This is a genomic window from Micromonospora sp. WMMA2032 (assembly GCF_002688545.1).
In the GTDB taxonomy this organism is placed as follows: Bacteria; Actinomycetota; Actinomycetes; order Mycobacteriales; family Micromonosporaceae; genus Micromonospora; species Micromonospora sediminicola.
Map to the genome: position 1 here is coordinate 6,343,079 of NZ_CP024052.1, position 56,163 is coordinate 6,399,241.

The 56,163-nt window shown below is 73.2% G+C and carries 55 protein-coding genes (2 of these 55 only partly in view); 37 read left to right on the forward strand and 18 right to left on the reverse strand.

The window, feature by feature from the left end; translation table 11 throughout:
* Window positions 1-1,787, forward strand: partial view of an asparagine synthase (glutamine-hydrolyzing) gene (asnB, locus tag CO540_RS29450; RefSeq protein ID WP_099164432.1) — the 3' portion only. Its footprint begins 175 nt before the window's first position; only the last 1,787 of its 1,962 coding nucleotides appear in the window; the start codon falls outside the window, past its left edge; it ends in the stop codon at window positions 1,785-1,787.
* A gap of 59 nt (window positions 1,788-1,846) precedes the next feature.
* Here asnB and CO540_RS29455 read toward each other — a convergent pair whose 3' ends face one another.
* On the reverse strand, window positions 1,847-2,971 hold the full coding sequence (locus CO540_RS29455; protein ID WP_099165017.1) for a lytic polysaccharide monooxygenase: 1,125 nt from the start codon (window positions 2,969-2,971) through the stop codon (window positions 1,847-1,849).
* Between the two features lie 327 nt (window positions 2,972-3,298).
* Here CO540_RS29455 and CO540_RS29460 point away from each other — a divergent pair, with 327 nt between their 5' ends.
* Window positions 3,299-4,228, forward strand: coding sequence for a carbohydrate kinase (locus CO540_RS29460; RefSeq protein ID WP_099164433.1), 930 nt, complete (start codon window positions 3,299-3,301; stop codon window positions 4,226-4,228).
* Window positions 4,229-4,304: 76 nt separating this feature from the next.
* On the opposite strand, the gene CO540_RS29465 is transcribed toward CO540_RS29460, so the two are convergent.
* Window positions 4,305-5,528, reverse strand: a complete 1,224-nt coding sequence (locus CO540_RS29465; protein ID WP_099164434.1) for a multidrug effflux MFS transporter — start codon at window positions 5,526-5,528, stop codon at window positions 4,305-4,307.
* 82 nt (window positions 5,529-5,610) lie between these two features.
* On the opposite strand from CO540_RS29465, the gene CO540_RS29470 reads away from it, so the two are divergent.
* The gene (locus CO540_RS29470; RefSeq protein WP_098747972.1) at window positions 5,611-6,057 is read left to right on the forward strand and encodes a MarR family winged helix-turn-helix transcriptional regulator; all 447 of its coding nucleotides are present in this window, start codon (window positions 5,611-5,613) and stop codon (window positions 6,055-6,057) included.
* 97 nt (window positions 6,058-6,154) lie between these two features.
* Here the strand turns inward: CO540_RS29470 and CO540_RS29475 are convergent, their stop codons facing one another.
* Window positions 6,155-6,985: an MBL fold metallo-hydrolase gene (locus CO540_RS29475; protein ID WP_099164435.1), complete on the reverse strand. Its 831-nt coding sequence runs from the start codon at window positions 6,983-6,985 to the stop codon at window positions 6,155-6,157.
* Window positions 6,982-7,386 (reverse strand): thioesterase family protein, encoded by a 405-nt coding sequence (locus tag CO540_RS29480; protein WP_098747968.1) that lies wholly within the window; start codon window positions 7,384-7,386, stop codon window positions 6,982-6,984. Before CO540_RS29480 ends, CO540_RS29475 begins: the two co-directional genes overlap by 4 nt.
* Before the next feature lie 127 nt (window positions 7,387-7,513).
* On the opposite strand from CO540_RS29480, the gene CO540_RS29485 reads away from it, so the two are divergent.
* Window positions 7,514-8,572 carry a phosphatase PAP2 family protein gene (locus CO540_RS29485; protein WP_099164436.1) on the forward strand — a complete coding sequence of 353 codons (1,059 nt, stop codon included), beginning with the start codon at window positions 7,514-7,516 and terminating at the stop codon, window positions 8,570-8,572.
* A gap of 22 nt (window positions 8,573-8,594) precedes the next feature.
* Here the strand turns inward: CO540_RS29485 and CO540_RS29490 are convergent, their stop codons facing one another.
* From CO540_RS29490 to CO540_RS29500, 3 genes are all read right to left on the reverse strand, one after another.
* On the reverse strand, window positions 8,595-9,872 hold the full coding sequence (locus tag CO540_RS29490) for a PH domain-containing protein (protein WP_099165018.1): 1,278 nt from the start codon (window positions 9,870-9,872) through the stop codon (window positions 8,595-8,597).
* 332 nt (window positions 9,873-10,204) lie between these two features.
* A complete protein-coding gene (locus CO540_RS29495) occupies window positions 10,205-10,732 on the reverse strand; it encodes a PH domain-containing protein (protein WP_099164437.1) in 528 nt (175 codons plus the stop codon).
* Window positions 10,733-10,784: 52 nt separating this feature from the next.
* Window positions 10,785-11,012 (reverse strand): hypothetical protein, encoded by a 228-nt coding sequence (locus CO540_RS29500; RefSeq protein WP_091573470.1) that lies wholly within the window; start codon window positions 11,010-11,012, stop codon window positions 10,785-10,787.
* A gap of 239 nt (window positions 11,013-11,251) precedes the next feature.
* Here CO540_RS29500 and CO540_RS29505 point away from each other — a divergent pair, with 239 nt between their 5' ends.
* From CO540_RS29505 to CO540_RS29515, 3 genes are read left to right on the forward strand one after another with little or no spacing between them, the layout of a single operon-like run.
* A complete protein-coding gene (locus tag CO540_RS29505; protein ID WP_099164438.1) occupies window positions 11,252-12,361 on the forward strand; it encodes a MoxR family ATPase in 1,110 nt (369 codons plus the stop codon).
* The gene (locus CO540_RS29510; protein ID WP_172967966.1) at window positions 12,340-13,332 is read left to right on the forward strand and encodes a DUF58 domain-containing protein; all 993 of its coding nucleotides are present in this window, start codon (window positions 12,340-12,342) and stop codon (window positions 13,330-13,332) included. Before CO540_RS29505 ends, CO540_RS29510 begins: the two co-directional genes overlap by 22 nt.
* Window positions 13,329-14,279, forward strand: coding sequence for a VWA domain-containing protein (locus CO540_RS29515; protein ID WP_091573473.1), 951 nt, complete (start codon window positions 13,329-13,331; stop codon window positions 14,277-14,279). The genes CO540_RS29510 and CO540_RS29515 overlap by 4 nt, the downstream gene beginning before the upstream one ends.
* 22 nt (window positions 14,280-14,301) lie before the next feature.
* Here the strand turns inward: CO540_RS29515 and CO540_RS30270 are convergent, their stop codons facing one another.
* A complete protein-coding gene (locus CO540_RS30270; RefSeq protein WP_157779192.1) occupies window positions 14,302-14,454 on the reverse strand; it encodes a hypothetical protein in 153 nt (50 codons plus the stop codon).
* A 408-nt stretch (window positions 14,455-14,862) separates the two neighbouring features.
* Here CO540_RS30270 and fabG point away from each other — a divergent pair, with 408 nt between their 5' ends.
* The 4 genes from fabG to CO540_RS29535 all read left to right on the forward strand — a co-directional run bounded on the left by fabG (window position 14,863) and on the right by CO540_RS29535 (window position 18,341).
* Window positions 14,863-15,567 (forward strand): beta-ketoacyl-ACP reductase, encoded by a 705-nt coding sequence (gene fabG / locus CO540_RS29520; protein WP_099164440.1) that lies wholly within the window; start codon window positions 14,863-14,865, stop codon window positions 15,565-15,567.
* A 24-nt stretch (window positions 15,568-15,591) separates the two neighbouring features.
* The gene (gene fabI, locus CO540_RS29525; protein ID WP_098747963.1) at window positions 15,592-16,359 is read left to right on the forward strand and encodes an enoyl-ACP reductase FabI; all 768 of its coding nucleotides are present in this window, start codon (window positions 15,592-15,594) and stop codon (window positions 16,357-16,359) included.
* Window positions 16,360-16,493: 134 nt separating this feature from the next.
* Entirely contained in the window at window positions 16,494-17,525 is a 1,032-nt protein-coding gene (locus CO540_RS29530) for a ferrochelatase (protein ID WP_091573476.1), read from the forward strand.
* Window positions 17,526-17,561: 36 nt separating this feature from the next.
* On the forward strand, window positions 17,562-18,341 hold the full coding sequence (locus CO540_RS29535) for an HAD-IIA family hydrolase (protein ID WP_091573477.1): 780 nt from the start codon (window positions 17,562-17,564) through the stop codon (window positions 18,339-18,341).
* Window positions 18,342-18,350: 9 nt separating this feature from the next.
* On the opposite strand, the gene CO540_RS29540 is transcribed toward CO540_RS29535, so the two are convergent.
* Window positions 18,351-19,145, reverse strand: coding sequence for a hypothetical protein (locus CO540_RS29540; RefSeq protein WP_091573478.1), 795 nt, complete (start codon window positions 19,143-19,145; stop codon window positions 18,351-18,353).
* 161 nt (window positions 19,146-19,306) lie between these two features.
* Here CO540_RS29540 and CO540_RS29545 point away from each other — a divergent pair, with 161 nt between their 5' ends.
* Window positions 19,307-20,119, forward strand: coding sequence for a DUF3097 domain-containing protein (locus CO540_RS29545; protein WP_099165019.1), 813 nt, complete (start codon window positions 19,307-19,309; stop codon window positions 20,117-20,119).
* A 220-nt stretch (window positions 20,120-20,339) separates the two neighbouring features.
* On the opposite strand, the gene CO540_RS29550 is transcribed toward CO540_RS29545, so the two are convergent.
* On the reverse strand, window positions 20,340-21,653 hold the full coding sequence (locus tag CO540_RS29550; protein WP_099165020.1) for a serine hydrolase: 1,314 nt from the start codon (window positions 21,651-21,653) through the stop codon (window positions 20,340-20,342).
* Between the two features lie 88 nt (window positions 21,654-21,741).
* On the opposite strand from CO540_RS29550, the gene CO540_RS29555 reads away from it, so the two are divergent.
* From CO540_RS29555 to CO540_RS29570, 4 genes are all read left to right on the forward strand, one after another.
* Window positions 21,742-22,215: an NfeD family protein gene (locus tag CO540_RS29555; RefSeq protein ID WP_099164441.1), complete on the forward strand. Its 474-nt coding sequence runs from the start codon at window positions 21,742-21,744 to the stop codon at window positions 22,213-22,215.
* Between the two features lie 5 nt (window positions 22,216-22,220).
* A complete protein-coding gene (locus CO540_RS29560) occupies window positions 22,221-23,327 on the forward strand; it encodes an SPFH domain-containing protein (protein WP_091573480.1) in 1,107 nt (368 codons plus the stop codon).
* 130 nt (window positions 23,328-23,457) lie between these two features.
* Entirely contained in the window at window positions 23,458-24,261 is an 804-nt protein-coding gene (locus CO540_RS29565) for a hypothetical protein (protein ID WP_091573481.1), read from the forward strand.
* A 103-nt stretch (window positions 24,262-24,364) separates the two neighbouring features.
* Window positions 24,365-26,566 carry a transglycosylase domain-containing protein gene (locus tag CO540_RS29570; RefSeq protein WP_099164442.1) on the forward strand — a complete coding sequence of 734 codons (2,202 nt, stop codon included), beginning with the start codon at window positions 24,365-24,367 and terminating at the stop codon, window positions 26,564-26,566.
* A gap of 45 nt (window positions 26,567-26,611) precedes the next feature.
* Here CO540_RS29570 and CO540_RS29575 read toward each other — a convergent pair whose 3' ends face one another.
* Complete coding sequence (locus CO540_RS29575) at window positions 26,612-27,202, reverse strand: AAA family ATPase (RefSeq protein ID WP_099164443.1); 591 nt, start codon at window positions 27,200-27,202, stop codon at window positions 26,612-26,614.
* A gap of 123 nt (window positions 27,203-27,325) precedes the next feature.
* Between CO540_RS29575 and CO540_RS29580 the strand changes: the two genes are divergently transcribed.
* From CO540_RS29580 to CO540_RS29595, 4 genes are all read left to right on the forward strand, one after another.
* Window positions 27,326-27,886, forward strand: coding sequence for a dihydrofolate reductase family protein (locus CO540_RS29580; RefSeq protein WP_099164444.1), 561 nt, complete (start codon window positions 27,326-27,328; stop codon window positions 27,884-27,886).
* 30 nt (window positions 27,887-27,916) lie between these two features.
* Complete coding sequence (locus CO540_RS29585; protein ID WP_099164445.1) at window positions 27,917-28,726, forward strand: RNA methyltransferase; 810 nt, start codon at window positions 27,917-27,919, stop codon at window positions 28,724-28,726.
* A gap of 44 nt (window positions 28,727-28,770) precedes the next feature.
* A complete protein-coding gene (argG, locus tag CO540_RS29590; protein ID WP_099164446.1) occupies window positions 28,771-30,222 on the forward strand; it encodes an argininosuccinate synthase in 1,452 nt (483 codons plus the stop codon).
* Between the two features lie 74 nt (window positions 30,223-30,296).
* Window positions 30,297-32,051, forward strand: coding sequence for a PucR family transcriptional regulator (locus CO540_RS29595; RefSeq protein ID WP_099164447.1), 1,755 nt, complete (start codon window positions 30,297-30,299; stop codon window positions 32,049-32,051).
* A gap of 119 nt (window positions 32,052-32,170) precedes the next feature.
* Here the strand turns inward: CO540_RS29595 and CO540_RS29600 are convergent, their stop codons facing one another.
* Complete coding sequence (locus CO540_RS29600; RefSeq protein ID WP_099164448.1) at window positions 32,171-33,520, reverse strand: hypothetical protein; 1,350 nt, start codon at window positions 33,518-33,520, stop codon at window positions 32,171-32,173.
* Window positions 33,521-33,606: 86 nt separating this feature from the next.
* Between CO540_RS29600 and murD the strand changes: the two genes are divergently transcribed.
* Window positions 33,607-34,953: a UDP-N-acetylmuramoyl-L-alanine--D-glutamate ligase gene (murD, locus tag CO540_RS29605; RefSeq protein WP_099164449.1), complete on the forward strand. Its 1,347-nt coding sequence runs from the start codon at window positions 33,607-33,609 to the stop codon at window positions 34,951-34,953.
* A 2-nt stretch (window positions 34,954-34,955) separates the two neighbouring features.
* Here the strand turns inward: murD and CO540_RS29610 are convergent, their stop codons facing one another.
* The 3 genes from CO540_RS29610 to CO540_RS29620 form a co-directional block, all read right to left on the reverse strand.
* Window positions 34,956-35,516 (reverse strand): DUF6114 domain-containing protein, encoded by a 561-nt coding sequence (locus CO540_RS29610; protein ID WP_253866278.1) that lies wholly within the window; start codon window positions 35,514-35,516, stop codon window positions 34,956-34,958.
* A 1-nt stretch (window position 35,517) separates the two neighbouring features.
* Window positions 35,518-36,147 carry a DUF6230 family protein gene (locus CO540_RS29615; RefSeq protein WP_091573490.1) on the reverse strand — a complete coding sequence of 210 codons (630 nt, stop codon included), beginning with the start codon at window positions 36,145-36,147 and terminating at the stop codon, window positions 35,518-35,520.
* Between the two features lie 190 nt (window positions 36,148-36,337).
* Window positions 36,338-37,102 carry a TetR/AcrR family transcriptional regulator gene (locus CO540_RS29620; RefSeq protein ID WP_099164450.1) on the reverse strand — a complete coding sequence of 255 codons (765 nt, stop codon included), beginning with the start codon at window positions 37,100-37,102 and terminating at the stop codon, window positions 36,338-36,340.
* A 314-nt stretch (window positions 37,103-37,416) separates the two neighbouring features.
* Here CO540_RS29620 and CO540_RS29625 point away from each other — a divergent pair, with 314 nt between their 5' ends.
* Window positions 37,417-38,103: a Tat pathway signal sequence domain protein gene (locus tag CO540_RS29625; RefSeq protein WP_099164451.1), complete on the forward strand. Its 687-nt coding sequence runs from the start codon at window positions 37,417-37,419 to the stop codon at window positions 38,101-38,103.
* A 62-nt stretch (window positions 38,104-38,165) separates the two neighbouring features.
* Here the strand turns inward: CO540_RS29625 and CO540_RS29630 are convergent, their stop codons facing one another.
* Window positions 38,166-39,125, reverse strand: a complete 960-nt coding sequence (locus tag CO540_RS29630; RefSeq protein WP_099165021.1) for a hypothetical protein — start codon at window positions 39,123-39,125, stop codon at window positions 38,166-38,168.
* Between the two features lie 261 nt (window positions 39,126-39,386).
* Here CO540_RS29630 and CO540_RS29635 point away from each other — a divergent pair, with 261 nt between their 5' ends.
* Window positions 39,387-40,688: an aspartate aminotransferase family protein gene (locus tag CO540_RS29635; protein WP_099164452.1), complete on the forward strand. Its 1,302-nt coding sequence runs from the start codon at window positions 39,387-39,389 to the stop codon at window positions 40,686-40,688.
* Window positions 40,685-42,175: a CoA-acylating methylmalonate-semialdehyde dehydrogenase gene (locus CO540_RS29640; protein WP_099164453.1), complete on the forward strand. Its 1,491-nt coding sequence runs from the start codon at window positions 40,685-40,687 to the stop codon at window positions 42,173-42,175. Before CO540_RS29635 ends, CO540_RS29640 begins: the two co-directional genes overlap by 4 nt.
* Here CO540_RS29640 and CO540_RS29645 read toward each other — a convergent pair.
* Window positions 42,147-43,622, reverse strand: a complete 1,476-nt coding sequence (locus tag CO540_RS29645) for an acyltransferase (protein WP_099164454.1) — start codon at window positions 43,620-43,622, stop codon at window positions 42,147-42,149. The two genes, CO540_RS29640 and CO540_RS29645, sit on opposite strands and share 29 nt — an antisense overlap.
* A 161-nt stretch (window positions 43,623-43,783) precedes the next feature.
* Here CO540_RS29645 and ngcE (CO540_RS29650) point away from each other — a divergent pair, with 161 nt between their 5' ends.
* The 7 genes from ngcE (CO540_RS29650) (at window position 43,784) to CO540_RS29680 (ending at window position 48,829) form a co-directional block, all read left to right on the forward strand.
* Window positions 43,784-45,199: an N-acetylglucosamine/diacetylchitobiose ABC transporter substrate-binding protein gene (gene ngcE / locus CO540_RS29650; protein ID WP_099164455.1), complete on the forward strand. Its 1,416-nt coding sequence runs from the start codon at window positions 43,784-43,786 to the stop codon at window positions 45,197-45,199.
* A gap of 7 nt (window positions 45,200-45,206) precedes the next feature.
* Entirely contained in the window at window positions 45,207-46,115 is a 909-nt protein-coding gene (locus CO540_RS29655; RefSeq protein WP_091573498.1) for a carbohydrate ABC transporter permease, read from the forward strand.
* A complete protein-coding gene (locus CO540_RS29660) occupies window positions 46,112-47,017 on the forward strand; it encodes a carbohydrate ABC transporter permease (RefSeq protein WP_371682256.1) in 906 nt (301 codons plus the stop codon). Before CO540_RS29655 ends, CO540_RS29660 begins: the two co-directional genes overlap by 4 nt.
* An 86-nt stretch (window positions 47,018-47,103) precedes the next feature.
* On the forward strand, window positions 47,104-47,631 hold the full coding sequence (locus CO540_RS29665; protein ID WP_099164456.1) for a hypothetical protein: 528 nt from the start codon (window positions 47,104-47,106) through the stop codon (window positions 47,629-47,631).
* An 86-nt stretch (window positions 47,632-47,717) separates the two neighbouring features.
* Complete coding sequence (locus tag CO540_RS29670) at window positions 47,718-48,092, forward strand: VOC family protein (RefSeq protein WP_172967967.1); 375 nt, start codon at window positions 47,718-47,720, stop codon at window positions 48,090-48,092.
* Window positions 48,085-48,405, forward strand: coding sequence for a helix-turn-helix transcriptional regulator (locus CO540_RS29675; protein ID WP_091573500.1), 321 nt, complete (start codon window positions 48,085-48,087; stop codon window positions 48,403-48,405). The genes CO540_RS29670 and CO540_RS29675 overlap by 8 nt, the downstream gene beginning before the upstream one ends.
* Entirely contained in the window at window positions 48,398-48,829 is a 432-nt protein-coding gene (locus CO540_RS29680; RefSeq protein ID WP_099164457.1) for an SRPBCC domain-containing protein, read from the forward strand. The genes CO540_RS29675 and CO540_RS29680 overlap by 8 nt, the downstream gene beginning before the upstream one ends.
* 342 nt (window positions 48,830-49,171) lie before the next feature.
* On the opposite strand, the gene CO540_RS29685 is transcribed toward CO540_RS29680, so the two are convergent.
* Window positions 49,172-50,161: an N-acetylglucosamine kinase gene (locus CO540_RS29685; protein WP_099164458.1), complete on the reverse strand. Its 990-nt coding sequence runs from the start codon at window positions 50,159-50,161 to the stop codon at window positions 49,172-49,174.
* 153 nt (window positions 50,162-50,314) lie between these two features.
* On the opposite strand from CO540_RS29685, the gene CO540_RS29690 reads away from it, so the two are divergent.
* From CO540_RS29690 to CO540_RS29715, 6 genes are all read left to right on the forward strand, one after another.
* Window positions 50,315-51,277: a MurR/RpiR family transcriptional regulator gene (locus CO540_RS29690; protein ID WP_098747939.1), complete on the forward strand. Its 963-nt coding sequence runs from the start codon at window positions 50,315-50,317 to the stop codon at window positions 51,275-51,277.
* Window positions 51,274-52,023 carry a sugar isomerase domain-containing protein gene (locus CO540_RS29695; RefSeq protein WP_098747937.1) on the forward strand — a complete coding sequence of 250 codons (750 nt, stop codon included), beginning with the start codon at window positions 51,274-51,276 and terminating at the stop codon, window positions 52,021-52,023. The genes CO540_RS29690 and CO540_RS29695 overlap by 4 nt, the downstream gene beginning before the upstream one ends.
* Before the next feature lie 24 nt (window positions 52,024-52,047).
* Window positions 52,048-53,460, forward strand: a complete 1,413-nt coding sequence (gene ngcE / locus CO540_RS29700; protein WP_091573505.1) for an N-acetylglucosamine/diacetylchitobiose ABC transporter substrate-binding protein — start codon at window positions 52,048-52,050, stop codon at window positions 53,458-53,460.
* Between the two features lie 22 nt (window positions 53,461-53,482).
* Window positions 53,483-54,424, forward strand: coding sequence for a carbohydrate ABC transporter permease (locus tag CO540_RS29705; protein WP_091573506.1), 942 nt, complete (start codon window positions 53,483-53,485; stop codon window positions 54,422-54,424).
* A gap of 13 nt (window positions 54,425-54,437) precedes the next feature.
* Window positions 54,438-55,394 (forward strand): carbohydrate ABC transporter permease, encoded by a 957-nt coding sequence (locus tag CO540_RS29710; protein WP_099164459.1) that lies wholly within the window; start codon window positions 54,438-54,440, stop codon window positions 55,392-55,394.
* A gap of 120 nt (window positions 55,395-55,514) precedes the next feature.
* Window positions 55,515-56,163: the start of a bifunctional 3'-5' exonuclease/DNA polymerase gene (locus CO540_RS29715; protein WP_172967968.1), read on the forward strand. It continues 1,055 nt past the right edge of the window; 649 of the gene's 1,704 nt are visible here — the first part of the coding sequence; its start codon is at window positions 55,515-55,517; the stop codon falls past the right edge of the window.

Genomic DNA, 56,163 nt, shown 5'->3' on the forward strand with positions numbered 1-56,163 from the left:
CCATCATCGACGTGGCGCTCAGCCACGAGCCCCTGCCCTACGCCGGCGGCCGCTACCTGCTCACCTTCAACGGCGAGATCTACAACTACATCGAGCTGCGGGACGAGCTGATCCGCGACCACGGGGCCCAGTTCGCCACGAACGGCGACGGCGAGGTGATCGTCGCCGGCTACCACTACTGGGGTGAGCAGGTGCTCACCAAGCTGCGCGGCATGTTCGCGTTCGTGATCTGGGACCGGCAGGAGCGGCGGGCCTTCGGCGCCCGGGACTACTTCGGCATCAAGCCGCTGCACTACCTGGAGACTCAGGACGGCCTCTACCTGGCCTCGGAGAAGAAGGCGCTGCTGCCGTTCGCGCACTCCGCCTACCAGGGCGACGCCGGCATCGACACCGCCAACCTGAGCCACTACCTGACCCTGCAGTACGTCCCGGAGCCGGGCACGCTGCACAAGGGGATCAGCCGGATCGGGTCGGGGGAGTACCTCACCTGGACCCCGGGCGGCCGGATCGAGGTGCGCCGCTGGTACCGGCCGGTGTTCCGTCCGGCGCCCGTCTCCGACGAGCAGAAGCTCTACCACGAGATCCGGGAGACGCTGCGCGAGAGCGTCCGGATGCACATGCGCTCGGACGTGCCGGTCGGCTCGTTCCTGTCCAGCGGCATCGACTCGACCGCGGTGGTGGCGCTGGCCCGCGAGTTCAACCCGAACATCCTCACCTTCACCGTCGGCTACGACGTGCCCGGCTACTCCGAGATCGACGTGGCCCAGGACTCGGCCCGGCACCTCGACGTGACCACCATCCCGACCAAGATCGGGCCGCAGGACATGATCGACGCGCTGCCGAAGATCGTCTGGCACCTGGACGACCCGGTCGCCGACCCGGCCCTGGTGCCGCTCTACTTCGTGGCGAAGAAGGCCGCCGAGCACGTCACCGTGGTGCTCTCCGGCGAGGGCGCGGACGAGTTCTTCGGCGGCTACACGATCTACCGCGAGCCGCTCTCGCTCAGCTCCGTCAACGGCCTGCCGGACGGCGTGCAGAAGGGGCTGCGGGCGGTCTCCAAGGCCATCCCGCAGGGGGTCAAGGGCAAGAGCTTCCTGGAGCGCGGCACCACCCCGATCGAGCAGCGCTACTACGGCAACGCGCGGATGTTCACCGAGGAGGAGAAGCAGCACCTGCTGCGTCGCTACGACCCCTCGGTGCGCTACACCGACGTCACCGCGCCGATCTACGCCGAGTGCACCGAGCTGGACGACGTCACCAAGATGCAGTACGTCGACCTCTACACCTGGCTGCGCGGCGACATCCTGGTCAAGGCCGACCGGATCTCGATGGCGCACTCGCTGGAGGTCCGGGTGCCGTTCCTGGACCGGGAGGTGTTCAACGTCGCCGCCGGCATCCCGGTCGACCTGAAGCTGCCGCCGCGCTCCGAGGCCACCAAGTACGCCATGCGCCAGGCGCTGCAGGGCGTGGTGCCGCCGGCCATCGTCAACCGCAAGAAGCTGGGCTTCCCCACCCCGACCCGGGTGTGGCTGCGCGGCGAGATGTACGAGTGGGCCCGGCACGTGCTGTCCACCTCCGGCGCGGGCGACCTGGTCGACCTGTCGTACGCGCTGCGGCTGCTGGACGAGCACAAGCGGGAGGAGGCCGACCACTCCCGCAAGGTGTGGACCGTGCTGATCTTCTGCATCTGGCACGCGATCTTCGTGGCGAAGACGCTCGACCCGGGCATCCAGCGCAACCAGTCCGCGCTGCTCACCAAGCCGGTCGTCGGCAGCATGGTGCGCTGACCCGTACGCGGTGAAGGGCCCCCGGGGTGTTCCCCCCGGGGGCCCTTACCGGTGCGGGGTCACCGACCGGTGCAGGTGACCGTCGGCAGGGTGTTGGTGCCGGAGGTGTTCGCGGTGAAGCCGAACGTGGTGGTGCCCTCCGGTGGGACGCTGCCGTTGTAGGCGGCGTTGGTGACCGTCACCGACGCCCCGCTGCCGCTCAACGTGCCGTTCCACACCTGGTTGATGGTCTGGCCGCTCGGCCAGGTCCAGTTCGCGGTCCACCCGGCGTACGTCCGGGTGCTGTGGTTCATGATCATGACCTCGCCCTGGAAGCCGCCCTGCCAGGCGCTGACCACCTTGTACACCGCCATGCAGGTGCCCGCCGGCATGGTCGGCGTCGAGGTGGGCGTGGGCGTCGGCGTGGTGGGCGTGGGCGTCGGGGTGGTGGGCGTGGGCGTCGGGGTGGTCGGCGTGGGCGTCGGCGTGCCGCCGCCCGAACCGATCCCGGTCACCTCGCCGTTGCCGCCGTCGAACGTCACGTCGGAGCAGCCGAAGAAGTTCTCCTGGCTGTCCGAGCGGACCCAGCGCGAGTAGATGATGTGCCGGCCGCTCTTGTTGGTCGGCAGGTTGCCGGTGAAGTAGTAGTGCCCGTCGTTGGTGCCGACCGCGCCGCGCTGCGGCGGGTTGGTCACCTGCAGGAACGGCTGCTCCTCCAGGTCGCTCCAGGCCAGCGGGCGGGTCGGGCTCCAGCTGTCCTTGGTGACGTAGAAGTAGAACGTGCCCGGGTGGTGGGCCCAGTTGCTGTAGCGGAACTCCATCGACCGCCCGGCCGTCAGGTGCGTGATCGGCCAGTCGTTGCGCGCCGCGTCGTAGCCGCTGAAGTTCGGGTTCCCACCGCTGCACAGCTTGCCGTCGGGAATGAACCCGACGGTGCGTCCGCCCGCGTCCGAGCGCAGCACGCTGAACCAGTTGTAGAGCGAGTTCGCCCCGTTCTGGGCGACCGCGGCGGAGCAGGCGGGGTTGTTCGGCCGGATCTCCCCGGTGCCGGAGAGGCCGTCCTTCCAGCACAGGTAGGTCCGGGCGCCCGGCGTCATGGCCGCGCCGTGCGCGGCGGCCGGATCGGAGTGGGAGGCCAGGGCGAACGCGCCCAGGGCCAGGGTGAGGGCCGCGGTGACCAGCGCGGCCGTACGGGATCGGTGCACGGGGATCTCCTGACTGGCGGAGCGCGACCTGCTCTCGGCCCGCCCCGCTGCGACGAGCGGATGCGACGATCGCGGTGCCCGCGCCCGGCGGTCGGCGTGCGGCCGGAACCGTCGGGGGACGCGCACCGCCTGCGGTCCGTGCCACGGACCGTGGGTGCCCTCGCGTCGGCTCGACCCGGCGGCGCGGCAGCCCACCGCGCCCTCCCGGCAGCGCCATCCCATCACGTCCGGCCGCCATATGCAATAGCCGCTGGTCGATGCCCGGGTCCCGTCGCGCCGGATCCCGGCATGCGCCAGGATCGGGGGAGGACGAGGAGAGGAGCCAGGATGGGGTACGCGGTGGTGCTCGGCGAGGCGCTTGTCGACCTGCTCGACGCCGAGCACGACGGGGAACCCGTCTACCGGCAGGCGGTCGGCGGCGGGCCGCTCAACGTGGCCGTGGCGGTCGCCCGGCTCGGCGGGGACGTGCAGTTCGTCGGCTCGCTCGGCGACGACGCGCTGGCCGGACGGATCCGGGCCTTCCTCACCGGGGCCGGCGTGGGCGTGGCCGGCGCGGTGACCGTGCCCGCCCCGACCGCGCTGGCGGTGGCCACCTTCGCCGGTCCGGAGCCGGAGTTCCGCTTCTACGGCGAGCCCCGCTCGTACGCCCTGCTCGGCCCGGACGACCTGGACGTGGCGCTGGTCGAGGGCGCCGACGTGCTCTACTGCGGCTCGATCGTGCTGCTCGACCCGCCGGTGCTGGCCGCCGCCCGCCGCGCCTGGGCGATCGCGGGCGGCCTGCGGGTGTTCGACCCGAACGTCCGCCCCAGCCTGCTCACCGCGCCCGACGCGCTGGACCGGCTGCGCGGGGTGGTCGCGGAGTTCGCCGCCGGGGCACACCTGGTCAAGCTCAGCAGCGCCGACGCCCGGGTGCTCTACCCGCACGAGCCGGTCGCGGGCGTCGCGGCGTACCTGCGGGAACTGGGCGCGACCACCGTCGTGGTCACGCTCGGCGCGGACGGCGCCCTGGTCGCCGCCGCCGACGACGTGGTGCGCGTGCCCGCCCCGAAGGTCGAGGCGGTGGACGCCACCGGCGCCGGCGACTCGGTGATGGGCGCGCTCGTGGCCGAGCTGCTCGCCGCCGGCGAACCGGCCGACGCGCTCGGCTGGCGGGAGCGGGTGGCGTTCGCGCTACGGGTGGCCGGGCTGGTGTGCGAGTCGCCCGGCGGCGCCACCGCCATGCCCACCCGCCCCGCCGTCACCGCCCGCTTCGCGTGAAAGGAGGGGCCCCTTCTTAACGCCTCCGGTAGAGGAGGGGCCCCCTGTTAACACACCGGCCCTCGGGCGGCGGAGGTCAGCGGGGGCGGGTGAGGGTGAGGACCGCCGTCAGGGAGAGGGTGGCGGCGCCGGCCAGGACGGTGGCCATGGGGAGGGCGCTGCCCTCGCCGCCGAGACCGACCAGGGGTGCGGCGAGCGCGCCGACCACCGACTGGACGCCACCCATCAGCGCGGCGGCGGTCCCGGCGTGGCGGGCGTGCGCGTCCAGCGCCAGCGCGGTGCTGTTCGGCATCACCATGCCCAGCGAGCCGACGAAGGCGAACAGCGCCACCGCCGTCACCGCCAGGCTGCCGGCGAGTGCGCCGGTCAGCACGCCGGCCGCCGTGACCAGGCCGACCACCAGCGTGGTGACCAGCAGCCGGCGCGGACTGAACCGGTCGAGCAGCCGGGCGTTGAGCTGCCCGGTGGCGACCAGGGCGAGCGCGTTCACCCCGAAGATCACGCTGAACACCGTGGCGGAGACGCCGAAGACGTCCTGGAACACGAACGACGACCCCGAGATGTACGCGAACAGCCCGGCGAACGCGAAGCCCTGGGTCAGCGCGTACCCGAGGTAGACCCGGTCGGCGACCAGCGACCGCATGGTGCGGGCGGTGGCGCCCAGGCCGCCGGTGCTGCGGCGCTGCACCGGCAGGGTTTCCGGCAGCCGCAGCGCCACCGCGACGGCGAGCAACGCGCCGATGACGGCCAGGGCGACGAAGACGGCCCGCCAGGAGCCGAACCGGAGCACCAGGCTGCCCACGCTGGGCGCGGCCACCGGCGCCACGCCGAAGACCAGGGTGAGTCGGGAGAAGTACTTCGCGGCGTCCCGGCCGGAGTAGAGGTCCCGGACCACCGCGCGGGCGACCACCACGCCCATGCCGCCGGCCACGCCTTGGACGAACCGCGCGGCGGCCAGCAGGGGAGCGTTCGGCGCCGCGGCGCAGGCCAGCGCGAGCACGGCGTACGCGACCACGCCGACCAGCACGGGACGGCGCCGTCCCCAGCGGTCGCTGAGCGGGCCGGTGACGAGTTGGCCCAGCGCCAGGCCGACCAGGCAGGTGGTCAGGGAGAGTTGGATGCCGGCCTGGTCGGCGCCGAGCTCGCGGGTCATCGCCGGGAACGCCGGCAGGTACATGTCCAGCGAGAGCGGACCGATCGCGGTGAGCGTGCCGAGCAGCACCAGCAGGGTGATGCCGCCGCCTGCCGCGGCGGGCCGGTCGACGGTCGGGCGCGCGGCGGCCCGCACGGTCTGGCTCACGAAGGTTCCCCCTGGATCTGGTGCGTTCCGGGTAACCTTATCTCTGTAGTCAGAACTATTGCGATGTGAAGCAGGTGACTCCGTGGCGACCGACGAGGAGATCGCACGCTTCGGCGCCGTGCTCGGGGAGCTGCACCGGCTGCTGCGCCGCCGGACCGTCGCCCGCGCCGCTCGGGAGCCGCTGCCCGAGGCCCAGGTGGAACTGCTCCTGCTGGTGCGGGCCGCCCCGGGCATCAGCGGGAAGGAGGTGGCCCGCCGGCTCGGCACCGCGCCGAACACGGTCAGCACGCTGGTGCGCGACCTCACCGACGCCGGGCTGCTGGCCCGCGAGCGCGACCCCGCCGACCGCCGGGTGGTCCGCCTGCACGTCACCGAGGCGGCCCGCCGGCGGATGGCCGACTACGAGGTCCACCGCGCCGCGCTGCTGACCGAGTCCCTCGCCGAGGTGGATCCCGCGGCCCGCTCGGCCGTCCTGGCCGCCGCCCCGCACCTCGACGCGCTGCTCACCGCCCTGCGCAACCGCCCCTGACCCGCGACCGCCGCCGCACCAACCGCCGCCGCACCGACCGGCCGCCGCCGCACCGACCGGCCGCCGCCGCACCGGCCGGCCGTCGCCGGCCGCGTGCTCAGGCGGTGCCGTCGAGTTCGGCGTAACCGCGGCGGGCCGCGATCAGGCCGGGCCGGGCCCCGAACGGCGACTCGGCCGCCACCCGCTCCGGCGGGGCGCTGCCGGTGTGCCCGGCCCGGATCAGCCACGCCTGCCGCGCGAGCCGGGCGTGCTGCTCGCGTACGAAGTCCGCGTCGACCGGCTCACCGTGGCCCGGCACCACCACCGTGGCCGGCGTGGTCAGCCGCAGCAGGTCGGCCACCGCGTCCGGCCACTGCAACGGGTACGACTCCTCGAAGGCCGGCGGCCCGCTCTGCTCCACCAGGTCACCGGCCACCAGGACGTCCGCGTCCGGCACGTGCACCACCAGGTCGGCGTCGGTGTGCCCGTGCCCGGGGTGGCGCAGCAGCACCCGCCGCCCGCCCACGTCCAGCACGGTCTGCTCGTGCACCGCGTGCGTCGGCGTCGCCAGCTCGGTGCGCGCCAGCTCGTCGGCGAGTGCCGGCTGCTCGGCGCGCATCTCCTCGTACGCCGCCCGGCGCAGCGCGTCGGGGTGGTCCCGTAGCACCGCCACCGCCTGGGCGTGCGCGTACACCTCGGTGCCCGGCTCGGCGGCCAGCGTGACGTTGCCGAAGCAGTGGTCGAAGTGGTGGTGGGTGTTGACGATCGTCCACGGGTGCGGGGTCACCGCCCGGGCGGCCGTGGCCAGCTCGCGGGCCTGCCCGGCGGTGGAGAGCGTGTCCACCAGCAGCGCGGCTCCGTCGCCCACCACCAGCACCACGTTGACCCGCAGCAGGGGCTCGCGCAGCAGGTGCACGCCGGCGGCGATCTCCTCGAAGCGAGCGGTCATGACGCGCCGACGGCCCGCTCGACGAAGCGCTGCCGGTCGACCAACGCCCGCTCGACGCGCCCCTGCGCGGCGACCGTGTGGCCGTCGGTCACGGTCACCTCGAAGACCAGCCGGCGCCCGTCGACCTTGACCAGCTCGGCGTGGGCCGACACGGACCGCCCGACCGGGGTGGCCGCGCGGTGCTCCAGCTCGACCCGGACTCCGACGGTGGTGGACCCGGCCGGCATCCGGGGCGCCAGGGCCGCCACCGTGGCCGCCTCGGCCAGCGCCAGCACCCGGGGGGTGCCGAGCACCGGCACGTCCCCCGAGCCGAGCGCCCGGGCGGTGTCGGCGTCGGTCACGGTCAGCTCGACGCGGGCGGTCAGGCCCGGCGCGAACGGCGACTCCGGCTGCTCCTGCATGCGGCCGAGCCTAGTGCAGCCGACGGCGGACCGTCCGGCGTCCGGGCCCCCCGCCGACCCCGCTCCGGGCCGGCCCACCGACGGTCGGCGTCGGTCCGCCGGTCGCCCGCCGTTAACCTTGTCCGCGATGGCCGTGCTGACAGATCCCCCGCCCCCCGCCCCCGCCGGACCGACCGCGTCCCCCGACGGCGGGCGTCGTCGTGTGATCGCGATGACCGTCTGGGGCATCGCCTTCGTGGCCGCGTGGCTCGCCATCGGCCTGCCCACCGACCCGGCGTACGCGTTCCTGTGGATCTGGGCCGGCACGGTCGCCTGGAACTCGGCCCGGCCGTGGCGCAGCCACCTGCGCTTCGCCCGGGACTGGATCCCGGTGGTGCTGCTGCTCGCCGCGTACAACCTGTCCCGCGGGTTCGCCGACAACGGCGCCACGCCGCACGCCATGGAGCTGATCGTCGCCGACCGCTTCCTGACCGGGTGGGTCACCGGCGGCGAGGTGCCGACGATCTGGCTCCAGCAGCACCTCTACGACCCGGACCAGGTGCGCTGGTGGGACGTCCTGGTGAGCTGGATCTACTTCTCCCACTTCGTGGCGACGCTCGCCGCCGCCGCCGTGCTGTGGATGCGCAACCGGGGGCGCTGGATCGCGTACATGTCGCGGTGGGGTTTCCTCTGCGCGGCCGGCCTGGTCACCTACTTCGCCTACCCGGCCGCGCCGCCGTGGTGGGCGGCGCAGAACGGGCTGCTCACCGAGGTGGCGCGGATCTCCACCCGGGGGTGGAAGGAGATCGGCATGCACGGCGCGGGCAACCTGCTCAACGCCGGGCAGATCGCCTCCAACCCGGTGGCCGCCATGCCGTCGCTGCACACCGCGTTCGCGCTGTTCGTGGTGCTGTTCTTCCTGCGCTCGGTGCGCCGGCGGTGGTGGCCGCTGATGCTGGCGTACCCGCTGGCCATGACGTTCACCCTGATGTACAGCGGCGAGCACTACCTGATCGACGTGCTGGTCGGTTGGGCGTACGTGGGGATGACGTTCCTGGTCGTCGGCCTGGCCGAGCGCTGGTGGCGGGCCCGACGGTCCCGCCGGGACGGGACCCCGACCGCCGTGACCGGCGTCACCGCGCCCGCCGCCGGCCCCGACGCCACACCCGGGGCCGACCGGGACGCCGTTCCCGCCGAACGTCGCTGACCGTCCTCCGGGCGGCCCTTCCCTACGCCGCCCGGCGCGCGTGGCGCGCCCGCGCGGTCAACTCGGCCGCCAACTCCCAGGCGTCGGTCAGGTCCCGGTCGACCGCCGCCGCGCCGGCCCCGCCGGCGGTGTCGGCGTGCACGGTGGCCAGCCGTAGCCGGCGCTGTGCCGGGCCCTGGGTGACCCGCACGCTCTGGATCCGGGCGTACGGGACCAGCGTCAGCCGGCGGGTCAGCAGGCCGGAGCGGGCCACGAAGACCTCGTCGTCGAGGCCGGCGCCGACCGCCGCCCGGCTCAGCGGGCGCAGCCAGCGGGCCCGCGGGGGCGGCGGCGTGGCGGGCAACGCCCCCAGCCGTACGCCGGGCAGCACCTCGGCCACGACCAGCTCGCCGGTGCCGGTGTCACCGACCGGGAGCAGCCGGTCCGGGCGGTTGCGGTCGTCCGGCTCACCGGCCGAGTAGCCGGCCACCTCCAGCCGCAGCCGCAGCCAGCCCTTGACCCGCCAGAGCAGCGGCCAGGTCACCCCGACGGTCTGCACCCGGTGCAGCGGCACGGTCTGCATCCGCGTCTCCAGCAGCCCGTTGTGCACCCGCAGGGTGCCGTCGTCGCGGTCCAGCCGGAAGCTCCAGTCGTCGAGCACCCGGCGGATCGGCTGGAGCAGCACACCGGCCATCGCGGTCAGCGTGCTGGCCACCGCGATGAACGACCAGGAACCCTCGGACAGGAACTGCGCCACCACGAACGCCAGGCCGAACGGCAGCAGGAACGCCTGCGGCGTGAGCAGTTGGCTGACCAGCAGGTCCTGGTTGCGCACGGCGTGCAGCCGGCGGCCGGCCGGAGCGGGCGCCGGCGGCGTGGCCGGATCGGCGGGCACGGACGCCGGCGCGCGACCGGCCACGGCGAGCAGCCGCTGCCGCAGCGCGGTGGCCTCGGCCACGCTGAGATAGGCCAGCGGCGCCTCGGTCTTGCCCCCGCCGACCACCTCCAGCCGCAGCTCCGCCAGGCCGGTGAGCTGGGCCAGCAACGGCCGTACCACCTCGACCGCCTGCAACCGCTCCAGCGGGATGGCCCGGGTGCGCCGCCACAGCAGCCCCTCGTACACCCGCAGCTCCCGGCCCACCACGTGGTAGCCGGTGTTCCACCAGCTGATCACCGACAGCACGGTGGCGCCGAGGACGAAGACCGCGACGAGCGCGGCGAACCAGCCGAACCCGACCCGGGACAGCGTCGACCAGGAGAGCCCGGCGATCACCACGACCAGTGACTTCGCGCCGTGCACGGCGGGGCTCAACGGGTGCAGGCGCTGCCGCGGCTCCTCGCCGCCGGCCGGCGGACCCCACGGGCCGGGCGGGGGCGCGGCCGGCGCGGCCCAGGGCCCGGCAGCCGGTCGCGCCGCGTACCCCGGGTGTGGCGGCCCGTACCCCGGGTGTGGCGGCCCGTACCCCGGTTGCGGTCCGTGACCGGGCGGTGGTTCGTGGCCCGGCGGTGGTTCGTGGCCCGGCGGCGGCGGGGCGGGCGGGCCGTAGCCGGTCGCGGGCGGCCAGAGGTGTCCGTTCGTCGTCGGCTCCGCATCGGCGGGCCGGTCCTCCCGGGGCGGGGGAGCGCCGCCGGACTCCGGCTCGCTCCGCCCGCTCACAGGCCCTCCGCCCGGTCCTCGCCCAACGCGGTCAACCGGTCCCGCAGCCGGGACGCCTCGGCCGGGCGCAGGCCGGGCACCCGGGCGTCGCTGGCCGCCGCGGCGGTGTGCAGCTGCACCGTGGCCAGGTCGAAGGCGCGCTCCAGCGGACCCGCGCTCACGTCGACGAACTGCATCCGGGAGTACGGCACGATGGAGAGCCGGCGGACCAGCAGCCCGTGCCGGACGAGCAGGTCGTCGTCGCGTTCGGCGTACCCCCAGGCGCGGACCGCGCGCACGATGGTGACCGCGCGCCACGCGGACAGCAGCAGCGCCACGCCGATCGCGGCGCCGAGCAGCCAGTGCCCGGCGACGGCCCAGATCACGCCGAGCACCACCAGCGCCACGGCCAGCAGGATGCCGAGCCGGATCAGCTCCACCCAGATCAGGTCGCGGGAGATCGGCTGCCAGCGGACCGTCTCCGGCCAGGGCTCCAGCGGCCCGGGCGGAGTGGGCGGCGGGCCGGCGCGGTCGGCACCGTTCACCGGGCGGACCCGCCGTGGCGGCGGACGGCGGGTGGTCGGACGGTCTGCTCGTTCACGATTCGAGCGTAGGCGATTCCGGCAGCGGCACCACCTCGCGCAGGAAGCCGCGCGCGTCGAGGAAGTCACCGAGCGAGGCGCGGTGCGCCGGGCAGGCCAGCCAGGTCTTGCGCCGCTCGGGGGCGTGCAGCCGGGGATTGTGCCAGCGCAGTTGGAACACCGCGGGGGCGCGACATCCCCGCGCCGAGCAGATCAGCGCCTGGTCCGGGATGGGAGTCGTCACCGGGGCGAGTCTAGGGCCGCACGCCGGGAGTTTGAGCGCCGGGCGGCCACGGGGGGAGCCGCCCGGCGACGGGGTGAATCGTACACACGCCGGACCCCTTGTTGTCCACCCGTGTTCAGCGTTTTCCGCGCGGTGGGACGGCGCGGCGGAATCGTGCCTCTCCCGCCCTCGGCTCTCAGCAAGGCATGACAGTCTTAATGCGCACCACGCCACGACGACGACCCAGCTGTGGAGGACCGGTGGCCCAGCCGACCACGCCCGACGTGCCGCACCCGACCGAGGCGGAGCCGGACGCGCCGCCGCCGGCGGCGACCACCACGCCGGCGCAGGACGCCACGCTGCTGGAGCGGGCGCTGTTCGAGATCAAACGGGTGATCGTCGGCCAGGACCGGATGGTCGAGCGGATGTTCGTCGCGCTGCTGGCCCGCGGGCACTGCCTGCTGGAGGGCGTGCCCGGGGTGGCCAAGACGCTCGCCGTGGAGACGCTCGCCCGGGTGGTCGGCGGTTCCTTCGCCCGGGTGCAGTTCACCCCGGACCTGGTGCCCGCCGACATCATGGGCACCCGGATCTACCGGCAGTCCAGCGAGAAGTTCGACGTCGAGCTGGGCCCGGTCTTCGTCAACTTCCTGCTCGCCGACGAGATCAACCGCGCGCCGGCCAAGGTCCAGTCGGCGTTGCTGGAGGTGATGAGCGAGCGGCAGGTCTCCATCGGCGGCGAGAGTCACCGGGTGCCCGACCCGTTCCTGGTGATGGCCACCCAGAACCCGATCGAGCAGGAGGGCGTCTACCCGCTGCCCGAGGCGCAGCGGGACCGCTTCCTCATGAAGATCGTGGTGGGTTACCCCACCGACGCCGAGGAGCGCGAGATCGTCTACCGGATGGGCGTGGCACCGCCGGAGCCGACCCGGGTGTTCGACACCCCGGACCTGATCGCCCTGCAGCACAAGGCCGACCAGGTCTTCGTGCACAACGCGCTGGTCGACTACGCGGTCCGGCTGGTGCTCGCCACCCGCGCCCCGGCCGAGCACGGCATGCCCGACGTGGCCCAGCTCATCCAGTACGGCGCCAGCCCGCGTGCCTCGCTCGGCCTGGTCCGGGCCACCCGCGCGCTGGCGCTGCTGCGCGGCCGGGACTACGCGCTGCCGCAGGACGTGCAGGACATCGCGCCGGACATCCTGCGCCACCGGCTGGTGCTCAGCTACGACGCGCTCGCCGACGACGTGCCGGCCGACCACATTGTGCACCGGGTGATGTCGACCATTCCGCTGCCGGCGGTCGCGCCCCGCCAGCAGGCCACGCCACCACCGGTGGCCGTGCCGCACAACGGTTGGCCCGGGCAGCGGCCGTGACCCCGCCCACCCGGCTGCCGGCCACCGGCGACCGCTCGGGCGCCGTGCTGGCCCGGCTGCAGCTCATGGTCACCCGCAAACTGGACGGGCTGCTCCAGGGCGACTACGCCGGCCTGCTGCCCGGCCCGGGCAGCGAGGCGGGGGAGTCCCGGGAGTACCGCCCCGGCGACGACGTCCGCCGGATGGACTGGCCGGTCACCGCCCGCACCACCATGCCGCACGTGCGGCGTACGGTGGCGGACCGCGAGCTGGAGACCTGGCTGGCGGTCGACCTGTCGGCCAGCCTCGACTTCGGCACCGGGCGGTGGCTCAAGCGGGACGTGGCGGTCGCCGCGGTGGCCGCGCTGGCCCACCTCACCGTGCGCGGCGGCAACCGGATCGGCGCGGTGGTCGGCACCGGGGCGCCGGCGACGCCCGGCCGGTGGCGGGGCGCCTCCCCACCCGCCGGGCCGGGCTCGCTGCACCGGCTGCCCGCCCGGGCCGGGCGGAAGGAGGCGCAGGGCCTGCTGCGGGCGGTCGCCGGCACCGAGATCCAGCCCGGCCGCAGCGACCTCGGCGCGCTGGTGGACATGCTCAACCGGCCGCCGCGCCGGCGGGGCGTCGCGGTGGTGATCTCCGACTTCCTGTCCCCGCCGCAGCAGTGGGGTCGGCCGCTGCGCAAGCTGCGGGTCCGGCACGACGTGCTGGCCGTCGAGATCGTCGACCCGCGTGAACTGGAACTGCCCGACGTGGGCGTGCTGCCGGTCGTCGACCCGGAGAGCGGGGAGCTGCACGAGGTGCAGACCGCCGACCCGGGGCTGCGCCGCCGCTACGCCGAGGCGGCGGCCGCCCAGCGCGGGGCGATCGCCGCCGAGCTGCGCGCCGCCGGCGCGGCCCACCTGCGCCTGCGTACCGACCGAGACTGGCTGCTGGACATGGTGCGTTTCGTCGCCGCGCAGCGGCACGCCCGTACCCGAGGGACGACCCGATGATCCGATTTCTGCAACCGTGGTGGCTGCTGGCCGTGCTGCCGGTGCTCGCCCTCGCCGCCGCGTACGTCTGGCGGCAGCTGCACCGCCGGCAGTACGCGCTGCGCTTCACCAACGTCGACCTGCTGCGCACGCTGGCGCCCAAGGGGCTCGGCTGGCGGCGGCACGCCGCGGCCACCGCGTTCCTGCTCTGCCTGCTGGTGCTGGCCACCGGGCTGGCCCGGCCGGCGATCGACACCCGGGAGCCGCTGGAACGGGCCACCGTGATGCTCGCCATCGACGTGTCTCTGTCCATGCAGGCCGACGACGTGGCGCCGAACCGACTGGAGGCCGCGCAGGAGGCCGCGAAGCAGTTCGTCGGCGAGCTGCCGGAGAGCTACAACCTGGGGCTGGTCTCGTTCGCCAAGTCGGCGAACGTGCTGGTGCCGCCGACCAAGGACCGGGGCGCGGTGACCACCGCCATCGACGGGCTGGTGCTGGCCGAGGCCACCGCCACCGGTGAGGCGGTCTTCACCTGCCTGGAGGCGATCCGGTCGGTGCCGGCCGACGGCGCCGCCGGCATCCCGCCGGCCCGGATCGTGCTGCTCTCCGACGGCTACCGCACGTCGGGGCGCTCGGTGGAGGAGGCGGCCGCGGCGGCGCAGGCGGCGAACGTGCCGGTCTCCACCATCGCCTTCGGCACCGACTCGGGCCAGGTCGACATCGGCGGCCAGCTCCAGCGGGTGCCGGTGGACCGCAGCGCGCTCTCCCAACTGGCGGAGACCACCCAGGGCTTCTTCTACGAGGCCGCGTCGGTCAGCGAGCTGAAGCAGGTCTACCAGGACATGGGCAGCTCCATCGGCTACCGCACGGAGCCCCGCGAGATCACCCAGTGGTACGCGGGGATCGCGTTGCTCCTGGCGCTGTGCGCCGGCGGGCTGAGCCTGCTCTGGACGTCCCGGCTGATCTGAGCCGGGCGCGGGTCGGCGGCGGTCAGTGACCGCCGCCGGCCAGCACGAACAGGACGGCCACCCAGACGGCGGCGAGGGTGAAGCCCAGCGGGGCGGCGTAACGGCTCATGATGGTGCTCCGTGGCGACGGTCGGCCCGGTGACGCGGGCCGCAGGGTGGACCGGGAGGGACGCACACGAAGTCGTGACCGGGTGCTCCGCCGCGCGGCAGGGCCGACCCCGGCGCGGGCCGGGGAGCGGATGCGGTGCGGAGGGCGGGAAGCGGGTCAGCCGCGTCGACCGAGCCGTGGCTCAGCGGGGCTGACGGTGGGCCCGGCCACGACTGGGAGGATCGCTATCTCGCACAGCGATCACCTCCTGCGTTCGGCGGGGCCCGGAGCGCGGGCGCAGAACGGCCCGCAGACGCGATCATCGTACACCCGGGGCGGGTCGGGCGCGCGCTCGGCCGACCGGCCCCGGGTGACCCCCGCCGAGCGGTGGATGCCCGCCGGCCACGCGCGCCGCTGACCTGGTCGGGTTAGCGCTTACCTGTCGGTAACCCCTAGGCTCCGACCGACCGAGAGATCAGGAGCAGAGGGGGACCCGTGGCCCGTACCGTGCTGGTGACCGGCGGAAACCGGGGGATCGGCCTGGCCATCGCGCAGGCCTTCGCCAAGCAGGGCGACCGGGTGGCGGTGACCTACCGGAGCGGCGAGGCTCCCGAGGGGTTCTTCGGGGTGCGCTGCGACGTGACCGAGGCCGACTCCGTCGACGCCGCGTTCGCCGCCGTCGAGGCCGAGCTGGGCCCGGTCGAGGTGCTGGTCGCCAACGCCGGCATCACCGACGACACGCTGATCATGCGGATGTCCGACGAGCAGTTCACCCGGGTCGTGGAGACCAACCTGACCGGCTCGTTCCGGGTCGCCAAGCGGGCCTCCACGAAGATGCTCCGGGCGAAGTGGGGCCGGATGATCTTCATCTCCTCGGTGGTCGGCCTCTACGGCGGCGCCGGTCAGGTCAACTACGCCGCGAGCAAGGCCGGCCTGGTGGGCGTGGCCCGCTCCATCACCCGCGAGCTGGGCAGCCGCAACATCACCGCGAACGTGGTGGCGCCCGGCTTCATCGACACCGACATGACCGCGGCGCTGCCCGAGGAGCGCCGCACCGAATACCGCAAGGCCATCCCGGCCGGCCGGTTCGCCGAGCCGGAGGAGGTGGCCGCCGTGGTCACCTGGCTCGCCTCGGACGCGGCCGGCTACATCTCCGGCGCCGTCATCCCGGTCGACGGCGGCCTGGGCATGGGTCACTGAGAGAGAGCACGGAGGAACTGCGCAATGTCCGGACTCCTGGCCGGTAAGCGGCTGCTGGTCACCGGCGTCATCACCGACGCCTCGATCGCCTTCTCCGTGGCGAAGCTCGCCCAGGAGAACGGCGCCCAGGTCGTGCTCACCGGCTACGGCCGGCTCTCCCTGGTGGAGCGGATCGCCAAGCGCCTGCCCGAGCCGGCCCCGGTGATCGAGCTGGACGTCACGAACGACGAGCACCTCGCCGGCCTGACCGACCGGGTACGCGAGCACGTCGACGGCCTGGACGGGGTGGTGCACTCGATCGGGTTCGCCCCGCAGAGCTGCCTCGGCGGCGGCTTCCTCGACGCGCCGTGGGCGGACGTGGCGACCGCGCTCCAGGTCTCCACCTACTCCTACAAGTCCCTCGCCATGGCGGCGCTGCCGCTGATGTCCTCCGGCGGCTCGGTGGTGGGCCTCACGTTCGACGCGACCAAGGCCTGGCCGGTCTACGACTGGATGGGCGTGGCCAAGGCCGGCCTGGAGTCCGCCTCCCGCTACCTGGCGCTGCACCTGGGCAAGCAGGGCATCCGCAGCAACCTGGTGGCCGCCGGGCCGCTGCGCACCATCGCGGCCAAGTCGATCCCCGGGTTCGACCAGTTCGAGGAGGCGTGGGCCCAGCGGGCCCCGCTGGGCTGGGACCTCACCGACCAGGAGCCGGCCGCGCGGGCCTGCCTGGCGCTGCTCTCCGACTGGTTCCCGGCCACCACCGGCGAGATCGTGCACGTCGACGGCGGCTACCACGCCATCGGCGCCTGAGGTGTAAGGAGGGGCCCCTTGTTAACGCATTCTGCATAACAAGGGGCCCTTCCTAACATTGCCCGCTCGGGCGTTACCGCCATGAGCCGGGGGCGTCGCACGAGCGTCACGGCGGGCGGGGAAGAATAGGGGCCATGGCGTACGACGCGTTGGTGCTGGTCTCCTTCGGTGGTCCCGAGCGGCCCGAGGACGTGCTCCCCTTCCTGCAGAACGTCACCCGGGGGCGGGGCGTGCCGCCGGAGCGGCTGGCCGAGGTGGCTGAGCACTACCTGCACTTCGGCGGGGTGTCCCCGATCAACCAGCAGTGCCGCGACCTGCTCGCGGCGATCCGGGAGGACTTCGCCGCCAACGGCGTCGACCTGCCGGTCTACTGGGGCAACCGCAACTGGGACCCGATGCTCGCCGACACGGTGGCGCGGATGCGCGACGACGGGGTCACCCGGGCGCTGGCGTTCGTCACCAGCGCCTACGGCGGCTACTCCTCCTGCCGGCAGTACCAGGAGGACATCGCGTCGGCGCGGGCCGCGGTCGGCCCGGACGCCCCGCTGATCGAGAAGCTGCGCCAGTTCTGGGACCACCCGGGCTTCGTCGAGCCGCACGCCGACGCGGTCCGCGCCGCGCTCGCCCAGCTCGACCCCGCGAAGCGGGACAGCACCCGACTGGTCTTCACCGCGCACTCGATCCCGGCCTCGGCCGCCGCCACCGCCGGCCCGCACGGCGGCCGGTACACCGCCCAGTTGGAGGAGACCGCCCGGCTGGTGCACGCCGCCGCGGCCCCGGACCTGCCCTACGACCTGGTCTGGCAGAGCCGGTCCGGCCCGCCCCAGGTGCCGTGGCTGGAGCCGGACATCAACGACCACCTGACCAGCCTGGCCGAGCAGGGCGTGACCGGCGTGGTGGTGAGCCCGATCGGCTTCGTCTCCGACCACCTGGAGGTGGTCTGGGACCTGGACACCGAGGCGCTGGAGACGGCCAAGCAGCTCGGCCTGGACTTCGTCCGCGCCGGCACGCCGGGCACCGACCCACGGTTCGTGGCGATGGTCCGCGAGCTGGTCGCGGAGCGCACCGCCCCCGACGGGGAGCGGCTGCGCCGCCGCCTCGGCGAGCTGCCGGCCTGGGACACCTGCCCGGCGCTGTGCTGCGTGCCCGCGGCCCGCCGGCCCTGAGCCCGACCGACCACCGACACCCCTGGGGACGACACGATGCATGACCGCAAGCCGGTGCAGAGCTGGCTCACCGACATGGACGGCGTGCTGGTGCACGAGGGGCAGCCGGTGCCCGGCGCCCCGGAGTTCGTCCAGAAGCTGCGCGCCTCCGGCAAGCCGTTCCTGGTGCTGACGAACAACTCCATCTACACCCCGCGCGACCTCCAGGCCCGGCTGGCCCGGATGGGGTTGGACGTGCCGGAGGAGGCGATCTGGTCGTCCGCGCTGGCCACCGCGCAGTTCCTGGCCGACCAACGGCCGGGCGGCACCGCGTACGTGATCGGTGAGGCCGGCCTGACCACGGCGCTGCACGCCGTGGGCTACGTGCTCAGCGATTTCGCCCCGGACTACGTGGTGCTGGGGGAGACCCGCACCTACAGCTTCGAGGCGATAACCAAGGCGATCCGGCTGATCAACGACGGCGCCCGGTTCATCTGCACCAACCCGGACGCCACCGGCCCGTCGGTCGAGGGCGCGCTGCCGGCGGCCGGCTCGGTGGCCGCGATGATCTCCAAGGCGACCGGGGTGGATCCCTACTTCGTCGGCAAGCCGAACCCGATGATGATGCGCTCGGCGTTGAACACCATCGACGCGCACTCGGAGTCCACCGCGATGATCGGTGACCGGATGGACACCGACATCCTCTGCGGGCTGGAGGCCGGGCTGGAGACGATCCTGGTGCTCACCGGCATCAGCAGCCGGGTCGAGGCGGAGCGCTACCCCTACCGGCCGTCCCGGATCGTCGACTCGGTGGCGGACCTCATCGACGAGATCTGAGGCGGGGCGTCACAGCCGCAGCGGGGCGTTGCAGGCGGCCACCAGGGCCTGTCGGCAGGCGGTGGTCAGCGGCCGCAGCGCCGCGTCCCGCTGCTGGGCCTCGAACGTGTTCACCGCGCCGCCGGGGGCGCTCTCCCCGGCCAGGGCGAGCACCCGGTCCAGCACGGCCGCGCGGGCGAACAGCCGGCGTGCCCGCGGGTCGAAGCCCGGGGGAAGGTCGGTGGTGCCGTCGGGGCGGCGCAGCGCGGCGAGCGCGCCGGCCAGCTCCGGGCGCCACTGGGCGACGTCCAGCCGGGTCAGCGCCGCGGTCGTCTCGGCCAGCGCGGCGGCCAGCTCCGCCTCCGCCTCGGCCGCGCCGGGCGAGGTGAGCGACGCCTTCGGCGCGTCGGCGGGCAGCGGGTGCACCCGCCAGAGCACCGTCTCCCAGGTCATGCCCGAGCCGGAGGTGTGGGTGCGGACCTCCGGCACCAGCCCGAGCCCGCTGGCCACCACGGCCTCGCCGGCGAGCAGGGCCGCGCCGGTGAAGTCACCGGGGCCGGGCAGGCCGCGCGGGTCGCCGGGCGCGGGCAGCACCAGGCGGATCTCGTCCGGGGAGTGCCGGGCCAGGCTGGGCAGCGCTTCCCGCAGGGACACGTCGGTCCAGGTGCCGGGCGCGTCCGCGACCAGATGCTCCTCGTCGCCGGCGATGGCGTCGGCGACCTCGTCGAAGGGCACCAGGCCGGCGCGCCAGGCACGTACCCAGGCGACGAACCGGCTCGACCGGCGCGGAGCCAGCGTGGCCGCGCCCGTTGCGGGGGAGGACATGCGGAAAGGGTACGTGCTCCCCGCCGCCGCTGTCTCGGCTGCCGCTCCGGCGGCGTGACCTGCCCCCAACTACCCCCTTCGCACCGTTTCGTGTCGCCCGGTGGCGTCACGGTCGGCGCGTCGGCGAGCGACACGCCGGGCCGGTGGTTAGCGTGATCGTCATGGCGGGGCGATACGACGGGGACGTGCTGGCGGGCGACTGGCGGCGACGGAAGGCGATCCCGGAGGTCGACGCCGAACCCGACCTGGTGGTCGAGGACGCCGACTCCGGGTTCTGCGGCGCGGTGGTCGGCTTCGAGTCCGGCGCCGTGGTGCTGGAGGACCGGCACGGGCGGCGGCGCAACTTCCCGCTGCTGCCCGCCGCGTTCCTGCTCGACGGCCGCCCGGTCACCCTCCGCCGGCCGACGCGTGCCCCGGTGCCGGCGGCCCGGCGGCGCACCGCGTCCGGCTCGATCGCGCTGGACGGCGTACGGGCGCAGGTCGCCAAGGCCAGCCGGATCTGGGTGGAGGGCGTGCACGACGCCGCGCTGGTGGAGCGGATCTGGGGCGACGACCTGCGGATCGAGGGCGTGGTGGTGGAGCCGCTCGACGGCATCGACGACCTCCCCGCGGAGGTGCGCGCGTTCGCGCCCGGCCCGGATCGGCGGCTCGGCGTGCTGGTCGACCACCTGGTGGCCGGCTCCAAGGAGAGTCGGATCGTGGCGCGGGTGGACTCGCCGTACGTGCTGGTCACCGGGCACCCCTACGTCGACGTGTGGCAGGCGGTGCGGCCGGCGGCGCTGGGCATCGCGGCGTGGCCGGTGGTGCCGCCCGGCCGGCCGTGGAAGGAGGGAGTCTGCGCCGCGCTCGGGGTGGCCGAGCCGGCGGACATGTGGCGGCACATCCTGTCCCGGGTGGACAGTTTCGCCGACGTGGAGACGCCGCTCATCAACGCCATGGAGCGGTTGATCGACTTCGTGACCTCGCCCGCGTAGTGGTTGCTCGCCCCGGGGGTGGCCCAGCCCCGTGGAGCAGGAGCCGCACCGCGAGAAGGTCAGCGCCTCCGTCAACGACGAGACCGTCGCTCAGCCGGCACGATCCCCGCCCCGCCCTCCCTGCTCCGTGATCAAGAGTTCACGCCCGCCTGGAGATCCACACCGACACGAACCCCTTGATCGCCGCTTTCGGGAAAGAGGCGAGGGAGGCGCGGGCGGGTCAGGGGGTCTGGTGGGGGGTGCGGGTCAGGACGAAGGTGGCGATGTCGAGCGCGACAGGGGTTCCGGCCTCGTCGCGGATGACGGTGAGGATCTCGCCGTGCTGGGAGCCGGAGTGGCCGCGCCAGCGGTCCGGTCCCTCCGGGGTGAAGCGCAACGGCGCCCGCCCCGCCGGACCGCCCACCAGGTCGCCGGCGGCGTCGACGTGGAACTCGTGCGCCAGGCCCATCCACCACCAGTGACCGGTCAGCTCGGCCGCCTCGGCGCCGGGCGGCGTGGCCGGGCGCCACGGGGCGGGCAGCGGCGGCTCGGCGTCGAGCACGTGGGTGAGCACGTCGCGGCCCAGCCCGGAGACGTGGTGCCCGCCGCGCAGGCCGTACGAGTTGGCGAAGTCGACCACGGCGGTGCCGGTGGGTCGGTGCACGGTCAGGCCGGCGACGTAGCCGGGCATGGAGCCGCCGTGGCCCACGTAGACCCGGTCGCCGACCCGGTAGAGCTCCACGCCGAGGCCGTGCCCGCCGGTCCAGGAGTCCAGGTCGCTGATCGACACCGGCGCGCACATCTCGGTCAGGGTGGCCGGGTCGAGCAGCGCCGGGTCCGGGTCGGCCAGGAACGTCGCCCAGCGGGCCAGGTCCGCGACGGTGGACCAGAGTTGCCCGGCCGGCGCCATCGCCCCGGTGTCGGTGCGCGGCTCCTCCCGCAGGGTGTCGTGCCAGGGGTGCACGACGTAGCCCGGGGCGTACGGCTCGGTCGGGTGGTAGGTGGTGCGGCGCATGCCGAGCGGCTCCAGCAGCCGCTCCCGCACCAGGTCGGCCCACGGTGTGCCGGTGATCCGCTCCAGCGCGCCGCCGAGCAGCCCGTACGCCAGGTTCGAGTAGTGGTAGACGCGGTGCGGCGGGTGGGCGATCTTCGCCGGCGTCAGACCGGCGAGCAGCGTGTCCAGGTCGGCGCCCTCGGCGCGTTCCCACCAGTGGCCGTCCGGCTCGCGTTGCAGGCCGCTGGCGTGCCCGAGCAGCTGGCGCACGGTGAGCGCGCCGACCGGGGTGCCGGGCAGGTGGGTGTCGAGTGGGTCGTCCAGCGCCAGTCGCCCGGCGTCGCGTTGCTGCATCACCAGCACGGCGGTCATGGTCTTGGTGATCGAGCCGATCCGGTACTGCAGGTCGCCGTCCGGGCGGGGCTGCTCGCCGGCGACCGCCAGGTGTGCCAGCCCGCCGTCGCGGACCACGCCGAGGGCGAGCGACGGGGCGTGCCCCTCGGCCTGGGCCCGGGCGACCAGCAGGTCCACCCGGCGTGCGGTCTCGGGCAGCAGAGCCATCTCGTCCTCCTCGTCGGCGGGCACTGGGCCGAGCCTAGCGATCATGACAGTTCGATGACACGTGCGTTGACGTGTCACGATTGGTCTCGTGGACGCCGTGTTCTGGATCGTGCTGGGTGTGGTGCTGGCGGTCGCCGAGATCTTCACGACGACGCTTTTCCTGATCATGTTCGGCGTCGGCGCGTTCGCCGCCGCCGGCGCCGCGGCGCTGGGCGCGCCGGTGGCGCTCCAGGCGGTGATCTTCGCTGTGGTCTCGGCGCTGTCGGTGGCGGTGGCGCGGCCGGTGATCCGCCGCAACGCCCGCTCGGCGCTGGAGACCGGCGAGCAGCCGTTCGGGGTCGAGGCGATCGAGGGGTCGAGCGCGGTGGTCCTGGAGCCGGTGGACGCCGACCACGGGATGGTCAAGATCGATGGTGAGCTGTGGACGGCCCGGTCGTACGACGCGACGCAACGCTACGCGCCGGGTGAGCGGGTGCAGGTGATAAAGGTCCGGGGCGCGACCGCCCTGGTCTGGCAGGACGACATTTCCGCCCCGGGCGAGCCGCCCGAAGCGAGAGGGTGAACCATATGGAGTTTGCAGCGATCCTGTTGATCGCCGTGGCGGTCATCGTGGTGGTGACGCTGGCCAAGGCGGTGCGGATCGTGCCGCAGCAGCGTCAGGACGTGGTGGAGCGGCTCGGTAAGTACAAGCGGACGCTGAACCCGGGTCTCAACCTGCTGGTGCCGTTCGTGGACGCGGTGCGCACCAAGGTCGACCTGCGCGAGCAGGTGGTCAGCTTCCCGCCCCAGCCGGTGATCACCTCGGACAACCTGGTCGTCTCGATCGACACCGTCCTCTACTTCAAGGTGGTCGACTCGGTCCGGGCCACCTACGAGATCTCCAACTTCCTCCAGGCGATCGAGCAGCTCACCGTCACCACGCTGCGTAACGTGATCGGCTCGCTGGACCTGGAGCGCGCGCTGACCAGCCGCGAGGAGATCAACCGGCACCTGTCCGGCGTGCTGGACGAGACCACCGGCCGCTGGGGCATCAAGGTGACCCGGGTCGAGATCAAGGCGATCGAGCCGCCGCCGAGCATCCGTGACTCGATGGAGAAGCAGATGCGCGCCGAGCGGGACCGCCGTGCCGCCATCCTCAACGCCGAGGGGCACAAGCAGTCGCAGATCCTCACCGCCGAGGGTGAGAAGCAGGCCGCGGTGCTGCGCGCCGACGGTGACCGGCAGGCCCGGATCCTCCAGGCCGAGGGTCAGGCCAAGGCCATCCGCACCGTCTTCGACGCGATCCACACCGCCAACCCGAGCCAGAAGGTGCTGGCCTACCAATACCTCCAGGCGCTGCCGCAGATCGCCAACGGCACGGCCAACAAGGTGTGGATCGTCCCGACCGAGCTGACCAAGGCCCTGGAGGGCATGGGCGGCGCGCTGGGCGGCCTGGCCAACATGGCCGGCGACGCGCCGGCGCCGGGGGCCAGCCAGACCGCCGGCGAGGTCGAGCGGGAGGCCGCCGAGGCCGCCCAGGCCGCGGCCGTCGCGGCCCAGGAGATCCACGACGAGGTACGCGTCGCGGAGGCGCAGGCCACCGGTGGCAACGCCCCCCAGGGACTGCCGGCCCCGGAGCCGGTCTCCCCGGCGAGCCTGCTCAACGACCCGTCGGACCAGCGCGAGCGGGGCTGACCGGCAAATCCGAGAATCGCTCATACGGCGCTCCGGCGCCTGCCACCATCGGTGCAGAGGACGGATGGTGACCAGGCCCGGAGCGCCGTTTGCGTGTCCCGGGCAGCCCGTGGCGCGAGCGAGGTGACGCATGAAGGAACCGGCGAACCGGCTCTTCTCCCGGACCCCGGTCCCCGGCGCGCACGATCCCGGTGGACCGCTCGGCTCCCGGCGTACCGGAGGTGGGTTCGGGGTCCTGCCGTTCGTCTCCGAGCCGGGGCGGGGCGCGCCGGCCACGGACGCGAGCTGGGCCTGGTCGGTACGCCGGTTCGCCCGCGCGGCGGTCTGGCTGCTGCCCGCGTACGCGGTCCTCTACGGCGTGGTGGCGATGGCCAGCGACGGCGGGGTGGGCAACGACCCCTACCCGGCCGACGGGCAGCCGCTCTACCTGGTCGGCTGGGTGGCGTCGGTCTGGCTCGGGCTGCTCGCCCTGCTCGCGCTCACCGGCCTGCTCGCCGCCACCCGCTGCCGCCGGATCGCGCTGGCCGGGCTGCTGGCCAGCATCGGCGGGATGGTGCTGATGCTGCCGTTCGCCGGGCTGGCCGAGCAGACGCCGGTGTTCGGGCTGACCGCGCGCGGCATCGTGCTGTTCGGGGCGACCTGCTACAGCGTGGGGTGGTTCCTCACCGGCTGGTCGGTGGCCCGCTCGGGGATGTTCTCCTACGGCGACGGCACCATGCTGATGATCGCCGCTCCGCTGCTCGGTCTGGGCGGTGCGTTGATCGGCTCGCTCCAGACGTTCGGGGCGATCTTCGTGCTGGTCGCCGGCATCGGCATCGGCTACCGCTCCGGCCGGCTCGTCCCGGAGACGATCGCCCGGGACGCGGCCACCGCCAGCGTCGCCGCCGCCCCGGCCGCGCCCTCGTCACCGGACGGCCCGCTTGCCGCCGGATGACCGGTTCGGCGCGGGCGGCGGAAGCTGAGCGGTTGCCGTGAGGTAACTGACAGTTGCCTGGCGAAGTGGCCGGTAGGCGGCTTTCGCGGCAATCCTGGAGCCCATGCCGTCTCCCCGGTCGCCGCTGTCGCGGCTCCTCACCGTGCTGCTCGCCGGCGTGCTCGCCGGGCTCGTCCTCGCGCTGGCCGCGCTGCCGACCGGCCTGCTCGGCGGGCTCGTCGCCAAGGCGAGCCTCGGGGCGTACGAGGAACTGCCCGACGCGCTGCGCACCCCGGTCCAGCCGCAGCGCTCCTACCTCTACGCGAACGACGGCAAGACCCTGATCACCACGTTCTACGACGTGAACCGCACCGACGTGCCGCTGGCCGAGATCGCCCCGGTGATGCGTCAGGCGATCGTCGCGGCCGAGGACCGGCGGTTCTACTCGCACGGCGGCGCCGACCTGCGCGGCATCGCCCGCGCGCTGGTCGCCAACGTCAAGGGAGGCGGCACCGAGCAGGGCGGCTCCACGCTGACCATGCAGTACGTCCGCAACGTGCTCAAGACCGACCCGACCCGCACGGCCGAGGAGCGGCAGGCCGCCACCGAGCAGACCGTCGGGCGCAAGCTCCAGGAGATCCGGTACGCGAACGCGCTGGAGCAGTCGCTGAGCAAGGACGAGATCCTCAACCGCTACCTCAACATCGCGTACTTCGGCTCCGGCGCGTACGGGGTGGCCGCCGCCGCCCAGCGCTACTTCGGCAAGGCCCCGGCCGACCTGACGCTCGGCGAGGCGGCGCTGCTCGCCGGCCTGGTCCAGTCGCCGGACGCGTACAGCCCGATCGACGGCGACAAGAACCAGGCCACGGCCCGCCGGGCGTACGTGCTGGACTCGATGGCCGAGACCGGCGCGATCACCGCGCAGCAGGCGGCGGCGGCCAAGGCCGCGCCGCTCACCCTGCGCCCGACCGCCCAGCCCAACGGCTGCACCGCGACCGCGCAGGGCCGCGACGACTGGGGCTTCTTCTGCGACTACCTGCGCCAGTGGTGGCTCACCCAGCCGGCGTTCGGCAGCACCCCGGAGGAGCGGGAGCAGGCGCTGCGCCGCGGCGGCTACCGGGTGACCACCACGCTCGACCCGAAAATCCAGCAGACCGCGCAGCAGCAGGCCACCAAGGTCTACGGGTACGACGACAAGCGCGCGTTGCCGATCGCGGCGGTCGAGCCCGGCACCGGCCGAGTGCTCGCCATGGCGGTCAACCGGCACTACAGCCTGGCCGACAACCCGGCCGGACAGGCCAACCACCCGAACACGGTCAACCCGCTGATCTCCGGTGGCGCCAGCGTCGACGGCTACCAGGCCGGCTCGACGTTCAAGCTGTTCACCATGCTGGCCGCGTTGGAGGCCGGCAAGCCGCTGGCGACCGGCTTCGACGCCCCGAGCAAGCTGCCCACCCGCTACGCCTCCGACGACGAGGGCAACTGCGACGGCACGTGGTGCCCGGCCAACGCCAACCCGGAGTGGATGGACGGCTACCGGATGATGTGGGACGGCTTCGGCCGCTCCGTCAACACGTACTTCGTCTGGCTGGCCGAGCAGGTCGGCGAGGACAAGGTGGTGGAGATGGCGCAGCGTCTCGGCATCACCTTCCGGGCCGACTCGGACGCCGCGTTCGCCCGCAACGACGCCGCGAACTGGGGCGCGTTCACGCTCGGCGTGGCCGCCACCACGCCGCTGGACCTGGCCAACGCGTACGCGACGGTGGCCGCCGAGGGCACGTACTGCTCCCCGCTGCCGGTGGTCTCGGTGACCGCGCCGGACGGCGGGAAGGTCGGCGTCGGGCAGCCGAACTGCAAGAAGGTGCTGGAGCCGGACGTGGCCCGGGCGGCCACCGACGCGGCCCGCTGCCCGGTGGGCCAGCAGTCGGCGTACGGGCAGTGCAACGGCGGCACCGCGACCGGCGTCGACCGGATCGTGGACCGTCCGGTGGCCGGCAAGACCGGCAGCTCGGAGCGGAACGCCACCGAGACGTTCGTCGGATTCACCCCGCAGGTCGCCGTCGCCGGCATCGCGGCCAACCCGGACGACTCCACCGACCTGGTCGGCTCCGCCGTGCAGGCGAAGGTGATCGACGCGGTGGCCCGGACCATCAAGGCGGCCGTCGCCGGCAAGCCGGTGCGCGACTTCACCGCGCCCAGCCGGGAACTGGCCGGTGACCCGCGGCGCCCGCAACCGCGCGAGGAACCCCAGCGGCCCACCCCGCGCGACGAGAACCGCGACAACCTCCCGTCGGACCTGCTCCGCTGGCTCCAGGGCCGCGGGTAAGGCGGGGCCCCCTGTTAACGCCTCCGGTATAGGCGGGGCCTCCGCTTAACACCGCACCGCCGCGTCCAGGGCGGCGGCCACCTCGTCGGGGGTGCGGTCGCCGTCGAGCACCACGAACGTGCCGAAGTCGGGCAGCGCCCGGTAGGCGGCGTCCAGCGCGCGCAGGTGGGCCAGATCCTCGGTGTCGATGCCCCGGGCAACGATCCGGCGCTGGGCCACCTCCGGCGCGGTGGCCAGGAAGCACACCACCGTCGGGCGCGGGAAGGCCGCGTACGCGGCCCGGACCGCCCGCCGTCCCCGGTCGCCCCGGGCCGCCATGATCACTTCCTGGCACCAGGTCCACCGGTCCAGCACCGCCACGCGGCCGGTCAGGCGGGCCGCCGCCACGGTCCGGGCCATGGCCAGCGCGCGCACCGTCGCCTCCAGGGCCGGGTAGGCCCGACGGCCGAACAGCGCCACGCCGTCCGGGCGGCCGAGTGCCCGTGCCAGCCGGTTCCACAGCGGCCGGCCGCCGGCGTTCTCGAAGTAGCGCGCCCGCACGCCCCGCGCGCACAGCCGTCGGGCGAGCGCCTTCGCCTGCGTCGTCTTGCCGGAGCCGTCGACACCGATCAGCGCGATCATCACAGGACGGGTCACGCACCCGGAGGCTAGCGGTTGCGGACAAAGAGTCTTCGCGGCGGTGTCGGATCCGCCGCGCCGGCTCCGACCCATCGGTGAGCGCGCCCGTCGGGGGCGCACCGGTACGCGGAGGAACACGCCATGGGCAAGGTCATCTACTGGGTGCACCAGTCGGTCGACGGCTTCATCGAGGGGCCGAACGGCGAGTTCGACTGGCCGGAGATGGGGGAGGAGCTGTCCGCGTACTCCCAGGAGCTGTCCGAGCGGGCCGCAGCGTTCCTCTACGGGCGGCGGGTGTGGGAGATGATGTCCTCCTACTGGCCGCGGGTCGAGTCGATGTCCGACCACCCGCACGACCTGGCGTTCGCGCCGATCTGGCGGCGTACCCCGAAGGTGGTCGTCTCCCGCACGCTCGCCGAGGCCGACCACGGCGCCCGGGTGGTCGGCGGCGGCGACCTGGCCGCGGAGGTGGTCGAGGTGCGCGACCAGCTCGACGGGGATCTGCTGCTCACCGGCGGCACCGGCGCGGCGACCGCGCTGGCCGCGCTCGGGCTGGTCGACGAGTTCCAGGTGGTGGTGCACCCGGTGCTGCTCGGCGGCGGACGACAGGTGCTCCCCGACCTGGCCCGGCAGGACCTGCGGCTGGTCGACACGCGCGGTTTCGACGGCCGCTCGGTGCTGCTGCGCTACACCCGCGCCTGACCGACGTGCGGGCCGGGGCAGAATCGTCGGGTGCCCGTCCACGAGATCACCGACCCCGACGACGCCCGGATCGCCGACTACCGCGCCCTGACCGACGTGGAGCTGCGGACCCGCTGGGAGCCCCCGCACGGGTTGTTCATCGCCGAGGGCGAGCTGGTGCTGCGGCGGGCGCTGCGCGCCGGCTACCCGGCCCGGTCGTACCTGGTCGACGCGAAGCGGGTGGACCAGCTCGCCGACCTGGACACCGGGGACGCGCCGGTGTACGCCGCGACGCCGGACGTCCTCCAGCGGGCCACCGGCTTCCACGTGCACCGCGGCGTGCTGGCCTCGTTCCACCGCCGGCCGCTGCCGTCGGCCGACGAGGTGCTGGCCGCCGCCCGGCGGGTGGTGGTCCTGGAGGACGTCAACAACCACACCAACCTCGGCGCGATCTTCCGGGGGGCGGCGGCGCTCGGCGTCGACGCGGTGCTGCTGTCGCCGACCTGCGCCGACCCGCTCTACCGGCGCAGCGTGCGGGTGAGCATGGGCGAGGTGTTCGCGGTGCCGTACGCGAAGCTGGAGCGGTGGCCGGCGGGCCTGGACCAGGTGCGGAAGGCGGGTTTCACGGTGCTGGCCATGACGCCGGCGCCGGACGCGGTGCCGATCCAGCGGCTGACCCCGGCGCAGCGGGAGCGGGCCGCGTTGCTGCTGGGGGCCGAGGGGCCGGGCCTGACCGAGGCGGCCCAGTCGGCCAGCGACGTGCGGGTGGTTCTGCCGATGCGGCGCGGGGTGGACTCGCTGAACGTGGCCGCCGCGGCGGCGGTGGCGTTCTGGGAGCTGGGTCGCGACGATCCGCTCTGAGGATTCGCTTGCATGACCATGCGCTTTGACGCATAATCTTTCCTGTGTCCAAGGTTCTCACCTCCCTGCCCATCGGTGAACGCGTCGGCATCGCCTTCTCCGGCGGCCTCGACACCTCCGTCGCGGTCGCGTGGATGCGCGACAAGGGCGCCGTGCCCTGCGCCTACACCGCCGACATCGGCCAGTACGACGAGCCCGACATCGCCTCGGTGCCCGGCCGCGCGCTCAGCTACGGCGCCGAGGTCGCCCGGCTGGTCGACTGCCGCGCCGCCCTGGTCGAGGAGGGGCTCGCCGCGCTGACCTGCGGCGCCTTCCACATCCGCTCGGGCGGACGGGCCTACTTCAACACCACGCCGCTCGGCCGGGCCGTGACCGGCACCCTGCTGGTGCGGGCGATGATCTCCGACGACGTGCAGATCTGGGGCGACGGCTCCACCTTCAAGGGCAACGACATCGAGCGGTTCTACCGCTACGGCCTGCTGGCCAACCCGCAGCTGCGCATCTACAAGCCGTGGCTCGACACCGACTTCGTCACCGAGCTGGGCGGGCGCACGGAGATGTCCGAGTGGCTGCTCGCCCACGGCCTGCCCTACCGCGACAGCACCGAGAAGGCCTACTCGACCGACGCCAACATCTGGGGCGCCACCCACGAGGCGAAGACGCTCGAACACCTCGACACCGGCATCGAGACGGTCAGCCCGATCATGGGGGTCCGGTTCTGGGACCCCGCCGTGGAGATCCCCACCGAGGACGTCACGATCGGCTTCGACCAGGGCCGCCCGGTGACCATCAACGGCAAGGAGTTCGGCAGCGCGGTCGACCTGGTGCTGGAGGCCAACGCCATCGGCGGCCGGCACGGTCTCGGCATGTCCGACCAGATCGAGAACCGGATCATCGAGGCCAAGAGCCGGGGCATCTACGAGGCGCCCGGCATGGCGCTGCTGCACGCCGCGTACGAGCGGCTGGTCAACGCCATCCACAACGAGGACACGCTGGCCAACTACCACACCGAGGGCCGCCGCCTGGGCCGGCTGATGTACGAGGGACGCTGGCTGGACCCGCAGGCGCTGATGCTGCGCGAGTCGTTGCAGCGCTGGGTCGGCACCGCCGTCACCGGCGAGGTGACGCTGCGGCTGCGCCGCGGCGAGGACTACTCGATCCTGGACACGAGCGGTCCCGCGTTCAGCTACCACCCGGACAAGCTGTCCATGGAACGCACCGAGGACTCGGCGTTCGGCCCGGCGGACCGGATCGGCCAGCTCACCATGCGCAACCTGGACATCGCCGACTCGCGCGCCAAGCTGGAGCAGTACGCCTCCCTCGGCATGGTCGGCGGCGCGGCCCCGCAGCGGATGGTCGGCGCCGCCCAGGCGGCCTCGACCGGCCTGATCGGCGCGATGCCCGAGGGCGGGGCGGAGGCCATCGCCTCCCGGGGCGTCCCCTCCGCCGAGGACGCGGCGCTCGACCGCGCCGCGATGGAGTTCGGCGTCGACTGAGCGGGGCGCGGTGCGTCGAAGAGGCGACCGGCTCCCGGGGCGGGCCTTCGGCAGCGGCGGTGACGCAGGGTAGCGTGTCGCCCGTGTTCCCTACCGTGCGTGAGGTGCTCGCCCTGGTGCCGGTGCGCCACGGCGCGCCCCGCCTGGTCGCCGGGGACGCCGGGCTGGACCGCCCGGTGCGGTGGGTGCACGTGGCCGAGGTGCCGGACATCGCCACCCTGCTCGGCGGCGGGGAACTGGTGCTCACCACCGGCATCGGGCTGCCCGCCGACGACGCGGGGCTGCGCGCGTTCATCGGCGACCTGGCCGACGTCGGGGTCTCCGGGCTGGTCGTCGAGCTGGGCCGCCGTTACGTCAGCGGGGTGCCCCGGGTGATGGCGGCCGCCGCCGAGCGACGCGGACTGCCCCTGGTCGAGCTGCGCCGGGCCACCCCGTTCGTGCGGATCACCGAGGCGGTGCACGCGCTGATCGTGGACGCCCAGCTCACCGAGCTGCGCGCCACCGAGGAGATCCACCAGCGGTTCACCGAGCTGTCCGTGGAGGGCGCCGAACCGACCGAGGTGCTCCGCCAGGCCGCCGAGCTGGCCGGCTGCCCGGTCGTGCTGGAGAACCTGTCCCGCCAGGTGCTCGCGTACGACCCGGCGGGGGAGAGCGCGGAACTGCTGCTGGACGGCTGGGAGCAGCACTCCCGGCAGATCCGCCCGGCCGGGCGAACCGCGTACGACCCGGACAGCGGCTGGCTGGTGACCACCGTCGGCGCGCGCGGGCAGGACTGGGGACGGCTGCTGCTGCGCTGGCCGGCGGCCGAGGCGACCCCGCCCACCCGGCTCACCATCCTGATCGAACGGGCCGCTTCCACGCTGGCGCTGGGCCGGCTGATCCGGCGCGACGCCGAGGGCCTGGAACGGCAGATCCACCGCACCCTGCTGACCGCGCTGATCGACCACTCCCGCCCGGTGGACGAGGTGGCCCTGCGCGCCAAGGCGCTCGGCGTCACCCTGGACCGCCGGCACCTGGTCGGCGTGGTGGTCCGGCACCGCGCCGACGACGCGGCCGGCGACGCCGCCGACCTGCCCGAGGACTCCGGCCCGGCCCGGTTGCGCGACCTGGCCGAGGCGGTCGGCGCGGCCCTGCGGGAGGCCAAGCTCACGGCCCTGACCAGCGCCGTCGACGACCAGGCGGTGGGCGCGCTGCTGGCGCTGCCCGACCCGGCCGACGAGGAGAAGGCACTCGCCGCGTTCGCCGCGGCGTTGCGCCGGGTACGCCTCGACGCCGCCCCGGTCCGCCCGCCCGCTGTCCGCCCGACCCGCCAGGGCGACCCCGGTGCCCGGGGCGGATCGTCCGGGGCGGTGGCGCGGTCCGTCGACGCGGTCACCCGCCCGTCGGTGGTCGTCGCGGCCGGGTCCGGCGTGGGCAGCCTGCGCGAGGCGCGCCGGTCACTGGTCGAGGCGCGGCAGATCGCCGAGGCGGCCCGGCGGGACCCCCGCGACCTGCCCTGCTTCCGGCTGCCGCACGTCGGGCTGGCCGGCCTGCTGCACCTGCTGCGGGACGAGCCCCGGTTGCAGACGTTCGTCGAGCGCGAACTCGGCCCGCTGCTGGCGTACGACGCCCAGCACCCTCGGGAACAGTTGCTCGGCACGCTGCGGGCGTACCTGGAACAGGGGCGGAACAAGTCGGCGGCGGCGTCGGCGGCGCACCTGTCCCGGCCGGCCTTCTACGAGCGGCTGGCGCGCATCGGCCGCATTCTCGACGCCGATCTCGACTCCGTCGAGCAGTGCCTCTCCCTGCACGTGGCCCTGCTCGCCCTCGACGCCGTCCGCACCCCCTGACCGTCCGCCGATCCCCGCGCCCGCGCGGACCAGCGGTCGATCATGAAGTTGGCGGGGACGAATCGGGCGGAACGCCGGCTCAACTTCATGATCGACGGCAGGGGCCGGGGTGGGGCGGGTCAGGCGAGCGCGGTGAGGGCCTTGGCGTAGGGGGCGGGGACGAAGTTCGGGCCGCCGGGAGTGAAGACGTCGGAGGTGGACGCCGTCTGCCAGGCGGTGTCCGGCAGCGCCGTCACCAGAGCCCGGACCACCGGGGCGTCGCGCCACTGGTCCTGCTGGGCGAGCAGGCTCAGCGCGACCACCGACTCCTCCACCTCGCCGACGCACTCGAACGGCTTGTGGCCGTCGACGCCGAGCAGCTCCCGGTAGCCGGGGATCTGGGACTCGTCGGCCAGCAGGTCGCCGCCGAAGATGCCGGTGAGCCGCTCGCGGGCCATGAACGGAGCCATGGCCAGGAAGACGAACCGGCACTTCGGGCAGTCGCGGCACCAGCGCTCGCTCGCGTCCCGCAGCTTGAACGCGGCGTTGCAGCTGGTCACCACCGCGTCGTACCGGTCGATCTCGGCGAAGAGCCGGGCGATGTGCAGCTCGGACAGGGAGCGCAGGAGCGAGAAGTACGGCTCGGTGAGCCCGGCATGCTCGGCCAGCGCCGCCCGCAGCAGCCCCTCCGCCTCGACGCCCTTGGACCACTGGTGGTTGATCTCGTGGCCCTGCCAGACCAGGTTCGGGTCGGACGCGGACCGCTCGTTCGACATCACCACCGGGCCGAGGCCGTGCAGCACGGCGGTGGCGACCGCGATCAGCGAGTTGATCGCGGTGACCGGGATGTGCCCGTTGCGCGCGCCGGCGGCGTTCAGCTCGAACAGCACCGGGTCGAGCCGACGCCGGGCGGCCAGCGGCACCAGGTCGGACGCCTCGTTGACCGAGACGATCACGTGGTTCGGGTTGACCGAGAACGGCACCGGGTCGAGGCCGGCCCGGCGCAGCGCCTCCAGCGTGACGATCGAGTCCTTGCCGCCGCCGACGGCGGACAGCGGGCGGCGGTCGGAGTTGTCCACCGGCACGGCCGGGTCCACCGTGCCGGACGGCACCTCGGGACGCAGCTCCAGCACGTGCGGCAGCTGGTTGCGGTACGCGTACTCGGCGAGGCCCTTGCGGTAGACGGCGGTGACCAGCTCGACGGCGGCGGCGCCCAGCGGCGCCGGCAGCACCAGCCGGGGCGGCGCGGCGGCCTTGTAGTAGCTGACGCCGGCGACCACGTGCAGCAGCTCCAGGACCCGGGCGAGGGTGGCCGCGGTGGCGTCGGGCACCGGCTCGGCCGGCAGCGGCAGGGTGATCACCTCGGTGAACCGCTGCTCGCCGTCGGGACCGGTCAGGGCGTAGTCGAACAGGACCTCGCCGGTGGCGAAGTCGATCGAGTAGGACGGGAAGGTGAAGGCGTCCATCCGCCGCAGCTGCTCGTTGGGCACACGCCATAATAGGCCCTGGTTCGTCCACCCGTGTCCGGCTGGGCCGGACCCCGCCCGCCGAGCACCGCCGAGTACGAGGAGAGCCCGTGCGCCTGTCTGATCTGCGCGGACGTCACGTCGCCGTCTGGGGCGCCGGTCGCGAGGGCCGGGCCGCGGTGACCGCGATCGCCGCGCACGGTCCGGCCGGCCTGGTCGCCGTGGACGACAGCGCGAACTTCCTCACCCTGCCCTGGGAGGGCCCGCTCGCCGCGGCGGCGCCGCTGGTCACCGGCGAGGAGGGCTTCGCGCGGCTGGCCGCCGCCGACGTGGTGGTCCGGTCGCCGGGGGTGCCGAACACCCACCCGTGGATGGTGGAGCTGCGCCGCCGGTCCGTCCCGGTGACGCAGGGCAGCGCGCTCTGGATGGCCGACCACGCGGACCGCACCGTCGGGGTGACCGGCAGCAAGGGCAAGAGCACCACTTCCAGCCTGATCAGTCACCTGCTCACCGCGATGGACCGGCCGAACGTCTTCGGCGGCAACATCGGCGTGCCCCTGCTCGACCTGCCCGAGGCGGGCCTGTACGTGCTGGAGCTGTCCAGCTACCAGTGCGCCGACCTGACCGACTCGCCCCGGGTGGCGGTGGTGACCGCGCTGTTCCCCGAGCACCTGGACGCGCACGGCGGCGAGCGGGAGTACTACCGGGACAAGCTGAACCTGGTCGCGCACGGCCCGCACACGGTCGTGGTCAACGGCGCCGACCCGCGGCTGGCCGTGGAGCTGGGCGACCGGGCGGCGGTGCGGGCCGGCTCGCCGGACACCACCCACGTGGCCACCGGTCCGGACGGCACGCGGTGGTTCCACCTGCGGGACACGCCGTTGTTCCCGCGCGCGGTGCTGCCGCTGGTCGGGCGGCACAACGAGGGCAACCTCTGCGTGGCGCTCGCCGTGCTCGACGCGCTCGGCGTCGACGTGGTGGCGCGCAGGGACAGCCTCGCCGTGGCGGTCGCCGAGTTCCAGGGCCTGGCCCACCGGCTCACCGAGATCCCCGACCCGTCCGGGCTCACGTTCGTCGACGACACGCTCGCCACCAGCCCGTACGCGGCCATGCACGCGATCGACGCGTACGAGGGCCGGCCGCTGACCGTGATCGTCGGCGGCACGGACCGAGGGCTCGACTACACCCCGCTGCGGGAGCACCTGGCCGAGCGGGAGATCACCGTGATCGGCATCCCGGACAGCGGTCCCCGCATCGTCGAGGCGCTGGCCGGGCTGCCGGCGGTCCGCACCGAGCTGGCCGAGGACCTGGTGGCCGCCGTCGGCCTGTCCCGCAAGCTCACCCCCGCCGGCGGGGTGGTGCTGCTGTCCCCGGCGGCGCCCAGTTACGGGCGGTTCCGCAACTTCGAGCACCGCTCCGAGGTGTTCGCCCAGGCGGTCGCCGACACGGCCCGCTGAGGTCAGCCCCGGTCCGCCGGTCCGCCCCGCGACTCCGCCGGCACCGCGTCGTGGGCCGGCAGCGCGTCGCGGCCCGGTGCGTCGTGCGCCGGTGGCGTGTCGTCGTGGGCCGGCAGGGCGTCGTCGGTCGGCTCGCGGGGTGCGGGCGGCGGGTTCCCGGCGGTCGGGGCGGCCCGTCCGGACCGCTGCTTGGCCGGTGTCCAGGCGAACGCGAGCGCGCCGCCGACCAACGTCAGCAGCATGCCGATGAGGAATCCGCCCAGGTTCGAGGTGAGCCAGGAGACCAGCCCGAGCAGCAGCGAGAGCAGCGCGTAGAAGACCCGCTGCTGCGGGGTGGCGATCAGCAGCACCCCGCAGAGCACGAGGACCGCCGGGACCAGGTACGCGGCCAGGCCCTGCGGCCCGACGTGCAGCAGCACCCCGAGTGGCGCGCGCAGCGTCACCAGCATCTCCGCGCCGCCGAGCGCGATGAGCAGCCCGGCGGTGAACGGCCGGGCCCGTCGCCAGCGGCGCCAGCGCCCACGGGTGCGGGTGGCCGGCGCCGCGTGCTGTCCGCCGGTCACGTCAGCACCCGTCGGAGCTGAAGCCCATACGCAGGTTGGGCAGCGTGAAGATCGCGGCGGTGGTGGCGTAGTTGTTCTGCCGCAGGTTGGTGATGGTCACCGTGTCGGCCTGCTGGGCGAAGACGCCCGGGTTGCCAGTGACGCCGGGGACCTGGTCGACCGTGCTGGCGTCCTGCCCGACGTTGATCTTCTTGAACGAGGCGTTGCCGGCGATCTCGTCGCCGTCGACGACGAGCGTGCGGGCGGTGACCGGCTTGCCGGAGCCGCCGGCGGTGATCCGCAGGTTGGTCCCGCCCAGGTTGATGCTCTGGCACAGGTTGGTCAGCTCGGCCTTGTCGATGGCCGAGACGATGACGAGCACCTGACCGCCGGTGTCGCCCTGGTTCGGGCTGTCCGGGATCATCTGGTCGAGCGTGGCGAACTGCTCGAACCCGGTGCCCTCCAGCCGGTCGGCGGTGACGGTGAACGGCATGCCGGAGATGGCGAACTGCGCACCGAGCACGCCCTGCGCGGTCAGCACCACCATGCCGGCGGCCCCGGCCGCCACCGCGCCGAGGGTGACGGCGAACCGGCGCCAGCGGACGCCGCTGCTCGGCTGGTCGGCCTCGATCGGTGCGGTCTGCTCCGACATGGCGGCTCCCTTTCGAGATCAATTCATTCGCGACGATGTGAATTGGCTTTGCGGGGTTTCCGCGCCACGGAGGCGCAGGCCGAAGTTACCGCTGGGTAAAGGGGCGGTCAACAGCCCGTAGCGGCGAGTTGGGCGGCATGTGTGAATTGCGGCCAAAGTGAAAAACCGCAGCGGTTTCCCACCGGGTCGGTCAGGGTTGGCCGGTCGGCGCGCAGGGCGCGGTCGTGCTCGGACCGTCGTCCGGACGGGTCGGTCGGGTGGCCCGCCGGGCGCCGTCGGGCCCCAGGAACGGCGCGGTGGCCGCGTACGTGAGCACCGGCAGCAGCGCCGGCAACTCCTCGGCCCGTCCCTGCGCCACCCGGCCCCGGATCGTGGCGTGGATGCCACCGACCACCGTGGACACCAGCACGTCCCGGTCCACCCCGGTGACCGCCGGCCCGGGACCCGCGTCGGCGAAGAACCGGCGGAAGCTGTGCAGCAGCGCGTCCCGTTCCCGGCGGGCGTCCGGACCGGCCGCGTCCACCTCGACCAGCGCCATCCGGGCGAAGGCGGGCACGCTGGCGAGCACGTCGAGCAGCGTGCGCAGCGCCGCCCGGGCGGCGTCCGGCCAGTCCGGCCCGGCGTCCCGGTAGGCGCCCTCCATCAGCTGCGAGACCACCGAGATGCCGTGCCGGTACGCGGCGAGGAACGCGTCCTGCTTGCCGCTGAACAGCGCGTAGAACGCCGGCCGGGTGACCCCGGCGGCATGGCAGATGTCGCTGACCCGGGCGGCGTCGTACCCCCGGGTCGCGACCTCCCGCACCAGCCCGTCGAAGAGGCGGTCGCGTTGGGTCGCCGCCACCTCCTCGGCCGGCACCCGCCGCGGGCCGCGCTTGATGGCGCGGTCGGGGTCGCGGCCGTGCCGCGCGCCCGGTAGCGGGGCGGGCGCCGGCGGTGGCGGGCTCTGCGTGGTCAAGATATCGGCCTTCCTTGATGCGTTGACTTTACGACCCTCTGAGGTTTATAACTTTCGACACGCTCAGTCCACGCTCCGTCACCGCTGGTGATCTCTCGTACGGTCACCCCTGTCGCGTCGAAGGAGGGCCCGAATGGCTGCCATTATCGCCGCCCACGGGCGTCCTCCCAAGGGCGGAGAGAAGCAGGTGACGCGGCGTCGCCGCAGTGCCCCACGCCGCCGGTCCCGCTGAGTCGCGGCGGCTCACCACCCCCGGCGCCGTCCGTCCCGGACGTCGCCGGCACGTCCCCGTCCCACCCCCGGAAGGAACCCCCATGCCCAGGTACGGACGCATCGGCGCGGGCCTCGCCGCCCTGGCGCTGCTGACCGGTCTGGTCGGCGCCGCCCCCGCCACCGCCGCCCCCTCCACCTCGCTGGCCAGCGCCGTGCTGACCTACCCGAGCGTCGCCGGCACCGCCGTGTCGGTCAACGACGTCATCCAGGCCAGCCTGAAGAGCGGCACCAACGCCACCTTCTACTCGTCGGCCAGCGGCACCAGCGGCATCAAGTGCGCCGCGTCCAGCTTCAGCGCGAAGGTGCTGAGCAACCCGACCGCTCCCGGCACCGCCACCGAGAGCCTCACCGCGCAGACGTTCAGCAGCTGCACCACGAACGTCTTCGGCACCACCGGCGTGCAGAGCGTGACCGTCAACAACCTGCCCTACACCACGTCGGTCACCAGCGCGGGCGTGGTCACCATCTCCGGCACCGCGGCCGCGCCGATCCAGAGCACGGTCGTGCTGAACTCCCTGCTCGGCCCGATCACCTGCGTCTACCGGACCAGCACGAACACGCTCACCGGCACGGCGGCCAACGCCACCAACTCGATCGCCTTCACCAACCAGACCCTGACCAAGTTCTCCGGCCCGTCGCTCTGCTTCGGCACCGCGTACTTCACCGCGACCTACTCGCCGGTGAAGGACACCAGCAAGACCGGCAGCCCGGCCGTCTACGTCAACTGAGCACCCGACCCATCGGCCGGCGCGCGGCGGTTCGCCGTGCGCCGGCCACCGGTCCGGGCCGGTCAGCCGGTCGTCAGCACGGCGTGCAACGCGCGCATCGACCGCAGCGCGGAGCGGATCTCCTGCAGATAGCGGCCGGGGGTCAGGGTCGGCTCCGGCACCGGAACCGGCGCGCTCGCCGCCGGGTCCACCCCGACCGTCTCGATGCCGCACCCGTACGGCACGGCCAGCGTCCGCAGCGCGTCGCAGTGCTGGAACGGCACGTAGATCGGCGCGGTCACCATCAGCACCGGGTCACCGGCGCGCAGCCGGACGTGCTCGGCCCAGAACCGCTGCGTGTCGGCGGTGTGCGCGCGGCGGCGCTCCGGCTCGCTCGACGGCGCGGCGAGCACCCGGACCGGGGGCAGCCCGGCCGGCCGGTAGGTGCGCGACGACCAGGCGCGGTGCGGGTGGTCGGCCGGCCCGCCGCCCTCCCGCGCCGGCTCGTCCACCCCGAACGCCAGCCGTACGCCGGCGTCCAGGACGTCCACCTCGGTGGCGCACCCGGGCACCCCGGCCCCGGCCAGCATCGCCGACTCGGCCGGGGAGAGCGGCCGGAAGCTGCCCAGCACCGCCACCTCGCCGGCCACCCGGGCCGTGCGGGCCAGCAGCGCCGCGTACGCGGTGCGCCGCAGGCACGCGTGCGCCAGCCCGCCGAGGACCAGCAGGTGCGCGTACCCGGAGCGGGCCGGCGGGGTGGCCCGGACCAGGCCCAGCGCCGTGGCCGCGGCCAGCACCAGTCCGGCGGTCCCCGGGTCGAACGCCGGTTCCCGGGCGTCCGGGCGTTCCCGCCCCTGGCGGAAGTCCCAGCGCCGGGCGGAGAACACGTCCAGCCCGGCCAGCACCGCCGTCAGGTCGCCGGCCGGCCAGTCGCCGCCGAAGCGGGCCACCAGGCCGCGCAGTGGCGGTGACTCCACCCAGGACCGCACTCCGGACAGCAGCTCCGCGTGGCTCGTCCCCGCCACGCCGGCCGGCAGCTCCACCTGAGTCGTCCGCACCCGGCGGATGCTACCGGCGGCGCCTGTCGGTCGCGGCCGTGACGCGACCGCGCTGCGGATCGCGTGGTAGAGCACGTCGACCGGCGACGGGAAGCTCGGCAGATGGCCCGTTTCGCTCCGGAAAGCGCAACGACCGCTTGACGTGGTGTCAGGTCGGGGGCGTCGCCGCGCGACACAGTGGCAGTTGTCCCTGTCCGGGCGCGGTGGGAGCGTGCGGGGACCAGACCGCCGCTGAAGGGTGCGCCGATGACGTCCGACGACCTCCTCGCCCGGCACCGGGCCGTACTCCCGTCCTGGATGCCGCTCTACTACGCCGAACCGCTGGAACTCGTCGCCGGGTCCGGTCGTCGGGTCACCGACGCGGCCGGTCGCAGCTACCTGGACTTCTTCGGCGGGGTGCTGACCACCATGGTCGGCCACGACATCCCGGAGATCCGGGAGGCGGTCGAGCGGCAGCTGCGCACCGGCCTCGTGCACACCTCCACGCTCTACCTGATCCGGCAGCAGGTGGAACTGGCCGAGAAGGTCGCCCGGCTCTCCGGCATCCCCGACGCCCGCGTCTTCTTCACCAACTCCGGCACCGAGGCCAACGAGGCCGCCCTGCTGGTCGCCACCAACCACCGGCGCTCGCACCAGATCCTCGCCGTGCGCAACAGCTACCACGGCCGGTCGTACGCGGCGATGGGCGTGACCGGCAACCGCGGCTGGTCGGCCAGCGCGCTCAACCCGTTGCAGGTGGCCTGGCTGCACTCCGGCGAGCGGCTGCGCGGCCTGCTGGCCCGGCTCGACGCCGACGACCGGGTCGACGCCGCGGTCGAGGACCTGCGCGAGGTGCTCGCCACCCAGACCGCCGGCGACGTGGCCTGCCTGATCGCCGAGCCGATCCAGGGCGTCGGCGGCTTCGTGCACGGCCCGGACGGGCTCCTCGCCGCCTGGAAGAAGGTGCTCGACGAGCACGGCATCCTGCTGATCAGCGACGAGGTGCAGACCGGCTGGGGGCGCACCGGCGAGCACTTCTGGGGCTACCAGGCGCACGGCGTGACACCGGACCTGCTCACCTTCGCCAAGGGCGTCGGCAACGGCTTCGCCCTGGCCGGCGTGGTCGGCCGGGCCGAGATCCTGGAGTCGGTGCCGGCGATCAGCTTCTCCACCTTCGGCGGCAACCCGATCTCCACCGCCGCCGGCAACGCGGTGCTCGACTACCTGCTCGACCACGACCTGCAGGCCAACGCGGCCCGGGTCGGCGCGATCCTCGCCGACGGCCTGCGCGCGGCCGCCGCCGAGCTGGACCAGGTCGCCGAGGTACGCGGCAAGGGCCTGATGCTGGCCGTCGAGTTCGTCCGCCCCGGCACCGTCGAGCCGGACGCGGAGCTGACCACCCGGGTCTTCGAGGCGTGCCGCGCCGGCGGCCTGCTGGTCGGCAAGGGCGGGCTGTACGGCAACGTGGTGCGGATGGGTCCGCCGCTGACGCTGACCGAGGACGAGGCCCGCGAGGGCCTGGCCATCCTGGTCGACGCGATCCGGTCGTCGGTCGGAGAGGCGGCGTGAGCGTGATCGGGCACTACGTCGACGGCAAGCCGACCGCCGGAGAGTCCGAGCGGCGCGGCGACGTCTTCGACCCGGCCACCGGCCGCCGTAGCGCCCGGGTGGCGCTGGCCGGCGCGGCCGACGTGGCCGGCGCGGTGGAGGCCGCCGAGCGCGCCGCCCGCGCCTGGCGGGACGCCTCCCTGGCCCGACGCACGGCGGTGCTGTTCGCGTTCCGGGAGCTGGTGCACGCCCGCCGGGACCGGCTCGCCGAGGTGATCACCGCCGAGCACGGCAAGGTGCTCGCGGACGCCGCCGGCGAGGTGCAACGCGGGCTCGAGGTGATCGAGTACGCCTGCGGCATCCCCTCGGCGCTGCGCGGCGGGTTCAGCGAGAACGTCTCCACCGAGGTCGACTCCTACAGCCTGCGGCAACCGCTGGGCGTGGTCGCGGTGATCTCCCCGTTCAACTTCCCGGTGATGGTGCCGCTCTGGTTCGTGCCGGTGGCGGTGGCCTGCGGCAACGCGGTGGTGCTCAAGCCGAGCGAGAAGGACCCGAGTGCCGCCCTGCTGCTCGCCGGGTGGTTCACCGAGGCGGGCCTGCCCGACGGTGTGCTCAACGTGGTCAACGGCGACAAGGAGGCGGTCGACGCCCTGCTCGACCACCCCGGCGTACGGGCCGTGTCGTTCGTCGGCTCCACCCCGGTGGCCCGGTACGTGCACCAGCGCGGCGCGCTGGCCGGCAAGCGGGTGCAGGCGCTGGGCGGGGCGAAGAACCACATGGTGGTGCTCCCCGACGCCGACCTGGACCTGGCCGCCGACGCGGCGGTCAACGCCGGGTTCGGCTCGGCGGGGGAGCGGTGCATGGCGGTCTCCGCCCTGGTGGCGGTGGAGCCGGTGGCGGACGCGCTGGTCGAGCGGATCGCCGAGCGGATCGGCCGGCTGCGCACCGGGGACGGTCGACGTGGCTGCGACATGGGTCCGCTGGTCACCGCCGCGCACGCCGAGCGGGTGCGTTCCTACGTGGAGTCCGGGATCGCGGCCGGCGCGGTGCCGGTGGTGGACGGGCGGGACGTCACGCCGGACGGCGAGCCGGGCGGCTTCTGGCTCGGCCCGACGCTGTTCGACCACGTCACCCCGGACATGTCGATCTACGCCGACGAGATCTTCGGCCCGGTGCTGAGCGTGCTGCGCGTCGGCTCGTACGACGAGGCGGTGGAACTGGTCAACGCGAACCCGTACGGCAACGGCACGGCGATCTTCACCAACGACGGCGGGGCCGCCCGGCGGTACCAGCACGAGGTGGAGGTCGGCATGGTCGGGATCAACGTGCCGATCCCGGTGCCGATGGCCTACTACTCGTTCGGCGGGTGGAAGGCGTCGCTCTTCGGCGACCTGCACGCGCACGGCGCGGACGGGGTCGCGTTCTTCACCCGGGGCAAGGTGGTCACCAGCCGCTGGCTCGACCCGCGCCACGGCGGGGTCAACCTCGGCTTCCCCACCCAGACCTGAGCAGCCGCAGCAGTCCCGCCCCGGCCAGGTACGCCACCAGCGCCGGGGCGGGCAGGCCGAGCGGCTCGGCCGCCTCCTTCGGCGCGAGGCTGTTCAGCAGCAGACCGGCGACGAGGGCGGCGTACCCGGCGACGGCCAGCGCGGTCGACACCCGGCCGTGCGCGCGGGCTCGGCCACGGCCGCCGGGCGGGCCCGACGGGCGGCGGGTGCGGGCCTCGATCGGGCCGAAGACGGCGACCAGCACGGCCAGCACCACGGCCAGGGCCGCCAGCCACGGGATCCGCCAGGCCCACCAGGTCGCCGTGCCGACCGGTGCGGTGGGCAGCACGCCGAGCGCGTCGAGCAGACCGACCAGCAGGATCGCGGCGGTCAGGTGCCAGAGGAAGACGGTGAGCACCACCGCGTTGACCGCGATCACCGCCTGCCACGGGCCGGAACGGCGCAGCCAGCGCCCGGCCGGACCGCGCAGCAGCAGGATCAGCCCGAGCTGGGCGGCGGCCGCGGCGAGCAGCGCCAGGCTCGGCGGCGCCGCGTTGTCCAGCCGCTCGCCGGGCACGTGCAGCATCGCCACCGGGTACGGCCCGACGACCGTGAGCAGCACCAGCGTGACCAGGCCGCCGGCCAGCAGGATCGTGCCGGCCCGGGGGGAGAGCGGCAGCTCGCGTCGGCGCAACCCGGTCCGCTCGTGACCCCGGCGGCCGTCGGCGCGGCCGACGGCGTCGTGCGGTCCGACGCCCGTCGCCGCCGATCTGCCGGGACGGCCGGCACCGGGCGTGTCGCTGGTCGGCTGCGCCGGTCGGGTCGCGTCGTACCAGGCGAAACCGAGCTGGTGCACGGCCAGCCAGGCGAACAGGTAGTTGCCGTCGGCAAGGCCGGCCGGACCGAGGAGCCGGCCGAGGTCACCGAGCGCGACGAGCGCGACCAGCGCCGCCGGCACGACCAGCCCGAACCGGCGGTGCAGCGCCACCATCGGCGGGGTCAGCGCCACCACCGCGAAGTACGCCACCAGGAACCAGAGCGGGATGGTGGCGAACCAGACCACGGTGCGCACCTGCGTCGCCTCGGCGCCGCGCAGCGTGGCGACCGTGGCGCCGGCGGCGAGCACCAGCAGCAACGTGGTGGTCGGTCGGACCAGGCGGGCGCTGCGGTCCACCAGCCAGCCGGTCGCGGATCCGCCGCGACGCCGGCGGGCGGCCAGCGAGGCGGCGTTGGCATAGCCGCCGACCAGGAAGAACACCGGCATCACCTGGGCCACCCAGGTCAGCGGCCAGGTCCAGGGCAGGTCGGCCAGCGCCGAGCGGCCGGCCGGGCGGCCGTGCTCGTACCCGATCACGGTGACGCCCCAGTGGCCGAGCACGACCATGGTGATGGCCAGCGCCCGGAGCAGGTCGACGTAGCGCTCCCGCCCCGGCGGCGTGCGCTCGGCGAGCTGCCGCAGGCGGCGCATGGGGCCAGGCTATGCCAGCCATCGGCGACCGGTACGGATAACGGATCGGTCGAGAAGTCTTGTGATCCGCGTCGCGTCAGCGTAGAAATTCTTCAGCAACAACAGCCGATGTGAAGACAAGCGACAGATCCGCCACCCCGCGTACGAACCGAGGAGTTGCGATGAACAGGCGTGAGATCCTCCGGCGCAGCGCCGCCGCCGGTCTGCTGGCCACCCCCGCCGCCGGTCTGCTCGCCGGCTGCGCCACCTCCGGTGGCGACGACAAGGGCGAGGGTGGCGCGTACCAGGGCACCAAGAGCGAGCAGAACCCGCTCGGGGTGAAGGAGGACGCGCCACTGGAGGTGGTGATCTTCAACGGCGGCTTCGGCGAGGAGTACGCCAAGGCGCACGAGGCCATGTACAAGGAGAAGTACCCGAAGGCGGAGATCAAGCACTCGGCCACCGCGGAGATCAGCAAGACGCTCCAGCCCCGTTTCGTCGACGGCAGCCCGCCGGACGTGGTCAACAACTCCGGCGCCGGCCAGATCGACTTCAACGGCCTGGTCTCCCAGAACGCGATCGCCGACCTGGGCGAGCTGCTCGCCGCGCCCAGCCTCGACACGCCCGGCAAGACGGTGAAGGACACGCTGCTGCCCGGCACCGTCGAGGTCGGCTCCTACGACGGCCGGTTCCTGGTGCTCAACTACACCTACACGGTCTACGGCATCTGGCACTCGACCAAGCTCTTCGCCGACCGCGGCTGGACCTACGCCAAGACCTGGGACGAGCACATCGCGCTCTGCCGCCAGATCAAGGCCGCCGGCATCGCCCCCTGGACGTACGCCGGCGTGCACCCCCGCTACATGAGCTGGCCGCTGATCTCCACCGCGATCAAGCTGGGCGGTCCCTCGGTCGCGCTGGCCATCGACAACCTGGAGCCCAACGCCTGGAAGTCGGACGCCATGAAGACCGCCGCCGACGCCTGGCACCAGATCGTCAAGGACAAGTTCATCCTCGACGGCTCGCCGGGCCTGGACCACAAGCAGTCGCAGACCGCCTGGTGTCAGGGCAAGGCCGCGTTCATCTCCTGCGGCTCCTGGCTGGAGAGCGAGCAGAAGGACGTCACGCCGGCCGGCTTCAACATGACCGTCGCGCCGACGCCGAGCCTGGGCAGCGGCGACAAGCTGCCGTTCGAGGCGATCCGGGGCACCGCGGGCGAGCCGTTCATGGTGCCGGCGAAGGCGAAGAACGTGGCCGGCGGGCTGGAGTACTTCCGCACCATGCTGTCGCGCAAGGGCGCCCAGGACTTCACGAAGAAGGTCGCCAGCCTGCCCGTGGTCGCCGGCGCCACCGAGGGCATCGACCTGCCGTACGGGCTCAGCACCGTGGTCAAGGCGCTGGACGCGTCCGGCTCCAACGGCTTCAACTGGGTCTACAACAACTACTACCGCAAGCTGGAGCGCAACCTGGTCGACGCGGCCTGCGGCGAGTTCTTCAGCGGCCGGATCTCCCCGGCGGAGTTCCTCGACCAGTGCCAGAAGGGCGCCGACTCGATCGCGCAGGACAGCTCGGTGAAGAAGTACAAGCGGGCCGCGTGACGCTCGGATGCGACACGGCCGATACCCGCTGATCCTCAGCTTCCTGCTGCCACCGCTGGCGCTCTACGGCATCTTCGTGCTCTCGCCGTACCTTCAGGCGTTCCAGATCTCGACCACCGACTGGCTGGGCTACTCGGCGGAGGCCGACCCGGTCGGCCTGGCGAACTTCCGCACCCTGCTGCACGACGGGTACGTCTGGAACGCGTTGAAGAACAACGCCATCCTGCTCGCGGTGGTGCCGGTGGTGACCATCGCGCTGGGCCTCTTCTTCGCCAGCATGCTCACCATGGGCGGGCGCAAGGGCCGCGCCGGCGTCACCGGGGTACGCGGGACGGCCGTCTACCGGCTCGTCTACTTCTTCCCGCAGGTGCTCTCCGTGGTGATCATCGCGTTGCTGTGGAAGGAGATCTACAGCCCGACCAGCGGTCTGCTCAACGGCGGGCTGCGGGCGGTCGGGCTGGCCACCCCGGCCTGGCTCGGCGACCCGAGGTTCGCGTTCTGGTGCGTGCTGGCCGTGATGGTGTGGAGCAACGTCGGGTTCTACGTGGTGCTGTTCGGCGCCGCGATGCAGGCCATCCCGCGCGACATCTACGAGGCGGTGCTGCTCGACGGCGCCTCCCGCGCCACCATGCTGCGGAAGATCACCATCCCGCTGCTCTGGGACACCATCCAGGTGGCCTGGATCTACCTGGCCATCGCGGCGCTGGACGGTTTCATCCTGGTGCAGCTCATGACCAACGGCGGGCCGAACTTCTCCTCCGACGTGATCGGCCTGCGCATGTACGACACCTCGTTCGGCAGCGAGAACAAGTTCGGGTACGCCTCCGCGATCGGCGTGGCCATGTTCTTCCTGACCCTCTCGGTGGCGGTGCTGGCGCTGCGGACCGCCCGGCGTGATCGGATCGAGTACTCGTGACCACAGTGGATACCGGCGCCCCGACCGCCGTCGCGACCGGCGCGGCCACCCCGGCCGACCGTCCGCCCCGGCGTGAGCTGGGCGTGGCGAACGTCTTCTCGCACGGCTTCCTGCTGCTCTGGGCGGCGATGACGATCCTGCCGCTGGCCTGGATGGTGCTCAGCTCGCTGAAGAGCAACGGGGAGATCATCGCCGATCCCTGGGGCCTGCCCGAGGCGCTGCGGTTCGACAACTGGGGGCGGGCCTGGACCAACGCCCACATCGGCCGGTTCTTCTTCAACAGCCTGGTGGTGGTGACCGGCTCGCTGACGCTGACCATGCTGCTCGGCGCCACCGCCGCGTACGTCTTCGCGCGCTACGAGTTCCGCGGCCGTCAGGTGGTCTACTACCTGTTCGTCGGCGGAATGATGTTCCCGGTGTTCCTGGCCCTGGTGCCGCTGTTCTTCGTGGTGCGCAGCGTCGGCCTGCTCGGCACCTGGCCGGGCCTGATCCTGGTCTACACCGCATACTCGCTGCCGTTCACGGTGTTCTTCCTGACCGCCTTCTTCCGGACGCTGCCGACCTCGATCGCGGAGGCCGCCATGATCGACGGCTGCGGGCACTTCCGGCTTTTCTTCCGGGTGATGCTGCCGATGGCGCGACCGGGACTGATCAGCGTCGGCATCTTCAACTTCCTCAGTCACTGGAACCAGTTCCTGCTGCCCCAGGTGCTCATCCCCGGCGACGGGCAGGACCGGATGCTCGCCCAGGGACTCAGTTCGCTCGCGGTCAGCCAGGGTTACGCCGGCGACTACGCCCAGCTCTTCGCCGGCCTGACCATCGCCGTGCTGCCGGTGCTCGTGGTCTACGTGGCGTTCCAGCGGCAGGTCCAGGCCGGCCTGACCGCCGGGCAGCTCAAGTGAGGTCGTTGCCACAGGCAACGGGGCAGTGCGGATGACCGTGCTCCCCTAGGGTGAGCCGGCACGCTCACCTCATCGACAGGAATTCCATGTTCTTCCTCATCTACACACTGCTGTTGCTGCTCGGCGGCATCGCCATGGTCGCCCTCGGCATCGCCGTCAAGGAGCAGGGGACCGGTTCCCGGATCCTCAACGTGGTCGTCGGGCTCGCCATGTTCGCCTACGGCTTCTATCTGTTCTTCCTCTTCGAGGGCGGCCGCTACCAGATCTTCTTCTACGTCTTCGTCCTGCCGATCCTGCTGGCCGTGCGGGCGGTGAAGGCCCGCAAGGAGGCCCGCGAGCAGGCCGCGGCGCACCAGTTCGCCGGCGCGCCGCAGCCCGGGATGTTCGCTCCGTCGGCGCACGGCCAGCCGGCTCCCGGCTACCCGGCTCCGGGTCAGGCGGGCGCCCCCTTCGGCGTGGCCGGACAGGGGCATGCGGCGCCGCCGCACGGCCAGCCGGTGGCGCCGCACGGTCCGGGCCAGCAGGGGCACCCGACCGCGCCGCACGCTCCGGGCCCGCAGGGAAACCCGACCCCGCCGCAGGGCTCCGGGCCGCAGGGGTACCCGACCGCTTGAGCAGGTACGCAGGCCGGTCGCCCGTCGTGGCGGCCGGCCTCTCCTCCGCTTGACCGGTAGGAAATCTCCTACCTATGCTGACGGGCATGTCCGTCAACCACGTGCAGATCGTCTCCGTACCCGTCAGCGACCAGGACCGGGCCCGCGACTTCTACGTCGACGTGCTCGGTCTGGATCTGGTGCGGGACAACCCGATGGGGCCCGGCGGCCGCTGGGTGCAGGTGGCCCCGAAGGGCGCCGCGACCACGCTGACGCTGGTCACCTGGTTCGACAGCATGCCCGCCGGCTCGCTCCGAGGGTTGGTGCTGGAGAGCGACGACCTCGACGCCGACGTCGCCCGGCTGCGCCAGCGGGGGGTCGTGTTCGCCGAGGACGGGATCCAGGTCGCGCCCTGGGGCCGGTACACCACCTTTGCCGACCCGGACGGCAACGGCATCGCGTTGCAGGAGACCCGTGTCTGAGCCGGACGTCTTCGCGGCCCTGGCCAACCCCACCCGGCGCGAACTGTTGCGGCTGCTCCGCGAGGAGGGGGAGCAGCCGGTGCAGCGGCTCGCCGACCGGTTCGACATGCGCCGACCCAGCCTGTCCGAGCACCTGCGGGTGCTCAAGGACGCCGGGCTGGTGACCGAGCAGCCGGTCGGGCGGCAGCGGTTCTACGCGTTGCGCCCCGAGCCGCTGCGCGAACTGGCCGACTGGCTCACCCCGTACGAGCGGTTCTGGCGCTCCCGCCTGGCCGGGTTGCGCGAGGTGCTGGACGAGCTGCCCGATGAGTGAACCGACGCGTATCGGGGTGGACCAGTTCCTGCCCCACCCCCCGGCCAAGGTGTGGCGGGCCCTGACCGATTCCGATCTCCTCGAACGGTGGCTCATGCCGAACGACTTCCGGGCGGTGCCGGGGCACCACTTCACCTTCCGCACGGTCGCGCGCCCCGGTCAGGGGTTCGACGGGGTGGTCCACTGCGAGGTGCTGGAACTTGACGAGCCACGGCGGCTGCGGTGGGCGTGGCGTGGTGGCTCGCTCGACACGGTGGTCACCTGGACGTTGGTCCCCGAGGGCAGGGGCACCCGGCTGTTCCTGGAGCACGCCGGTTTCGACCCGGACGACCCGCTGCAACGGCGGACGTTCACCCTGCTCGACGGCGGCTGGCGTACCCAGGTCTGGACCCGTCTCGCCGCCACGCTGACCGCACTGCCCTGACCGCCTGCAGGCCTGGATGCCGCACACCGTCAGCAGGGGTCGGGCTCTGCCGGCGGCGCGGTGGGTGGAACGTCGTGGGTGTGGGCGGGCCGGTGTGGCGCCTACGGTGTTCCACCGAGCCGGTGGAGCTGCGTGCCCGGCGAGTGTGGGTCGTTCACGTCATCGACTTCTCGGTCACGGACGGGACGTGGTTTCCGTCGCCTGTCGAGCTGATAACACCAACGACTCAGCGGCTGTGGGTGAGGGTGAGTCGTTGGTGTTATCAGCTCGACAGGGCGTTGGGGGTTATCGTCCGTCGGCACGGGGCACGGGGCACGGGGCACGGGGCGCGGGGCGCGGGGGTCAGGCCGGTGGCGGGACGAGGCGGGTGTGCAGCGCGGCCGGGTCGGCCACCTCGGGCAGGTCCCGGGCGGCGAGCCAGGCCGCGGCGGCGGCACCGTCCCCGGCGCTGTGCAGCGGGGCGTCCGGCCAGCGGACGGTCAGCTCGTACCGGACGGCGGTGGCCAACGGCGTGTCGCCGGTGAGCAGGCCACCGCCGAGCACCACCGGATCGGTCGCGCCGGCCGGGCGGATCCGGGAGACACTCTCGGCCAGCAGCGCGGCGGCCTCGCCGATCAGGGCGGCGGCGGTCGGCTCGCCCTCCCGGGCCGCCGTGACGACCAGCGGCGCGAGGCGGGCCAGGTCCACCGGTGGCCGCCGGGTCACCGCCTGTACGACCGCATCGGCGGTCGCCCGGGGTCGGGCGGCCACCTCGGTCGTGCCGGTCAGCTCCGTGAGCACGCGGCGGGCGAGCGCTCCCGGGGCGTCGGCCCGGTCCAGGTCGGTCAGGAGTCGGCGGACCGCCTCGCGGCCCAGCCAGAACCCGGAGCCGGCGTCGCCGAGCAGCCAGCCGTGGCCGTCGGCGGTGCGGTCCAGGCGCAGGTCACGTACCTGGGCGGCGATCGCGCCGGTGCCGGCGATGAGCACGGTGCCCTCTGGCGCGGCGGTCCCGGAGGCGTAGGCCACCAGGGCGTCACCGTGCACGGTGTACGGGCAGGCGAGCCCCGCCTCGGCCCAGGCCCGGTCGAAGGCGTCCCGGCCGTGCGGGTCGGCGAGGAGGCGGCCGGCGCCGGCGAGGCCGATCACGCCGGCGCGTACCCGGGTCGGGTCGACCTCGGCGAGCGCCGCGCGGAGGGCGGCGAGCAGTTCGGCGGCGGCCCGCTCGGCGCCGTGACTGGTCGGGTTGCCGCCGCCGGCGCGGCCGTCGCCCAGGCGTACGCCGTCGAGGTTCAGCGCGGTGGCGCGGGTGGACGTACCTCCGACGTCGAGGCCGACCACGACGGTGTCCGACATGGCTCCCATGCTGGTCGGCCGCGTTCCCGGACGCAAGATCGCGGCTGTGCGTCAGGTAACAGTTTGAAAACTTCGCCCACGCTCTTGACACGGAGGGGCCTTCAGTAAGAACTTTTACCACTAACAGTTAACACTCTTTCCGAAAGGCGTCCGATGGTTGATCACGAGGTGGACACCCCCGCGGGGACCGCGGTGGTCGACGCCGACGCGGTCGACCGGCGGGGTGCGGTGACCGTCTCCTCGGACGGGGTGCTGGCCAGGGTCCGGGCCGGCGCGGGGGAGCTGACGGGGGCGTTGCGCCGGGTCGCCGAGCACGTGCTCAGCGACCCGGAGGCGGCGGCCCGGGCCACCATCGTCGAGCTGGCCGAGCGCAGCGGCACGTCACCGGCGACCATCACCCGGTTCTGCCGGGCGATGGGCTTCGAGGGCTACGCCGACCTGCGACTCGGCATCGCCGCCGAGACCGGCCGGGCCCGGTCCGCCGGCTGGACCGTCGACATCGGTCGCGAGATCCAGCCCGGCGACCCGCTGTCCCGGGTGCTCGACCAGATCATGGCCGCCGACACGCGGGCCATGCACGACACCGCGGCGCTGCTCGACCTGCACGAGGTGGAGCGGGCGGCGGTGGCCATCGCCGGGGCCAGCCGGGTGAACATCTTCGGCGCCAGCGGCAGCGCGCTGGTCGGCGAGGAGATGCAGTTCAGCCTGCACCGCATCGGCGTCGCCGCCTGGGCCTGGAGCGACGTGCACGAGGGGCTGGCCAGCGCCGCGCTGCTCGGCGCCGGGGACGTCGCGCTCGGCATCTCGCACACCGGCCAGACCCGCGAGACCATCGAGCTGCTCGCCGAGGCGGGCAGCCGCGGGGCGACCACCGTCGCGCTGACCGGCTTCCCCCGCTCGCCGCTGGCCGAGTTGGCCGACATCGTGCTGGTCACCGCCAGCCAGGCGACCACGTTCCGGCCGGACGCGCTCTCCGCCCGGCACCCTCAGCTCGTCGTGCTCGACCTGCTCTACATCGCGGTGGCGCAGCGCACCCACGACCGCGCCCACGCGGCCTTCCGGCGTACCGCCCAGGCCGTCGACGGGCACAAGGCCGCGAAGGGGTCCCACACATGATCAGTGCCCAGCGGTACGCGGACGCCGTCCGCCCGGTGCTCGACCGGCTGGTCGACAGCCAGGCCGCCGTGGTGGACCGGGCGGCCGACCTGATCGCCGGCGGCCTGCGCGCCGGCGGCGTCCTCCAGGCGTTCGGCGCCGGCCACTCGGAGGCGTTCGCCGCCGAACTGGTGGCCCGCGCCGGTGGCCTGGTCCCCACCAACCGACTCTCCCTGCACGACCTCGTGCTGCACGGCGACGCGCCCCGCGACGTGCTCGCCGACCCCAAGCTGGAACGCGACCCGGCGGTGGCGCACCAGCTCTACGCCCTGGCGGCGCCGCAGCCGGAGGACGTGTTCGTGGTCGCCTCGCAGTCCGGCATCAACGGCTCCGTGGTGGAGCTGGCGACGCTGGTCAAGCGGGGCGGCCATCCGTTGATCGCGGTCACCTCGGTCGAGCACACCGCCCGGGTCGCCCCTCGGCACCCGTCCGGGCAACGGCTCGCCGACCTCGCCGACGTCGTGCTGGACAACGGCGCGCCGTACGGCGACGCACTGCTGCCGCTCGAGGGCGGCGGCGCGGTCTGTGCGGTCTCGTCGGTCACCGCGGCGCTGTTGGCGCAGCTGCTGACCGCCGAGGTCGTACGACGGTTCCACCAGGCCGGAGAGGTACCCCCTGTCTACCTCTCCGCCAACGTCCCCGGTGGGGACGAGCACAACCTCGCCCTCGAGTCGCGGTACGCCGGGCGCCTCCGGCGGACCGCCTGACCCGACACCACAAGGAGAGACAAGATGTCGGTTACCCCCGAGAAGTCCGGCGACCTCAGCCGCCGGACCCTGTTGCAGCGCGCCGCCGCGGCCGGCCTGATCGCGGTCCCGGCCGCCGGTCTGCTCAGCGCCTGCGCCGGCAGCGAGCCGAGCAAGTCCGACGGCGGCGGCGCGGCCAAGAGCAAGGACAACCCGTTCGGCGTCAAGGACGGCAGCGCCGTCAAGGTGGTCGTCTTCAACGGTGGCCTGGGTGACCAGTGGGCCAAGGAAGACAAGGTCATCTTCAACGCCAAGCACGCGAACGTCACGGTCAACATGTCTTCCACCCAGAAGATCAAGACCGAAGAGCAGCCGAAGATGGCGACCCAGCCGAGCGACCTGGTGATGAACTCGGGCGCCGACATGATGGACCGCAGCACGCTGATCAACGAGGGCGCCATCGAGCCGCTCGACGACCTGCTCACCGCGCCGGCGTGGGACGGCGAGGGGACGGTGGCCGACTCGCTGCTGCCGGGCACCGTCGCCGACGGCACCCAGAACGGCAAGTTCTACGTGGTGAACGTGGCCTACACGGTCTGGGGCAACTGGTACAACGCCGCGCTCTTCAAGAAGGAGGGCTGGACCGCCCCGACCACCTGGGACGAGTTCTTCGCGCTGGCGCCGAAGATCAAGGCCAAGGGCATGGCGCCGTACGTGCACGACGCGGCGCACGGCTACTACCCCCGGTGGGCGCTGTTCGCGAGCATCTGGAAGGCCGTCGGCAAGCAGGCCGTCGTCGACATCGACAACCTGAAGGACGGCGCCTGGAAGGCCGACGGTATCGTCGCCGCGCTGGAGCCGTGGGAGAAGCTGGTCAAGGACAAGCTGCTCCTGCCGGGCAAGCTGGACCACACCCAGTCGCAGCAGGCGTGGCTGGACGGCAAGGCGGCGTTCATCCAGGTCGGCACCTGGCTGAAGAACGAGATGTCGGCGACCATCCCGCCGGGCTTCGAGCTGACCATCTCCGACTACTGGAGCAAGCCGGGCGACAAGGCCGCCAAGGACGTCTTCGCCTCCTCCGGCGAGGGCTTCGTGGTGCCCAGCAAGGCGCCGAACAAGGAGGCCGCGAAGGAGTTCCTGCGGGCCATCCTGTCCAAGGCCGGTTCGGCGAAGTTCGCCGAGCTGACCAAGTCGCTGGCCTCCACCAAGGGCTCCGGTGACAACGTCCAGGACAGCGCGCTGGCCAGCGCGAACAACCTGGTCAAGGGCGGCAGCGGAGAGCTGATCTCGGTGAAGTTCCCGGACTTCTACGCCGACCTGGACAAGGAGAGCCAGAACCTCTCCGAGGAGCTGATGGCCGGCCGGCTCACCGCGCAGCAGTTCGTCGACAAGATGCAGGTGGCCGCGGACAAGGTCGCCAAGGACTCGTCGATCAAGAAGCAGACCCGCACCGCCTGACATCGTCGAGGAAGTGAGTCCAATGCGGCACGGAGTCGCGCGTTTCGTCACGGGCTTCCTGGCCCTGCCCGTCGCGCTGTACCTGTTCTACGTGGTGTGGCCGTTCGCCCAGGCGGCGGGCTACTCGCTGACCGACTGGGGCGGGTACTCGGATTCCCAGAACTTCGTCGGGCTGGACAACTACGTCCGACTGTTCTCCGACGAGCTGATCCGGAAGGCGTTCTGGCACAACGTGTTCTTCCTGGTCACCGTGCCGCTGTTCACGATCGCGCTGGCCCTGTTCCTCGCGTTCCTGCTCAACGTGGGCGGACGCGAGGACAGGGCCGGCATCCGCGGAGTGTTCGGCTCCGGGATCTACAAGGTGATCTTCTTCTTCCCGCAGGTGTTGTCGCTGGTCGTCATCGCGGTCATGTGGCAGCAGATCTACCGGACCGACGGGCAGGGTCTGATCAACGGCCTGCTGATCAAGATCGGACTGGTGGACGCGGACAACCCGATCGCGTTCACCGCCGACCCGGAGCCGTTCCTCGGCGTGCCCGCGGTGCTGTGGTGGTTGCTGCTCATCGCGGTGTGGAGCGGCGCCGGCTTCTACATGGTGCTGTTCTCCGCCGCCATGCAGTCGATCCCGAAGGACATCTACGAGGCGGCGATCCTCGACGGCGCGGGTCGTTTCCACACCTTCTTCCGGGTGACCCTGCCGCTGCTGCGGGACAGCATCTCGGTCGCCTGGGTCTACCTCGGCTTCATCGCGCTGGACATGTACGCGCTGGTCTTCGTCATGACGCCGAGCCAGGGCGGCCCGAACCACGCCAGCGAGATCTTCGCCTCGGTGATCCAGTTCAACGCGTTCCAGAAGGGCCAGTTCGGCTACGCCTGCGCCATCGCCGTCGCGCTGGCCATCTTCACCATCCTGCTGGCCGCGCTCCAGTTGCGGATCACCCGCCGTGAGCGGATCGAGTTCTGAGGAGGTTTGGACGATGAGCACGGTGACGCACTCCTCCGGCCGGACCCGACCCGACACGGAGCCGCCGTCCGGCCCGCCGACGGGGCGGCGGGTCAAGGGCGCCGGCAACGGCCTCGGCGGCCGGTTCTTCAACGGCTTCTCCCACCTGTTCCTCGCGGTCTGGGCGATCATGGTGGTCTACCCGCTGCTGTGGGTGGTGATGTCGGCGCTCAAGACGGACTCGGAGGTGATCCGCGAGCCGCTGTCGCTGATCCCCGCCGCGTTGCAGTGGGACAACTTCGCCCGGGCCTGGACGGCCGGGATCGACAGCTTCTTCCTCAACACGCTGCTCGTGCTCGTCTTCAGCGTGTCCCTGACGATGCTGCTCGGTTCGATGGCCGCGTACGCCCTGGCGCGCTACGAGTTCCGCGGCAACCGGCTGATCTACTGGATGTTCCTGTCCGGGTTGACCCTGCCGATCTACCTGGCCGCGGTGCCGCTGTTCAAGGGCGTCTACAACACCGGGGTCAGCCTGCCGCTGCTCGGCCCGAACAAGCACCTCATGCTGATCCTCGTCTACGTGGCGTGGTCGCTGTCGTTCACGATCTTCTTCATGCACTCGTTCTTCCGGACGCTGCCCGACTCGATCGCCGAGGCGGCCCAGGTCGACGGGGCGTCGCACACCCGTACGTTCTTCAGCGTGATGCTGCCGATGGCCAAGCCCGGCCTGATCAGCATCGGCATCTTCAACGTGCTCGGCCAGTGGAACCAGTGGTACCTGCCGACGCTGCTCATGCAGTCGGTCGCCGGTGAGCCGAAGCACCAGGTCATCGCGCAGGGTCTGATCGAGCTGTCGGTCAACCAGGGCTACAAGTCCGACTGGTCCGGCTTGTTCGCCGGCGTCACGATGGCGATGCTGCCGGTGCTGATCGTGTACATCGTCTTCCAGCGCCAGGTGCAGTCCGGTCTCACCGCCGGCGTCAGCAAGTAGCACCCGCCCGCCCCCTCCCGCCCCCGGCGAAGGAAGGGCCCCTTCTTAACCGCCGTTGTTAAGAAGGGGCCCTTCCTCTACCGGAGGCGTTAAGAAGGGGCCCTTCCTTTCCCGCACGGCGTGTCGGTGGGGCGAGGCAGAATCACCTCCGTGCTGGTGGCGGTGGTGGCGGACGAGCGGGGCGGCGGCGTGCTGCAACCGCTCGACGCCAGCGGTCGCCCGGCCGGCCCGGCCGAGGAGGTCGTCGACCTGGCCGGCGCGGTGGCCGCCCGCGAGGCCGCCGACCGGCCCCGCTGGGTGTGGGCCACCGGCGGCGGCGTCTACCCGGGGTTGCTGCGTGCCGGCGTCCGGCTCGACCGCTGCCACGACGTGGAGCTGACCGAGGCGCTGCTGCTCGGGCACGCCGGCCGCTGGGGCGAGCCGCGGGCGCTGCCCGCCGCCTGGGCCCGGCTGACCGGCGCGCCGGTCCCGCCGGATCCGGCGCCCCGCCCGCCGGAGCCGCCCGGGCACGGCCAGGCCGCGCTCTTCGAGCCGCCGTCCGGCCCCGCGGGCCCGGGCGTCCCGGCCCTGACCAGGGTGTACGCCGACCAGCTCGCCCGGATCGCCGCGACCGCCCATCCCGGCCGGTTCCGGCTCCTGGTGGCCGCCGAGTCGGCCGGTGCGCTGGTCGCCGCCGAGATGGGCGCGGCCGGGCTGCCCTGGCGGGTCGACGTGCACGACGCGATCCTGGCGGAGCTGCTCGGCGAGGCGTCCCCGGTGGGTGGGCCAC

Bases quoted from the DNA above. Each gene is read 5' to 3' on its own strand.
- CO540_RS29460 (WP_099164433.1), top strand. From the start codon at position 3,299: ATGGGGTACGCGGTGGTGCTCGGCGAGGCGCTTGTCGACCTGCTCGAC.
- CO540_RS29475 (WP_099164435.1), bottom strand. From the start codon at position 6,985: ATGACCGCTCGCTTCGAGGAGATCGCCGCCGGCGTGCACCTGCTGCGC.
- CO540_RS29480 (WP_098747968.1), bottom strand. From the start codon at position 7,386: ATGCAGGAGCAGCCGGAGTCGCCGTTCGCGCCGGGCCTGACCGCCCGC.
- CO540_RS29485 (WP_099164436.1), top strand. From the start codon at position 7,514: ATGGCCGTGCTGACAGATCCCCCGCCCCCCGCCCCCGCCGGACCGACC.
- CO540_RS29515 (WP_091573473.1), top strand. From the start codon at position 13,329: ATGATCCGATTTCTGCAACCGTGGTGGCTGCTGGCCGTGCTGCCGGTG.
- fabI (WP_098747963.1), top strand. From the start codon at position 15,592: ATGTCCGGACTCCTGGCCGGTAAGCGGCTGCTGGTCACCGGCGTCATC.
- CO540_RS29530 (WP_091573476.1), top strand. From the start codon at position 16,494: ATGGCGTACGACGCGTTGGTGCTGGTCTCCTTCGGTGGTCCCGAGCGG.
- CO540_RS29535 (WP_091573477.1), top strand. From the start codon at position 17,562: ATGCATGACCGCAAGCCGGTGCAGAGCTGGCTCACCGACATGGACGGC.
- CO540_RS29540 (WP_091573478.1), bottom strand. From the start codon at position 19,145: ATGTCCTCCCCCGCAACGGGCGCGGCCACGCTGGCTCCGCGCCGGTCG.
- CO540_RS29545 (WP_099165019.1), top strand. From the start codon at position 19,307: ATGGCGGGGCGATACGACGGGGACGTGCTGGCGGGCGACTGGCGGCGA.
- CO540_RS29550 (WP_099165020.1), bottom strand. From the start codon at position 21,653: ATGGCTCTGCTGCCCGAGACCGCACGCCGGGTGGACCTGCTGGTCGCC.
- CO540_RS29560 (WP_091573480.1), top strand. From the start codon at position 22,221: ATGGAGTTTGCAGCGATCCTGTTGATCGCCGTGGCGGTCATCGTGGTG.
- CO540_RS29565 (WP_091573481.1), top strand. From the start codon at position 23,458: ATGAAGGAACCGGCGAACCGGCTCTTCTCCCGGACCCCGGTCCCCGGC.
- CO540_RS29570 (WP_099164442.1), top strand. From the start codon at position 24,365: ATGCCGTCTCCCCGGTCGCCGCTGTCGCGGCTCCTCACCGTGCTGCTC.
- CO540_RS29580 (WP_099164444.1), top strand. From the start codon at position 27,326: ATGGGCAAGGTCATCTACTGGGTGCACCAGTCGGTCGACGGCTTCATC.
- CO540_RS29615 (WP_091573490.1), bottom strand. From the start codon at position 36,147: ATGTCGGAGCAGACCGCACCGATCGAGGCCGACCAGCCGAGCAGCGGC.
- CO540_RS29625 (WP_099164451.1), top strand. From the start codon at position 37,417: ATGCCCAGGTACGGACGCATCGGCGCGGGCCTCGCCGCCCTGGCGCTG.
- CO540_RS29635 (WP_099164452.1), top strand. From the start codon at position 39,387: ATGACGTCCGACGACCTCCTCGCCCGGCACCGGGCCGTACTCCCGTCC.
- CO540_RS29645 (WP_099164454.1), bottom strand. From the start codon at position 43,622: ATGCGCCGCCTGCGGCAGCTCGCCGAGCGCACGCCGCCGGGGCGGGAG.
- ngcE (WP_099164455.1), top strand. From the start codon at position 43,784: ATGAACAGGCGTGAGATCCTCCGGCGCAGCGCCGCCGCCGGTCTGCTG.
- CO540_RS29655 (WP_091573498.1), top strand. From the start codon at position 45,207: ATGCGACACGGCCGATACCCGCTGATCCTCAGCTTCCTGCTGCCACCG.
- CO540_RS29665 (WP_099164456.1), top strand. From the start codon at position 47,104: ATGTTCTTCCTCATCTACACACTGCTGTTGCTGCTCGGCGGCATCGCC.
- CO540_RS29670 (WP_172967967.1), top strand. From the start codon at position 47,718: ATGTCCGTCAACCACGTGCAGATCGTCTCCGTACCCGTCAGCGACCAG.
- CO540_RS29680 (WP_099164457.1), top strand. From the start codon at position 48,398: ATGAGTGAACCGACGCGTATCGGGGTGGACCAGTTCCTGCCCCACCCC.
- CO540_RS29685 (WP_099164458.1), bottom strand. From the start codon at position 50,161: ATGTCGGACACCGTCGTGGTCGGCCTCGACGTCGGAGGTACGTCCACC.
- CO540_RS29690 (WP_098747939.1), top strand. From the start codon at position 50,315: ATGGTTGATCACGAGGTGGACACCCCCGCGGGGACCGCGGTGGTCGAC.
- CO540_RS29695 (WP_098747937.1), top strand. From the start codon at position 51,274: ATGATCAGTGCCCAGCGGTACGCGGACGCCGTCCGCCCGGTGCTCGAC.
- ngcE (WP_091573505.1), top strand. From the start codon at position 52,048: ATGTCGGTTACCCCCGAGAAGTCCGGCGACCTCAGCCGCCGGACCCTG.
- CO540_RS29705 (WP_091573506.1), top strand. From the start codon at position 53,483: ATGCGGCACGGAGTCGCGCGTTTCGTCACGGGCTTCCTGGCCCTGCCC.
- CO540_RS29710 (WP_099164459.1), top strand. From the start codon at position 54,438: ATGAGCACGGTGACGCACTCCTCCGGCCGGACCCGACCCGACACGGAG.